Below are 57,671 nucleotides of genomic sequence, written 5' to 3' on the forward strand. Positions count from 1 at the left end.
CGATAAGAAGCGTGGTATACTTGGTAGTGGTCTTGAAATTGGAACGCTTTCTGGTTACATCGCGGCTTCAGTAATCGTTACTGTTTTGACGGTAGTGTTAACAGATGAACAAATGCTTAGCTGGGGATGGCGTATCCCGTTCTTAATTGCAGCACCAATTGGTTTGGTCGGTTTATATTTACGCCGTCATTTAGATGAATCTCCTATATTCCAAGAGATGGAAAAAGCGCAGGGAGATTCTGAAGAAGATGAACAAATTCCGTTTATTGATATTTTGAAATATCATAAAAAAGACTTTCTTTTAAGCACAGTAATTGTTGCCTTCTTTAATATTACAAACTATATGATCCTTTCTTATATTCCTTCTTATCTAACACAAGTATTAAAAATTAAAGAAACGACTGGTTTAATCATTATTTCAATTACGATGGCACTCATGATTCCACTGGCGCTTTATTTCGGGAAACTAAGCGATAAAGTTGGTAATAAACGTGTAGTACAATTCGGATTACTCGGTTTGACAGTATGTTCAATTCCTGCCTTTTTATTAATCAGCAATGGACATATTGCAGCTATTTTTATAGGTATCTTTGTTTTAGGTTTCTTCCTTAGTGTTTATGAAGGAACACTGCCTTCTTTATTACCATCTCTCTTTTTCACAGATGTACGTTATCGTGCACTCTCGATATCATTTAATATCTCCGTATCCATATTTGGTGGAACAACACCGCTCGTATGTTCATATTTAGTTCATGCTACTGGAAATGCACTTGCACCCGCATTTTATTTAACCGGTGTCAGCTTAATTGGCATCATTGTATTTAGCCTACTATTTGTGACAACGTCAGGTCGCGCCTTGAAAGGTTCGTACCCGACTGTAGAAACGAAAAAAGAAGCACACGCAATAGCGAAGCAAGACCCTGAAGAAGCACTTTGGTGGCACGAAGAATCTTTAGAAATTGAAGCAGTGAAAAATTCATAATGTGTATGAAAAGTAACTTGTATTTTTGCAATTTTTAAAACTCTTTGGTTGAATAAGTAACGCATCGCACTTTTCTCTAATTCAAACAAGCACAAAAATGAGTAGGATTATGCATTCAAAAAAATCCCCCTTATTACAAATTGAATTTGTAATAAGGGGGATTTCTCATAGTAAGAAATTGGATTTTCTTTCTTTTCTTATACGGCTTGTTTTTCTTCCTTTGAATTATCTTTTTCCCAACACTCTGTATTCTGTAGGCCAGGAATAGAATCAGCTTGGAAAATTGGTGTTTTTCCAGCTTTCTTTTGTTTTATATAGTCTGCTAAAGCGGCATATGCAAACTTACCAAGAAGGGTAATGGCAATTAAATTTGTAAATACCATAAGACCCATAAAGAAATCAGCCATATTCCAAACAGTTTGAAGTGTCGCAACGGATCCGAAGAAAATCATCGCAACTACTGCAACGCGATAAATCATTAACCATGATTTACTTTCTTTAATGAATGCAATATTGGTTTCACCATAATAGTAGTTTCCTAGTAATGAACTAAACGCAAATAAGAAAATAATAATCGCTAAGAAACTGCTTGCCCATGAGCCGATTTGTGAACTTAATGCAATTTGTGTTAACTCAATTCCTTCTAAATTCGCTTGCTTATATGCCCCGGAGCATAAGACGATAAATGCTGTTGAAGTACATACTAAAAACGTATCAACGAAAACGCCAAGCGCTTGAACAAGTCCTTGCTTTACAGGATGAGTGACATCTGATGTAGCGGCGGCGTTTGGTGAACTACCCATACCCGCTTCCGTTGCGAATAAACCGCGCTGAATACCATACTTCATTGCTGCCCCGATGCCGCCAGCAATTGCTTGATCTAAACCAAATGCACCTCTAAATATTTCTAGAAAAATATCAGGTAAAATATAGAAGTTTTTAATTACAACAAAAACAGCTACGGCGATATAAACAATCGCCATTGGCGGAACAATCGTTTCTGTAATACGTGCGATGCTTTTAATACCACCAAAAATAATAATCGCAACGAGTGTAGCCATTACTATTCCTACGATGTACCGTTCCAAACCAAATGCGTTTTCAAATGCTAATGTTACTGTATTCGCTTGTACAGAGTTGAAAATTAATCCATAAGTAACAGTAATCAGGAGTGAGAACCAAACGCCCATCCAGCGTTTATTTAGCCCCTTCTCCATATAATAAGCGGGACCCCCGCGGAATCCACGTCCGTCTTTTATCTTATAAATTTGTGCAAGTGTACACTCTACAAAACTTGTAGCAGCTCCAATAATCGCAATGAACCACATCCAAAATACTGCACCAGGTCCGCCCATTGAAATAGCTAGCGCTACACCAGCTAGGTTTCCGATTCCAATACGAGCCGCCGCACTCAAACAAAATGCTTGGAACGGGGATATGCTATCCTTTTTCTTTGTTTTTTTGTTAAAGCCATTACTTATTAAGCGTATCATGTCACCCAAGTGGCTAAGTTGTACAAATTTTAATTTGAAAGAAAAATAAAGCCCGAGGCTGATTAACATTGCAATAAGAATATATGACCATAAAATGTTATTCGTTATCTCAAGGAATCTACTAAAAGTATCAATCATATCATGCACTTCCTTTTTTTATTTATAATAAAAGTATATTTAAAAAATATCATAGAAGCAAATATAGTATGAAATAATGGTTTTTAATATCGTTTCAAACAATATTATACTTATTTTTCTAACTATTTTGTTTTTCTTGAATAATTTTAATGCGAGAAAGAAGAATCTTTATTCAAAGTAAGTTGTGAAATTTTAAAAACTGGGGAGAAGCATAGTCTAGTTTTTATGAAAAGGAAACTTGAATGATCCCGAATGATGGTCTCTTTAATAAAGCTCATCATTCGAGGTTTTGATGTATTACATATGTAATCTCATACTTTTTGATTTTCTTATACAAATTAGCGCGCGACATTCTTAATTTTTTCGCCGCAATGCTTTTGTTCCGATATGTGTCTTGCAAGGTTTGAAGAATGCGTGTTTTCTCTAGACTTTCTTTTTAGGTCTGTTTTCAGCTTGACCTCGGGTTCGATTATAGTAGCACCGTTTCTAACACGCTCTGAAGCCGCTAGATTTCCATCCTCTAAGTAGTAAGTATTGCAAATCAGCAGGCTGATATCGGGAGGATAGCAGTGCAATGTAGCTTCGGATAAAATAACGGAGCTATTTTTATACTTCCTAAAGAACGTATGTTTGTGTATAATGAGAACATGAGTTCTGTTGTTTAGGGGGAATGACAGTGTATGATTACTCACTTTTGCCGAATCGAATTGTTTTATGTGTAGACCTTCGTGCCTTCTACGCCAGTGTATCGTGTATCAAGATAGGATTAGATCCACTTCATACTAAATTAGCAGTTGTTGGTGATATTAACCGAAACGGATCCATTGTTTTGGTTGCAACACCACCATTAAAAACATTGGGTGTTAAAAAAATGTCTAGATTGTAAGAAATACCATGTAGGAAAGACATAATTGTCGTGAATCCAATAATGGGAACATACATAAAATGCTCAAATTACATAACGAAATTAGCTCTACAATACGTTCCTATTGAAGATTTCCACCAGTATTCCATCGATGAATTCTTTATGGATATTACCGATAGCATTCATCTGTTTGCTAATGGTCCATATGAGTTTGCATTGAAATTTAAACGTGAAATATATGAGAAGACAAGAATTGAATGCACGATAGGTATCGGTCCTAACCCTTTGATGAGTAAAGTAGCTTTAGATGTAGAAGCGAAGAAAACAAAAGATTGTATTGCGTATTGGAAGTACGAAGATGTACACCTAAAATTATGGCCGATACGACCACTTAGTAAGTTTTGGGGAATTTCGGGTAAAACGGAGGCGAAATTAAATCGAAAGGGAATACATTCGATTGGAGATTTAGCGCAATATCCTCTCAAGTACTTAAAACAAAGCTTAGGGGTTATTGGTGAAGAATTACACTTACATAGCAATGGCATTGATTTTAGCCGTATTTCAGAAAAGTATGTTCCAGCAACAAGTTCCGTTGGTAAAAGCCAAATATTAATGCGTGATTACACAATAGAAGAGTTTCCGATTGTTCTCTTGGAACATATCGAGGAAGTTTGTTACCGATTAAGGAGACATAACAAACTTGCTCAAACTATTCATTTTTCAGTTGGTTACAGTAAAAATTATGCTGGTGGTTTCAGAAAAACTCACACACTAAACAGATCAACGAATTTAACAATGGATATTTATCATATTTGTACATACTTTTTACATGAGTTGTATACTGGAGAACCAATTAGATTCATTAATGTTTCTTTAACTAACTTAATCAATGAAGGTGAAGAACAAATCTCTCTTTTTGATAACATCATACAACGAGAAAAAGAAATGAAATTAACTAAAGTAATGGATGAAATACGCACTAAGTTTGGAAAAAACAGCATATTAAGAGGGATTTCTTATACAAATAGTGCTACAGCAAGATACAGAAACACATTATTAGGGGGGCACAAAGCATGAATAACGCTAATTTGCCAAGGGGAAGAGGAATGGTTTTAACAATAGTATAATATATGAGTAGAGATAACGTATACAATGATAGGTGTTTCTCTTTTTTTTGTCTCTTTGTAGAAGCTATAATAATACTAAAAAGAGATAGTATTTATAGTATAGATAGATTGAACAGTTGGAGGTGGGAAAGTGTTTAAAGTACAGAGTATAATTACATCATTGGGGGAAGAACGTTGGATGGTTTTACATAACAATGGTGAACCTGTTATCCCAGTCATGAAATTTATAAAACATAAGGATTCTTTAGGAAAAGCACCTAATACGCTTAAAACGTACTGTTATCATTTGAAAATATTCTGGTGTTTTTTAAACGAAAAGAATAAAGATTACAAAGAAGTGGATCTAAGTTTATTAACAGAATTCATTCATTGGTTAAGAAAGCCGATAGATGACTTAAATACTATCTATTTAAATGACACACAGGAGTTAGCATACACCAAAAGAACTGAATCTTCCGTTAATTTGATCACTAATTGTGTTATCGAATTTTTGGATTATCACTGGCGTAGTGGTCAAATCTTTTTTAACGCAAAATCCAAAATTACAAAAGAAGTTCATAATACAAGGCGTAAATATCGTAAATTTTTAGATCACATAACACATACCTCAACAACAAAAATTAATATATTAAAACTTAAGGAACCTAAAAGAAAAATAAAAACAATCACTACTAAACAGGCAGAATTAATTCATATAGCATGTAACAACATAAGAGACGAGTTAATGATTCGTATTCTATATGAAGGAGGATTAAGAGCTTCTGAGTTATTAAGTTTATGGATAGAGGACTTCAATATCAATGATAGTAGTATCACTGTTAGGGAATCCAAAACACAAGCTGGAGAAAAAAGAAAAGTATATGTATCAAATGAAACAATGAATTTATTTCAAGATTATATTATCGATTATCATACTAATGATGTAGATTCTAACCATGTGTTTATTAATTTAAAAGGAAAAAATAAAGGGAAACCAATGCAATATTGGGCTTTGCAAGCTGTTATACGAATACTTTCTAAAAAAACGAAGATAGACTTTACCGCTCATACACTTAGACATACATGCGCAACACACCTTTATGATTTAGGCATGGATGCTGGTATTATTCAAAAGTTATTAGGACATGCCCATGTACAAACTACTTTAAACATGTATATTCATCCATCAGAAGAAACTATAAGAAAGCACTGGGATGAAGCCCAGCAGCATAGGAGAATGAGAAAATGATAGTAGCTATTAATTCCAATAAAATACAACGTAAAGCTACAAGTGAACTTAAAGGTTATTGGGCTCTAGATGAATGGACTGTCGAAGCGTTTCCCATACCAGATAGAAGGGGGAAAATTAAAGAAAATATAAAATCTGTTGATTTCAGTAAAATTAGTAATCAATTTATTAAACTGGAGATAAAGTACTACTCTTTTTATTCTTTAACCAATGAAATTTGGCATTTATCCAGCTTTATCCACATGCATTTTAATAAAATGTACTTTCTTTCAAAATTTTTAATCGAAAAATTCCCTCAAGTCACATCGATAATTGATATTCCTTACACTACATTATTAGATGAGTACAAATTATATCTAGCTGAGAATAATAAGCCGTTAAAACAATCCCATCCTCGTGGAGGAGAATTTATTTCACCTTATCTTGGAGTATGTAAAAGTTTATATGATTTTTTCTCTAATTATTATGACGAACGACCTGAACATCAAAAAGATAAATGGAATGTAAAAAGATTAGGGATTCCATATAATATGTCTCGAAGAGACAGATTTCTTAATTTCACCAGTATAAAATTTCCCTTTCGGGAATTGGTTAAAAAATATGTATATCAAACACTACTTGTTCATCAACAAATTACCTTTGCGACGGCCCAAAATCTTTTAAAGAAAATGTATTTGTTTTTTGATTTCATTGTAGAAACTTATCCAAAGTGGATCGATTTACAGAATCTGCAAAGACAGGACATTGAAGATTTTTTATTCTATGTTAGAAATCGTGAGATGGGAGGAAAGAGTTATGCGAAAAATCGTGTTCCTAGTAATCGTCATGTAATGGAGTGCCTTTCAAATATAAGAAGAATAATTGAATATATGCAAGGTTTTGAATGGAAAGAAGCACCTAAAACTCCTGTTAACAGACTAATATTTCCAGAAGATTTTCCACGAAGAGAAAAGAAAAACTATCACCAACATGTTAAACATGTACCAGATTTTATATGGGATCAAGTATTGGAAAATTTACATAATTTAGATTCTGAAATTGCACGATTAATAGTCATTATGGAAGCAACAGGATTTAGAGTTTCAGATGTGTGTCAGTTACAAGTAAATTGTCTAGTATATAAGCAAGATGGTTGGTGGTTGATAGGAGATCAACGAAAGGTAAATGTAAAAGAACATATTGTTCCTATTTCAGAAGAAATTGTGGAAATCGTAAAAATACAACAAGAATATATTAACAATCATAAAAAAAAGCACAATAACCTAAATCAATTTTTGTTCCCTGTTCTTACGGGAAAAAATAGGGGAATGGCTTTTCCACAAAAATCGGTTACCTATGCATTAAATCAACTAGCTGAAAAATATAAAATCCTTGATAAAAATGGAGAAGTATTTCTGTTTAAAAACCATGCTTTTCGACATAGATATGGGGTCAATCTAATTAATAATGGCATGAATATTCTTCATGTACAAAAGTTAATGGCACATACTAGCCCCGAAATGACATTGACTTACGCGAAAATTTCAGATAATACTCTTCGAAAAGAATGGGAAAGAATTCAAAATTCAATACGGATAGATATAAATGGTGTATTAGTAAAAACAAGTTTACCCGAGCAGGCTGAAGAAAATGGCTTAGAACTTGAATGGATACGCCATAATATGGACTCTATTCGTTTGGATCATGGTTTATGTATAAAAAGTCCTAAAGTCAGTTGTGACTTTCTAGATTATTCGTTAGAAAGTCCTTGCATTAAAAATAATTGTAGAAGTTTTCATGTGGATACAACATTCTTAGATTACTACAACACACAAATATTGAAGATGGAAGAAGATATTGCAAAATATCAGGCAAGCGGGCGCCTTCGTTCTATTGAGTTAATTGAGCCAAAGCTTAATAAATATAAAGAAATTAGGGATTCACTAAAAAATGAAATTGGAATTTTTGGTATGCCAAAACATAAACGTGAGTATGTAGGAGAGGAACGAAAAACCGATGGCTAATAAAACACCAAACACAAAAGGACTATTAAATTATGCCTCTGAAAAGAAGAAGAAAACTCAAAAACGAGTAGATGAAATAATAAAAATGATGATTAAAGAGCGTAAAAAAATTAATTTTAATTCAGTTTCAGAAAAAGCTATCGTTTCTAAAGCTTATCTATATAGAGACCCAATTATCAGAAAGAAAATAGAAGAATTACGTCAACAACAGGAAGGAATACATAATTTAAGCAAGGTAAAAAGAAATACATCTGACGCTTCTAAAGATGTAATTATAGAAACGCTAAAAAATAGGATTAATCGATTAAATGAAAAGATATATTTACTAGAGAGTGAAAATCAAAAATTAAAGATGCAAATCAAGAAAGATTTAGGTAAAGTTTATGAAAATTTATAAATCCAATATCTTTTTACTTATACAATTATAAAATATCTAAAAACACGCTATCCTTTTTATAGATTTCTACAGAAAGAATAGCGTATTTTTTCATTTTAGGGAGAACTTTAATTAAGTATCGATTATCCAGTATTAGCTTGGTTTACTTATCTTCATTTTTTGTGCTGATGGTGGACAAGTTAAATTGTACTCGTAAATTTTTTTATTAATCATTTCAACCATTGTAACAATTTCTTCTTCCTCCGTGCAGATATGTAATTTTCCCTTTAATGTATCAATTTCTTTTGAAAGTTCAATCCATCTTGGCAAAATATGATTATCCTTCATTGTCTTATAAAGCTGTTTTTCTGGATTATAAGAGAGACTTTTATCAACTTGCAGTGGTTTTCCTTTTCCTACTAAGTCATCAAATGCGCCTTCTTTTTGAGAACGTTTAATAATCGAACTAATATGATCTTCATATGTATACGACCATACCTTTTCATCTTTTACTAAAATTTCTTGTTTCTTTAAGGCTTTATCTAAATCTTTTTCTCTATCCTTCATATGATTTCTCCTCCTATTAATTATTACATGAGGATTTTTAATTGTTGCAAGGACACTAATCCATGAGCAAACTGTTTGTACCACCACAATACATCGTGACCACCAGCGAATTCAACATAGGTACTTTGATATTCTTTTTCTTTCAGTACTTGTGATAATCCCCTATTTGCTTCTAACAATGGTTTATTTTCTAACTTCCCAGCACTCATATAAATACGTAATGGCAATGTGTTACTTCTTTTAAATTGATTTTCAATCCAAGGGTGTGTTCCTGTGTAATTTTCTTTTTTCCAATGTACAGAACCTGACATGGATAAAACGTTTCCAAAGCGGTCTGGATATTGCAAAGCTGCATAAAAAGCTGCCAAACCGCCAAGACTAAATCCGCCAATTGTTGTATGATTGGGGCTTGGGTTCACATGGTATTTGTGTTGAATCCACGGAAGTAGTTCTTTTGTTAAAAACATATTCATTTCTTCAGAAAATGTGAGTTCTGTAAATCGATCTACATGTTCAATACCAATTAGAATACATGGCCGCATTTCTTTTGAATGTATAAGATAATCTAGTGTTGTAGCTGCTGATAACGACTGCAACATAGATCTACCATCAAACATGATAAGTAAGTCATAAGAAGAGTGTTCAGGTGAGTAATTATGCGGAGTATATATCCAGAGTTTCCGTTCATTCTTTAAAATAGAACTATAAAACTGATGCGTTTCCACTTTTCCTGTTGCAATATGAGTTTGTTGATTTGTTTGGTCAATTTGTGGCGATAGACCTAGCTCTAAAACAGAAATCGGCCCTGATTCATGCTCAAACATCTTAGAATTCAATGGATCATGCGTATAATTTTCACTTCGTTTTACCCAATCTTGTTCAAAGTCATCATTAATTGAAAAGTAATACGTTGAAGCAAACTTTTCTTTTGTTCGGAACGTTTTAAACCATATGTTTGTATGTGAAAGTTTATCCATTTCATTCGCAGCTATATCCCAACCAGGAAAACTTCCAAATACATATGCATTTTCAGTTTTTTCGTCACCTAACCAAATATATGTAACAAGACTGTACTCATCATCAATAGGACAATTCTCCACAATAGGTGTTTGTTGTTCCTTTATTTTCTCCAAAAACAATGTAATAGCAGAAGGATTCCCTTGATTTAATTGTTCCACCAAATCGTGCATAGTTGGACTCATTAATTTTTTCATTTGTTTCTCCCTTTCTTCTCTCTTTTAATTTAATGATTATTTCAATATTCAATTAATTGTTTCCTTGTTATTTACTATGGATATAGTGTATATTTTGTGAACAAAATAGTGTTTTTAAATTTAAAATTTTATTAATTATCTTTATTGATGTAGCGATTAATTCTATTGCATTTCTTCTTTAACAGTCGGTACCTGATAACCATTAGGTAGACACTTTTTTAGTACTTTCAAGGCGAAAACGTGATGTCTATTATGGTAACCAAATTTATTTTTCTCGTTCTAATTGGTTTATTTCACCCACGACTGTCATCAAAAAATGACTATATTGGGGTATCAATGAAGACATATATACAATGATAGAATTGTATATATATATAAATTCTTTTAAAAAATATCTTGATAAAATGGTTAAATGGACTCCATTCGCTGCAATGCCAGAGCAATTTGCTGGTATCAGTGAGATTGTTAAACAAAAGAATAAAGTGAAACGCCCAATGTTAACTCTAGAGGAGCAAGATTTAATTGAAAATATGCTATTATGCTCCTTGCTCTCTGAAGAGGAAATATTAATTACATATTATGAAGACGGTCATGTACTTACTAGCTACATGACTGTTGTAGATATAGATCCGTTAAATAAATCAATAATTTGTACAGATGCCTTTTATAAAAGGATTGTTCTTAAATTTATGGATATTATTGCTACTAAATAGTAGTTATCGCCATGCTATCGTGACAATATGTATTTTTAAATACTCAAACTTTTTATCTTATCCTAATCTTTATTCAAATCAAGAATAAAACCAATAAATACATTGGAAATTTACCTAATGTGAACAAAAACATTCAGAATAGAATATATTTAAATCGGTTCTGGTGCAAATATATGAAGAGGAGTTACATACGTTTTATAGTTTTTGCACCGGAACCGCCCGAGGGATTCATATTTTGAGGGAATTAAGTAGGAGTAGGTTAAGTAGTTCAGATAACGTGGAGAAACCGCATAAATGGCAGGTTAAATCGAGTATAAAATCACAAAGGTTTTATACTCGTTTTTTTGTTGATATGTAAAATTTTATCCTGTTTTCACTGTTGAATTAACAAGTGCAATAGCGTGTCAATTATCAGGATGACCATAATTATTGTCATTTCGTTATTTTTGATGCGATTAAAGTTGCTATTCGAGGTGTTAAAAAAAGGAATAGGGAATTTATGTTAAAATATAAAGGCAAGCAACATGGTTCTTGTTCCGTTAACGAGCAGGATTGTTAAACAATCGGCATTTGTTTTAAGAGTGTCTAGTTTTCTAATATTCGGAGGGGAATTATCAGATGTCAAACTACGAAAACGAAGAAATGCTAACGGGAGGGAATGTCTCAAACGTATATCGTTCGGGAGGTACTGTTCGACGAGAATTAAAGCCAGACAGTACCAAAATTCATAAGCTATTAAATCATTTGGAAAACAAAGGTTTTAGTTATGCACCAAAGTTTTTAGGGATTGATGAAAAAGATAGAGAGATATTATCATTTATTGAAGGAGAAGCTGGTAATTATCCTTTAAAAGAATACATGTGGTCTAATGATGTTTTAAAAGAAATAGCGAAGATGCTCCGTCTTTACCATGATGCTGTGAGTGATTTTCCGTTATCGGATGATTGGAAACCAATGGATAATACTCCAAATAAAATAGAGGTTGTATGCCACAATGATTTTGCAATATATAACATTATTTTTAATCATGAAAAGCCAGTAGGTATTATTGATTTTGATGTTGCTAGTCCTGGTCCAAGACTCTGGGACATAGCCTATACTCTTTACACTTGTGTCCCATTAAGCAGAGTGTATCATACTGAAACAGGTGAGGCGGTTTATTATAATTCATTACAGCATGCCGACCGTATAAAACAAAGAGTTAAATTGTTTTTTGAATCCTACGGTGAGGGCATGGAAGAAGATTATTTAGAGATGGTATTGTTACGATTAGAAGGGTTATGTAAATATATGAAAAGAAAAGCCGAAGAAGGCGATATAAATTTTCAAAAAATGATGGATGAAGGACACCTTGAACATTATCAAAACGATATTAAATTCATTCGTGAACATGGAAAAGAGTGGATGTAATGAAATAAGTCGTATACAAAAGTAAAGCTCAGAGTCATATAGGGACTTTGAGCTTTTTTGCGTGTTATTTACTATGCAAATTAACCTGTGAATGAATATGTTATGTAGCCCGTTATTTTAGATTTCTCCGCAATAATTGAATTACTTAGGAGTAGCTTTATGGTTTTTTATAATATTTTCTTAACGAGAGGATTCTGCTGTTCAGTTTGTTGCCTGATCATTAAGGATTGCATTCGTAGTGTTTTATGAAGTGGGAAGAGATAGCAAGGTAAGCAAAACTCCAACTTGATAGAAGTAAGTTGGAGTTTTTTTAGGGGCATGGTATCAATTTTCTTCTTTACCAAGTACAATCCCATACTTTTTGATTTTCTTATATAAATTAGCTCGAGACATTCCTAATATTTTTGCTGCAATGCTTTTGTTTCCATACGTGTCTTGCAAGGTTTGAAGAATGCGTGTTTTCTCTAGACTTTCTTTTTCGTCAGTAAGTGAAAGCACATCTTGGTTCACGGGGCCTGAAAAAGACCTTGTTTGCGGCAGTAGCTTGAGAATGTCTGATTCGTATATTTGGCTGCCTTCGTGAAGGACAATCAATCTTTCTATCATATTACGTAACTCGCGGATGTTACCTGGCCAAGAATATGCGTGTAATTGCTTCGTTGCCTCTTGATGAACAAAAGGAGTTGACTTGTTATATTTAAAAGAAAATTCTTTTAAGAAATGATGAGCTAAGTAGGAAATATCATCCGTACGCTCGCGAAGCGGCGGGATGCAGACAGCAAATACGTTGAGTCGATAAAATAAATCGGACCGGAAAGTACCGCTTAAAACCATATCTTCTAATATACGATTCGTTGCGGCGATAATTCTGACGTTAATTTTTTTAGGTGTTTGTCCTCCAATTCGATAAATCTCTTTTTCTTGTAAAGCTCTAAGAAGTTTTACTTGCATATCAAGCGGAAGTTCTCCTACTTCATCTAGAAATAACGTACCTCCGTCTGCTAATTCTATTTTTCCAGGTTTTCCTCCTTTAGCGGCTCCGGTGTATGCTCCTGATTCATAACCAAATAACTCGCTCTCGAACAAAGCATTTGGGATAGCGCCACAATTAATTGGAATAAATGCTTTCTTACTTCTTAAACTAGCATCGTGAATCGCTTGAGCAAAAAGCTCCTTCCCAACACCGCTTTCCCCAGTAATCAAAATGGTCGCATCTGTCTTCGCGACCTTTGTCATGTCATGAATAATATGCTGGATTGCTAAGTTATTTCCTTTTATATTACTGAAAGGATCGTCTCTATTATTTTGAATTATTTGTTGTTTTAGTTGCTGGAGTTCTTCAGATGTAGAGGATAACTTTTCATTTAATTTAATCGTAGCGGTAATATCTTGTTCGACGGACATAGAGCCAATTAGTTCATTGCTTTCATTATAAATAGGTGTTGTGCTAATCAATACATGTTTATCTGGCCGCGGGAGGTGATAAATATCCCGAACAGGTTGCTGACTCTCAAGGACTTTTAAATTCATAATATCTTCTTTTAAGAAAAATTCCTGAACATTCCTTCCGATAATATCTTCTTTCTTTATGTTATACATTTTTTCTGCTGCTTCATTCCAATAAAGCATTACGCCCTTCGTATTTACAATAGAAATTGCTTCTTCTACAGAAGAGAGAAGTGTATGCAATGTAGGAATCGCAAAAGAATCAGATTGTTTCATAGAATATCCTCCAATGATTTTATATGTAAACCCGATATAAAACGTATACAAGAGTAGACACTCGTAGACAGATTTGTCGCTAAAAGGATACAACTTTTTCGATACAATGTAAATAAAATTGAATGAATATTAATAATGTTAGGTTAATTTATACTTGGCACGATACTTGCTAATAAAAAGGTAGGATACTTTTAAAATGATAAGTATTTCATAAGATAAGTGAATGACGATAATGGAGGGAAAAGGTATGAATATTAGTAAAATGTACACAACAATTGATGCACACGTAGCGGGAGAACCATTACGTATTATTACAGGCGGAGTGCCAGAGATAAAAGGAAACACGCAATTAGAAAGAAGAGCTTATTGTATGGAACACTTGGACCATCTTCGCGAAGTTTTAATGTATGAACCGAGAGGGCATCATGGGATGTATGGTTGTATCATTACGCCGCCGGCAAGCCCTCATGCTGATTTTGGCGTATTGTTTATGCATAATGAAGGCTGGAGTACAATGTGTGGCCATGGGATTGTTGCGGTCGTCACAGTAGGAAGTGAAACGGGCATGTTCGAAGTGACGGGCGACAAACAGAAGTTTATCATTGATAGCCCTGCAGGAGAGGTAATTGCGTATGCAAAATATAATGGAACTCAAGTAGAATCTGTATCATTTGAAAATGTACCTTCCTTTGTTTACAAAAAAGATGTTCCGATAAAGATTGATGGCTATGAATTTCAAGTAGATATTGCTTTTGGAGGAGCCTTCTATGCAGTTGTAGACAGTAAAGATTTTGATTTGAAAGTAAACTTTAAAGATTTATCGGCTATTCAATCGTGGGGCGGGAAAATTAAACACTATATTGAAAGTCAAATGGATGTAAAACATCCTCTCGAAGAAGGCTTAAAGGGAATATATGGCGTTATCTTTTCTGATGAACCAAATGAAAAAGATGCTACTTTACGAAATGTGACCATTTTTGCTGATGGGCAAGTAGATCGTTCTCCTTGCGGCACTGGTACTTCAGCTAGACTTGCAACTCTTTTTGAAAAGGATGCCTTGCAAAGCGGAGAAAGTTTCATCCATGAGTGTATCACTGACGGACAATTTATCGGTGAAGTATTGTCAGTGACAAAAGTAGAGGAATATGAGGCAGTTATTCCAAAAGTGACTGGGCAAGCGTTTATTACAGGATTTCACCAATTTGTAATGGACCCAAGAGATCCGTTGAAACGAGGGTTTTTACTAGCTTAATGTTTTTTTAGAGTTGTTTTCTTCTTAGAAAACAACTCTTCTTATAAGGGGGGATTCGGGATGAAGTGGTGGAGAAAACAGAATTTACCTATAAAAATTTTGATTGGGGCATTAATAGGAATTTTGCTAGGGATTACTTTGGGATCGAAAGTTGTCGTTTTAAAACCAATTGGGGATATTTTTATCCGTTTATTACAAATGATTATCGTTCCATTGACGTTTTTAAGTATTGTGTCGGGAATTGCACAGCTTGAAAATCCTAAAATGTTAAAATCAATCGGCGGTAGAATTTTCGTTTACTATGCAATAACCGCTGTATTAGCCACAAGCATTGGTGTCGCAATAGCCTTTTTAATTAATCCTGGTAAAGGGGTTGAAGGCCTTCTTGAGAAAGGGAAGAACTTTAAGGCGGAGGAATTTAATTTTGTAGATAACATCACACAGTGGTTTCCTTCTAACGTCATTCAGGCAGCCTCAGAGACGAATATGCTTCAAATTATTATCTTCGCAATTTTTGTCGGTATGGCACTCATTCTTCTTGGAGATCAAACGAAAGGAATTCGTAAATTAGCCCATGAAGGATCGGCATTAATGATTAAAATTGCTGAACTCGTTATTGGATTGGCTCCTTACGGAATTATGGCATTAATCGCTAATGTAGTTGGGACATTTGGAGCTGATATGCTCACTGCAGTCGTTAGCTATGTAGTAGCCGATTACTTGTCATTACTACTTATTTTGTTCATTATGTATCCAATTATATTGAAAACGATTGGGAAAATTAGTCCACTTTATTTTTACAAACAAGTGAGTCCAGCTATGCTTGTAGCTGCTAGTACAACATCAAGTAGTGCTACGCTTCCTGTCACAATGGAGGTAGCTCAAAAAAGACTTCATATACCTGAGAAAGTAGCTGGTTTTACCATTCCGCTTGGCGCCACTGTTAACATGAATGGATTATCAGCAGCTCTAGGTGTTCTAGCCATCTTCGCATTAAACGTATACGGCATCCCGATTACATTTGGTCTTATTGTACAAACCGTATTTCTAGGAATCGTACTTGCAGCGGGATGTGCAGGAGTAAAAGGAGCAGATGTCATTACCGCAACGATCTTACTCTCGACGTTAGGCCTGCCGCTCACAATTATTCCAATTATCGCAGCTGTGTCCCCGCTTGTAGACATGGGACATACAGTTGTAAATATTACAGGTGATTTAGTGGGGGCGCAGGTTGTGAATAAGAATATGGCGTCTGGTGAAACAGTGAAGAAAGATTTAGAAAAGGGTGAGCAAACATGTTAGTCATAAGTGCTGATGAACAAAGAAGTTTAGTAGATATGAGCGAAATAATTGAATATGCGGCCATTGCCTTAAAGGAGTTTTCGGCAGAAAGAACAATCACTCCTATTCGCTCTGCTTTGCCATTTGCGAATGCGCAAAATACCGCATTAATCATGCCTTCAGTAGCCGAAGAACTTGGGGCGCTTGGGTTAAAAGTAGTAACGGTGGCTCCAAATAATAAAAAAATAGGAAAGAAAACAATAAACGGGATTGTTATGCTATCGGATTTTCAAACGGGGGAACCACTCGCGCTTTTGGAAGGGTCATATTTAACGATGATTCGAACAGGTGCCTTATCAGGTGTGGCAACGAAGCACCTAGCTCGTCAAGATTCGAAAAACTTATGTATTATCGGTACAGGAGAACAAGCGAAAGGAATTGCTGAGGCTGTGCTTGCTGTACGAGATATTGAAAAGCTTATCCTCTACAATCGAACAGAACAAAAAGCTGCCGAATTTGCTGTATATATACAAGAGAAATTTAGGAAACCTACCTACATATACTCAGATTCGAATGAAGCAGTACGTGAAGCAGATATTATTGTCACCACAACGAACTCTCACGCGCCAGTCTTTTCAGACACACTCAAACCTGGTGTTCACGTAAATGCTGTCGGTTCTTTCAGGCCGGAAATGCAAGAACTACCTTCTCATGTCATTTCTTCAGCCAATAAAGTAGTAGTAGAATCAAAAGAAGCAGCACTAGAAGAAACCGGTGACTTGCAAATCCCAATACAAGAAGGTATTTTCAAAGAAAGCGATATTCATGCAGAACTTGGACAAATTATTAGCGGCGAACGAACTGGTAGGGAAACGGATCAAGAAATTACCGTATTTAAATCTGTTGGGCTGGCCGTTGTGGATATTGTAGTGGCGAAGTATTTGTATGAGAAAGCGATTGAAAATGGGGTGGGGAATAGGGTTCGGTTGTGAGTGTAGATTTTATTCTGTAATAAAGAGGTTGCCTGCTGAGGGTGGCCTCTTTTTATTTTCATATCTATCCTTCGCTCATGTTATTTTCCAATTTAGAATATCCTAAACTTTACAGGATCTCATAAAGAAAAGACACTCAATGAGTGCCTTCCTTCAGTTCTTTAGTTCACCAATTGTTTTTTCTGTAGTGTTCCAACATGATTAATAAGAAAATATAGAGCAGATTTATAAGATAATAACATTATATTATCAGGTGTTATCATGCAATATTACATATGAGAGAAGTTATCTAATGAGTGTCAATAAAATTAGTATTTTAATTCAAAACCTTCAGATGTGGTAATGGAACCGATGTGATAATCATTGGCGTATTCAACATCTGCCGAGAATTTTTTATTTTTATCATCTTTCACATGTCCTGAAATCCAAACACTTTGAAAGTCCTTCGGAGCAAATTCATGTTTAGTAATCACTACATCTAGATTTTCTTTTTCTTTAAAATACTTAATGGTTGTTTCATTGGTTATCTCAACTATTTGTTGTTCTTCTTTCTTTTTATCCATATTATAACTTCCTAAAATAGTTATTAAGAAAAATATACTCAAGCTGAAAAAGAATTTTTTCAATCTAGTTCCTCCCATTAATGGTATCCCATAAAGAAAAGACACTAACTAGAGTATCTCATGAATAAATTTTTTAATTCTAGATTTTTAGAGTATGACTTAGAGGTTACTCTATACTCGCCATCAATATATTCTACATCTACTGTAAACGGTTTGCTTTAACCTTTATTATTATTTCAGTCATCATAACTTATACTTTCAACTCTATAATTATCTCTATAATTTATATCTGCAGTTACTTTACGGTTCGGATTATTCGTTACATGACCTGATACAAAAATCACTCCAAAATCTGAAGGGCCAAATTCGACTTTTGTCACTGTGATATCTAGATTTTTATCCTCTTTAAAATGTTGTATAGCTACCTCTTTTGCTTTTTCTTTTAGTGTTTCTTCTTCATTATTATTTTGTTTATTCATATACATACACCCTCCTATAAAAACCAGAATGATTACTGTTATTAGTAAAAATGTTTTTTTTTGCAAATTAAACCCTCCCCTTTTTAGAATACACTATATAATTAGAATATACTATTTATTACAGGGGTGAAAGAATGAAAGAAAATACTGTTTTGGATAAAACTTATTATGATTTATCACGGGGAGCGTATAGAAATGATTTAGGTGCTAATTATGAGGTGAAAGATCCTACAAATCCAAAAAAAGTTTTACAAACATGGAAAGTAAATAAGGATATGTCCTATCATGACAAACAAACAGGAATGGATGCTGTAGTGTTTGAAAGAGTAGTAGATGGAAAAACACAAGTGATGGTGGCTTTTCGGGGGACAGAGGGAGGTACAGCATTCAAAACAGTGAACATAGGAGGAATAGATATACCTATAGGTCCTGGTGAAACGTTTAATGATATAAAAACGGATGGGAATCATTTTATTATGCGTGAAGGCGTTCACAATCCAGCGCCAGCTCCAACAGCAGGAACGGAAGGAGCTCATCCAGAAAAATACTGGAATGAAGAAAATAAACAATGGGAATATCATAATCAATTTGAACAAGCTGAAAAAGTCATGGAAAAAGTCAACGAACATTATAAAGATAAAGATGTAGAATTATATGTTACAGGTCATTCTTTAGGTGGCGCTTTAGCTGAGTATGTTGCAGCGTTTGATGAGAATGCGAGATGTTTGACTTGGAATGCACCAAGTGCAAAACATTTACTTCCACCAGATTTGCAAGAACGAGCTAATAACGGAGAATTTAAAAATAGGATTGTTTCAATTGTTCACGGATCAGATACCATTGGGTATGGTCCATTTGGTCCTTATGATGGCCATATTGGTTCTACATATGCTGTATCACCACCGCCGTCCAAGGAGGCTTTGGATGCTATGGAAAAATTACCTATAACAAGTCAGCTTTATTTATTAGCAGAAAGGTTTAAAGATTCTGTTTCAGGACCTGGTTATCATTATCAAAATAATAACTATTTCCCAATGGGAAAGGATGGGAATTTGTCAAGTCCATATCTTTTAAATGTGGATACAGGGGAAAGGGTATATGATTCACCTGGTAACTTGTTAGGTAGCGGAGAAATTCGCGTAGTCGTAGAGCATCTAGAGGAAGCTGTAAGACGTATGAAGCAAAATGCACAAGAATTTCAAAACAGAGTACCCAGATTAACTTCGAATATGATGGAATTATTAGAAACAGCTGAAAGTAAACGTTTAGAAGCAAAGATAACGGATATACGTGCTCATGTAGAACATTTGAGTTTTTGGTACATCCGTACAGCTACAGAAATTGCGGATTTTATTGAAAAGAAAGTGAATGACTATAAGAAGGTAGATGGACAATAATAGGGGGATTATTATGCCAAGAATTTATTTAAATGAAGAAGCTTTGAATCAAGCTTTGCAACAATTTGAACATATGATTGAAGATTTAAATCATAATAAGAGTGTAGTAAGTGATGTTCATAATTTACTTCTATCAAGTTGGTCGCAACTTGGTGTAGGAAAGAAAGCTATTGAGGACTTAGAAGTTTTCGGAAAAGATATTAGGACAAAGATGGAAGAATTAAAGTCTGATAAACAGGAATTAAAGAGTGCAATTGACTTAATTAAGGCATTAGATCAAAGTTATGACTATATGGGTCCTAAATATTAAAAAACACTCGCAACGGAGTGTTTTTTTTGCTGTTTTGTCAGTAGGGAGATGTCTGCACTATTATGAAAATGTTCCTTCAAAAAGTGTTATTTTATACTGAATCCCTACACATTGCGTGGGAATTTTTTCATAAAGAAAGCCAAACTAATGAGTACCCTATTCTTTATGTTATTTCAATTTTATAGCTTTTTCTTGGAAGTTGAACCTATTTTTTATTTATTTCTATTATTCAGTAGCAGTATTTTTCATTTTTATAAAGTTAGGTATATGCATCGTTAATAATTTAATTTTAAATTTTCAGAACGTGAAATGCCACTTATTTTATATTCTCCATTAGCAAATTCCACATCTACTGAGAATTCTTTACTTTTATCATCCTTAACATAACCATCTATAAAAACAGTCTGAAAATCACTTGGTGGGAACTCATGTCCAGTAATTACTACATCTAAATTATGTTTTTCTTTGAAATATTTAATAGTTGTTTCTTTTGCTTTCTCTACAACCTGTTGTTCTTCATTTTTTTGATCCATACTGCAACCTCCTATAAATATTAGGATAAAGACCATGATTAATCCTAAACAACATTTTCTCACTCAACTTCCCTCCATAAATGTTATTCAATATTTAGAATATATTAAAATTCTTGGGAGGGAAAATGTTTTGAGTAAAAATAATATGGTGTTAGATTTGAGTTATTATGAATTAGCAGGGCTGCATATCGTAGCAATAAGGGATTTTAAAAGAATTTGACGTTAAAGATGGTGATGATAATGTTGTTCAAACATGGAAAGTAGAAAAAACATTCCATGACAAACAAACAGGAATGGATGCTGTAGTGTTTGAAAGAATAGTAGATGGAAAACACAAGTAATGGTGGTTTTTCGGGGGACAGAGGGAGGTGCAACATTCAAAACAGTGAACATAGCGGAATAGATATACCTATAGGTCCTGGTAAAACGTTTAATGATATAAAAACGGATTGGAATCATTTTATTATGCGTGAAGGCGTTCACGATCCAGCGCCAGCTCCAACAGCAGGAACGAAAGGTGCTCATCCAGAAAAATACTGGAATGAAGATAATAAACGAAATATCATAATCAATTTGAACAAGCCGAAAAGTAAAAGAACATTATAAGGGAAGAGATGTAGAATTACACGTTACAGGCCATTCTTTAGGAGACGCTTTAGCTGAAGCCGATTTCCATACGATAAGGACATCGGCTTTTGTCTATTTCTTATTGGTGTAGCAATCATGTTCATCAACTTTAAGAAATTGATGGATACCAAGAAAATTTTGTATCACTATCAAGTGGCTTATTCTGAGTTTCTTTTTTAATTAGGTTGAACCATTCATTTAATATTTGAGCTTTTGGTAATTGAGAGGCAGGGTCGTCTTCCCAGATGATGTGTGAAAACCAGGCCTTTGTTTCCCATTCAAATTGCAATTCTGCATACGAGATTGTAGGATGGTCCGCTTCATGAAATTGCTGGTTTACTGCATCTGAAACCTCCGAAGCTTGAGGTAACAACTCGTTCTTAATTCTATTTTTAATCGTCTGATCTTCTAACTGATTCCAAAAATATAATTGCCCGTCAATTTGATAAAAAATATCAAAAGAAGCCTCTCCTTTTTTAAAATCAAGCAATATAAAAGCGCGTTCTACATTATTGTCAGCGGCCTTTACAGTATTGACAATTAAATTTTGTGCCATTGATACCCAATAGCTATTTGCTTCTTCTATTGGAGATTCAACATATAATTCTTCATTTAATTCATTGAGGGTTGCCTCACCATCGTTTACTTGTTCCACTTTCTTAAAAAATCTACTAAAAAACCCCATAATTTCTCCTCCTCTTTGTCGTCTGCTCCTGTAGTTATTCGATAATTAGATAATATTGACAATGAAATCATAGCATTTTCAGATGAGTTATGGAACCGGGCTAATGAATGGAGCTTGGGTATCCTAAAGAATATCATACATTAGGAAAGCAGTAATAGATCATAAAGTGAAAGGTGTTATCAATACGTCCCGTGCTGTTTCTAAGAACGAAAGACATTTATAGTTTTCTAAGTAATTTTTTTTATTCTTTTCGAAACCCTGTGGGGAAAATACTTGCAATTAGTAGTTAAAAGATTCGTGGTATTTGTATTGCTGCGGATCTTTTTCTTTTTAAATCCATGTTATATAGGAAGAAGCTTATTACGTATTTAGAAGGTGTGCTTTCTTCTCACCTTTTTCAAGATTGTGAAACGGAAGAATGGGGAGATATACACCTATTTAACTCTCACCCTCTATACCAAGAAGCGTTCGAAGGTATAGAGGAATTACAAAAGTGTCTTCGGCAGTATGAGACTCTAAAGGCATTTCAGAATGACTTATTACAATCCCCTGATCTTTATGAAAAATGGGCATTTTTTAAAGTGTTGCAGCACTTTGTAATGACTCTCGGATTCGCCCCAAAACAAGAAGCGGCTCTTCAGAAGGTTTTGGAATACTATAAAGAAAACGGCACACTACGAGGATTTTGGATTCGGTTATATGATTCTCCTACTTTTTCAATCGTAATTGGGAGCGAAGTTAATATACAAGGGAATTTCCCTGATATCGGGTTTGCGATTGAACAGGGACAAAAAGAGAAAGTATACATGTTTTTAGATGCTAAATACAAGCCCTATAGCCGAATGCGGCGACAACTAGAAATAGATTTGATTCAATCCGCAAAAAGGTACAGAGAATTAATGCAACCTCGTGGAAAAGCAGCATTTCTAGTTCATGCCGATGAGACACTAGAAAATAACTTTGAAGAAACAAGACCTCATCAGTACGGTTACTTTTTACTCAAACCAGGAAAAGAAGAAGGGCTTTCCTTATTTTCTAAAATGATGCTGCATTTCCATCTTGGATGGGAGCTCATATGTCCTGATTGTGGAAACAAAGAGGTTAGTGAAATACTAACAGATCGCGACTTTAAAAATATTACGAGTGTACAAGTTGCCAATCATTTTGGGTACAAAGCAAATGCTGGAATAGCAATAGACATAGCATGCCGGGTAAAAAGCTATATAAGTACTTACATCGCAATTATCATAAGCCCACTAAGCATGATTGGGACGTACACTGTCCGCGTTGTGGTCTTTCTTTTGCTGATAGGAATAGGTTGAGGAAATGACGAGTTCAGTAAGGTAAATACATATAGAAAATGTAAAAGAAACGTTATTTCTTCAAACCATTCAAGCAGAAAGGCTTCTTATCTAAAAAACCCCTTGATATACAAGGGGTTTTTTAGGTGAATTATCGTTTTAAAATAGCTATTTATGACATTTAAGAGTGTCGTGAACCAGACTTGCGAGTAGCTAGCGTATTTTCATCGTCTAGTTCAGCTTCGATATGAGAGGTTTTTGAAGACTCAGCCATACGCCAATACGTGATAAAGCTTATAGCAATACAAGCAGCTACATAGAAGTAGAAGAGTGACTCGTGTCCAATGCTCTTCAGCCATAATGCGATGAACTCCGCCGTCCCGCCGAACACCGCAACAGTGATTGCGTAAGGGAATCCCACGCCAAGGGCACGGATTTCAGTTGGGAAGAGCTCAGCTTTCACAATCGCATTGATGGAAGTATAACCGGTGACAATAATGAGACCTACCATCATAAGCAAGAAAGCAACGATAGGGTATTTTGTTTGCTCCATGATTAGAAATAGTGGCACTGTCAGTAAAGTTCCGAGGATGCCGAAACCAATCAATAGCGGACGTCGTCCAATCCGGTCGGATAACATACCAGCGAGCGGTTGAAGTACGACGAATACTAATAGGGCGATAAAGTTAATCCAGCTAACGACTTCTTTAGGCAGACCTACAGTATTCACCATGAACTTTTGTAAATACGTCGTATAAGTATAGAAGGCAACAGTTCCACCGAGCGTTAGCCCGACTACTGTTAATACCGCTTTAGGATGTTTCATCAGAGTTTTAATGGTTCCAGCACTCTCGCGGCTTTTAGATCCCATTTTTGAGAATTGCTCCGATTCATCCATCGTACGGCGCAGCCACAATACAGCTACTGCTCCCATTGCTCCAATGATGAAGGGAATACGCCAGCCCCAAGATTTCATATCTGGTTCGCTCAGTATTTGCTGGAGGACGATTTGAACACCTAGTGCTACCAACTGTCCAGCAACAAGCGTCACATACTGAAAACTCGAATAGAAACCACGGCGTCCGCTACTAGCCATCTCGGACAGGTATGTTGCTGAAGTTCCATACTCTCCGCCTAATGACAACCCTTGAAGCAGACGTGCAAGAACGAGAATAATAGGGGCCATTATGCCAATAGTGCTATAGCCTGGGGTACAGGCAATAATGAGAGAACCACCAGCCATGATAGTAATGGAAAGCGTCAATGCAGCACGTCGACCATAACGATCCGCATAACGCCCCATCAACAAACTTCCGAGCGGGCGCATCAAGAAGCCAACGGCAAAAATAGCAGCCGTGTTAAGCAACTGACTCGTCGAATCCCCCTTAGGAAAGAACTCTGCTGAGAAATACACGGCGAAAGCAGAATAGACATACCAGTCGTACCATTCAATCAGATTGCCAACTGAACCTTTAAAGATGTTACCTGTGATGCGCCTTGTATTGGCGCGCTGGTTGGATTGAGCCATGATAAAAACCTCCTTTGAACAAATTTCTTTTTCTGCATTTGAAAACTATAGAAGTAATTTGAAAAACAGCATTATGGACTAAGTATGAAAGCGTAAATAAATTATATCTTTTAATTTGAAAATTCTCAATATAACGAAAATTTATCTCGTCGTCCCAACGCATGCTGGTGTCAGAGTTACGGCTATTCTATTGTAGGGGTAGATCTAGTGGTGGATCGAGTGAGTCTTTCGGTGGATATCTTTTGAGAGGGCTTGTTTGCTTGGAGTGTATTGAAGTTGTAAAATGTGTTGGGTGGTTACTATTTTATATTGAATTGCTGATATATTTGAAGGGTAATATAAAGGATGAAATATAAGACGTAAATAGTGCCACATTGTAAGGTATAATTCAGTTATAACAACTTTTGGTTTTATAATCTTATAAATGGTGGTGCTAGAAATGGATTACAATTTTGAGATTCTATCGCTTTTAGATAATTCCATTGAGTTTGAGAAGTTGCACAGTAAGTTTAATCGTTTTAATCCTTTTAAAATATTAAAGGTAGATAAGTTTGAGATTAGGCATTCTAACATGATTTCTTGGTTAATGGATCCAAAGGGAAATCATCATTTAAGTTCGTTTTTTGTAAATAAGTTGCTGTCTAAAACGTTTGTAAAAATAGAAAATGAAGATTTAATTAGTAAGTATAATTTTATTAAATTACATAAACAGTCACTTCAAGATTTGGAAGTTTTTCGTGAAGTACAAACAAGTAAAAATAAGCGAATTGATATTTTAGCAATATCAGAATCACAAAAAATCGTAATTCTCATTGAAAATAAATATAAGTCATCAGAATCAGATGGACAATTACAAAATTACTTAGATTTTGTTAATAGTAAATATAAAGGTTATACTATCATCCCAATATTTTTAAGTTTAGATGGTAGTGTACCAAGTCATAAAGAATATTTTATTTTAGATTATGGAGATATATTAAATATATTAAAAGGACAACTCGAAATTAACAGTGAATATACGTCTAGTATGATTAAAGATTTTCTTTCCTATTATATTGATATATTAGAAGGTGAGCTTGTTCGTGATGAGGAAGATATTGAACTAGCATTAACTATATATAAAAATCATAAAGATGCTGTTGATTTTCTATGCCTAAGCGGTGATGGGAAAGTGGCTGGGAAGTTTGCAAATAATAATTTGTTAGGTGTGGTGAAAGGCTTAAGTGTGGAAGAGAAAGAGGACCTTCGCAAAATTTATATGAATTATGCTGAAACTCTTACCTTTATACGTGAGGCAGGAAATAGTGTCATGAGAGAGGCATTTTTACAATTTGTAAATCAAAATCAAACTCCAACTGACTGTTATCATGAACATATTCGCATTCCTTCTTTTATTTTCCCAGAATGGAAACAACTTGATGATGTTGTCGGCATCCCAACTCATGAGTGGTGGCTAAATAACGCTCTTATTACATGGTTTGAAAGAAAAGCAGATGGGCGCATGAAACTGATTATCGAAGTTGGACCGCTAGAATACAAACAGAGATTAAAGTTATTATGTAAGTTAGAAGAAAACGGAATCAACATTAAAGGAAGATCTAAAGAATCCGGATCCATGTACACCAGAATTTATGCAGGGTATGAAAAGATAAGTGATTGGGCAGATCAAGATGAGATTCTTCGTGTCATGAATGAAATGTATAACAGTAATGATTTTAACAAAGTAATTGAAACGATATCGGAAACGATAGAAGGTCTTATATATGGAGAAGAGACACCTTCTTCTGAAATTGTTGAAGTAGAACGTAATCAAATACAAGTAGATATTTTAGCAAATGCATTTCAATTATTCGTTCATCAACAAGGCTTTCAAGAAGAATTTTACAATATCCATCACAGACTTCCATCATTCATCATGCCAGAGTTCCGATTACTTGAAGAACAATTTGGTGTACCAAAATGGAATTGGTGGTTAAACAACTGTGTAATCATGTGGTTTGAACGTTTAAAAGACAACCGATTGAAGTTCATAATAGAAGTTGGGCCGTTAGAATTTCATAAAAGAATAGCCTTATTAACAATGCTAGAGAGTAAAGGGATAAAAATAAGTGCAAGGGCTAAAAAGCCAGAAGCAGCTTATACACGGATTTATACGAGTACATGTAACGTTGATGATTGGTCAGATGAGGAAGAAGTAGTGGGTGTAATGAATCAGTTGTTTAGTCATGAGGAATGTCAGGGTGTAATAAGTCTATTAACTGAGATAGCGGCGAGTAAGGTGCTTGGGTAAGGTTGTGAGAAAAAGGGTGGAAGTTGTAAAGTCACCTTCTATAAAATGAGTGAGAGGGAGAATACCATTGAAAATCTTAACGTGGAACATCCAGAAAGGTGGATCTGATAAACGTATACCTCTAATTGCGGAGCAACTTCAGAAACATGGACCTGACGTTTTGGTGGTAACGGAATATTGGGAAGGAAAAAAAGGTGAAAGACTGCAGGAGCTATTGAGAGATGCTGGATATTTGTATATGAAGACAAGCGGTGGACAATTCAAGCAAAACAGCATCCTTATTGCATCTTCGCACGAATTAAAGGAAGTACCTTCTTTTTATAAAAGAGAAATGAACAAAGAACGCTGGTTGGAAATTAAACTGGTCAAACAGGATTTACATATCCTTGCAGTTCACATCCCTACGAAAAAACCTAACCCGCAAGAAAAGCTAGAGTTTTGGAAGGAAGTCAGCGCATTTGCCAGGGAGCGCAGTAATACGAAATCTATTATTATCGGAGACTTTAACACCGGCTTGCCGGAAGATGCGCAAGGTGCTCCGTTTTATGGTGCCAATTATATGAAAGAACTAATTGATCTTGGTTGGACGGATGCATGGCGACATACGCATGGATCGTTTAACGGATATTCATGGTACAGCAATACGGAAAATGGTTTCCGTATCGACCACGCTTTTGTGTCTTCCTCTTTAAAGGATGCAATTTTGGAAGGGTATTTTTCTCATCGGGAGCGGTTGCTTGGATACTCAGACCATTCGGTGTTGGTGGTAGAGTTGCTGCTTGAGAATAACAAATAAAAAATTTCAGAAAGATGATAAAATAGGAGCAACAGTTTTACATATAATAGGCTTATTTTATAATCATTTGAAGTGAAAAAACAATATTCTATTGATACACAACAATACGTAGAAAATAAAGTGACAAAGTTGATTGAAAATGATACGAGTGTCTAAACAGTATAGATTACAAGTTGGATTGCTAAAGTCATTTCAATATTATGAAATCAATTAGAAGAATCCATGAGCAGAGAAGTGTTACATAATATAGGGATTTATTTCTTGTTTGATTTCTCTGATGAAAAGATAAAGAAACAGGCACGTTAGTTGATTTAAAGCATAAAAATTTAAAAATTAGAAAAAGAGAACAATTTTGTTCTCTTTTTCTAATTTTTATAATGGTTTCTATGGCACGTTAGAAATAAGTACCTATGAAATGAAAAATTGAAATAGGATGTTAATTGTTTTGTGGTATAACAGACGAATTAATATGACATTCTTTAATTTTGAACCCTAAAGAATTTTATCTTGAGATTTGAATTTGATGGTTAAGGTTATACTATGCTTTTTATAAAACATATTAATTAGTTGAAAAACAAAAGAGACGTTTTCGGTAAGAAAACGTCTCAAGGTGAACAAGAAGAACGCAAATAAATTATATCAAACAAAATAACATATAATTTTAAATTTACATCTTTTTAACATATCCTTACTGAATTTTTACAAAAATTAGGCTTGTATAAAGGAAATGTATATTTAAATACACGATTATTAAACTTATTGGTTACTATGTAGACATCTCTATCTTAAAATTGATTATGAAATAATTCTGATATTCGATATATGCTAAATAAACATAAAAATAGTCCTGAAAAGTATTTATTTAATTCATACTGGGGAATCATTAGTTTAATGATTTAATAAAATACAAAGCGTTAATTCTGGTAATTACAAATTTCTTAATTGAAGATAAAAAATTAAAGAGGTATAGCGTGTGTTGCGTCATGTGCGATTCTAATAACTTTACCAACCTTTTTATTTTCTTCTTTCACATGTTGAATATAAAATGTTTCAGGTGCTTGTAAACCTATTAGGGCGATAGGGACACTGAGTTGATTGTTAAGTGGTGCAAAGTAATCTAAAAACTTTTCGTAACTACCAACAGCACCGTCAAACCCGCCAGCTGTTTTCATTACATCCGTTGCGCAAATAATAACTCCAACTTTGGTTTGAATTGCTTTTTGTACATGATTTAACTCACTTGCGAGAACTGGCTTAAGTAGGTTCCATGCAATTACACTTCCATGATTAAAAGCTACTTCTATAGAAATATTCTCTTTGGCAAAATCTAATCGCCATGTATCTCCTTGATAATCTGTATCTTGGAAAATTGGACTTTCTTCACGCCATCCAAATGTAATGAATTCTTCTTTTAATAATTCATTGATGGTACGAGAAATACTCTTTTGTTTCGAATGTTTTTGCTCAAAGCGTTCTATAATCATTTCATCAGAAATTTTATGTATTACGTGTTTGATTTCATTCCATGTTTCAGCGAATTCTGGCTCTGTTTCAAGAATGGAAAGAGCGTAACGATGTGAGTAGATTATGTATTCCATAAATTTCTCCTCCTAATAATACGAAAAGATCTTGATCTTTCTATTCATTTCAATTATAATAGTTTATACTGGAGAAATATATCGAAAGGATGTTCGTGAAATATGATTAATGTTATAGAACTATTTGCAGGAGTGGGTGGATTTAGGATTGGATTAGAAAAAACGAAACACTTCCAAGTAGTATGGGGGAACCAATGGGAACCCTCTAAAAAAGTACAGGATGCTTTTAATTGTTATGCACAACGATTTCAGGATAAAGGTATACATTGTAATCAGGATATTGCTACAGTAACAGAAGAAGAAATTCAAAAAATAGATGCAGAAATGATTGTCGGAGGTTTTCCTTGTCAAGATTATTCAGTGGCACGTAGTTTATCTGGAGAAAAGGGCATACAAGGGAAAAAAGGCGTATTATTTTGGGAGATTAAGCGATTAGTGAATATTAAGCGTCCCAAGTACGTGTTACTTGAGAATGTAGACCGACTGTTAAAGTCACCCTCTAAACAAAGAGGTAGAGACTTTTCTGTTATGTTGGCTACATTTAGAGATTTAGATTATTCTGTAGAATGGCGTGTGATTAATGCAGCTGAGTATGGACAAGCACAAAGAAGACGTCGTATTTTTATTTTTGCGTATCGAAATGACATACCTTATGCAATTAAACATGAGGACGAAACAAATGATAACTTATTACACCATAAAGGTTTTTTTGCTGCCCCATTTCCTGTACAAGCTGAGCCTTCAACGAAACACCCAGCTAAAGAATATAAATTACCTCTTGATATTGTTGATGTATCAGATGATTTTTCAGCAGGGTACTGGAATGCTGGAATAATGAGAGAAGGAAGAATTTATACAGCGCAGCTCTTACCGATAGAAGAAAGTCCTATTCCATTAGGATCAATATTAGAGACAAATGTAGACGATAATTATTATTTAAGTGAAACGGCTATTGAAAAATTTGAGTATTTAAAAGGTCCTAAAAAAATTGAAAGAACGTCAGCAAGTGGTCATAAATATATCTTTTCTGAGGGAGGAATGGCGTTCCCAGAATTATTAAATAAACCAGGGCGAACAATGTTAACAAGTGAAGCGAGTATAAATCGAAGTACGCATGTAGTAAAAGATGAAAAAGGATTTCGATTTTTAACACCGATTGAGTGTGAGCGATTAAACGGTTTTCCGGATGATTGGACGAACACAGGTATGTCGAATCGAATGAGATATTTCTGTATGGGAAATGCACTTGTTGTAGGTTTAATTGAGCGTATGGCGAAAAGAATATATGAGATAGACAATATAGCCGGAAAACAACTAGAGATTAAATTTGAGGAGATGGTGTAAGCCATCTTCTTTATTATTAATTACAATCTTATTATTTTAGTTCTTTATATTCCGTTATAAGGAAAAATAGTAGGCGGAAAGTTTTGGATGAAATGTAATTAATTATTTAATTATTTATTTATCTTTTTGATATATTTGGATTTTGTTTTTCTGAAAATTTAGAATTATGATATAATAAATTTTATAATTGTTGAAAATTGAGGGAGAGAAGCTATGACTACAAATTTTCAGTTTTATCCTAAAAACATGCGAATTCCAGAATTTTTAAATGACGTTGTTGGAGTTTTTAATGACGTCTCTCTTAGAATTAGTTCTTCAACTACCAAGTTTAAGAGTGATGATATTTTGAGAGAGTGTACCGAGGGTTTGATAGGTTTGAATTATAAAGTAGAAGGTAATCATAATGAGAATAGTAAGTATATTGAAGTACCGGTTTTATTTGGTAAGAACAATGTATTAGAAAAATCTTTTCGTGCAGATGCTTATAATAAGGACTTGAAATCTGTTATAGAGGTAGAAGCGGGCAGAGGGGTATTAAATAATCAGTTTCTAAAAGATTTATTCCAGGCTTGTATGATGCAAGATGTAGAATATTTAACCATTGCAGTATTGAACGAATATAGAACCAAAAAAAGAGGTACTGATAGTTTTAAAGTCAATAACGATTTTGATGAGGTGTGTAAGTTCTTCGATGCATTATATTCAAGTGACAGATTATCACTTCCTTTAAAAGGGATATTGATAATTGGTTATGATACTCCAATTGTTCAAATGAATGATGAAGATTTAATTGGGGAGTAATCGCTAACTAAAATTTATTAAAGATTAGAGAGTAAATGGTATACTTCTTCCTTAATTTTTAAGTCAACTGATATAGTTTCGGTTGGCTTTTTAAATTGCAGTGACATTTAGTCAAATATAAGAATGTTGATGTAAATCAAAACTTAAAACTTAACACATTTGTATAAACTTCCTTCTAATCAATACTACCAATCATAAGAGCATGACGATACTTAAGTCCACATAATGGAATAGTTAAGACGGACAAGAATATAGAAGGACTATGATAAAGAACGATAAAAGGTATCAACAGAACAAAAATATATTAGGTAAAGAGAAAAAAACGAAAAGAAAAAATGATTGGATTAAGTAATCTATATTGATAGTTGGATAGTAAAGATTAGGGACAATCAAGAAGGATATAGCCTTTCATCATAGGGGATGAGAGGTAGGGGGATTAGAGCATATAGACTTAGGTTTAATGACCATGTTATAGAGTTATTACAAATTAATTGGAATCTTTATAATATGGAAATGAAATAAAGTAAAAGATGAAGAATTCCGATATCCTATTATTTGTTTCTTGGTATTTTACAATTAATTGTCTAAAATAAAGATATATATAATGGTTCCTACATATCACATTTATTAAGCTAAAGGGGAGACGGTATTGAATTCACATCTAGCAACATATTCATACACATTATACGCCGACTATGCACAAGTTCAGCGTGACATGCCTTTTCTTTGTAGACTATTAAAAAACGGTATAAAAGTTCTTATATTTACTAATAAAGAGATTGATTCTTTATTGGTAGACATAGATGTAGCAGTTATAAATGAAGCGAAATTACTACAGTATATGGTCGTAGACCATTCAATTGAAACATCGATGAAAGTCATTGATGGTTTAGATATTCCTCTCATGAAAAAAATAGCAAATCAATATCCTCGTTTTAATATTGAACAATTCATAATTGAACATGCTCCTTATAAAGAAAATATTATGGTCAAAGCAGGCGCGGGTACAGGGAAAACGACTGTTATGATTGACCGTATTTTATATTTGTTAATAAAAGAAAAAGTGAAGCCTTCTGAAATCGTAATGATAACATTCACAAGAGATGCTGCTCAAAACATGCAAACAAAACTAAGAAGTCTCTTATTCAATCGTTTTAAAGCAACAAGCTCAGTCGAGTTTCTTTTACTTATTGAAAAGCTAAACGATATTCGAATTCAAACTATTGATTCTTTTGCGAAAGACTTGTTAAAGGAACTTGGCTCACTAAGAGGATTTGGATTAAATGTCCAGTTGAGAAGTTTTACAATGGAAAAGAAAAAGTGGATAGAAGAAGAATTGGATAATTATTTTGAAGAAGAACTTAAAAAGCAAGATGTTGTCATACAAAATTACTTTTCTCCATTAAAAATTTATGAACTCGTTGATATCATCAATCGTTTTTGGGAGAAGTTCGAGCAAAAAGGATTTTCAACAGCTAAAATTATTGAATGTACTGATTCATTTGGCTCTGCTTCAGAGGGAAATAAAAGAATGAATGATTTACTCCAAACTATAATTCCTGCAGCTGAAAAGCGTTTCTCGCAAGAAAAGCGTCTATTAAATGCTGTTACCATTAGTGACTTTACGAGACAAATTGATCAAGTACGAAAAGAGCATGGTACACGTGTATTTCAAAATATTTCAAAACCTATTCGTTTCTTATTTATCGATGAGTTTCAAGATAGTGATGACATACAAATCCGATTAATTGCTACCATTCAAGAAGCTTTTGAATCGACGTTATTTGTGGTAGGTGATATTAAGCAATCGATATATCGGTTTAGAGGGGCAAATCATACCGCGTTTTCAATCTTAAAAAAGCAGCTTCAAGAGCGAAATATTGACATGAACGATCTAGACTATTACTTAGTTAAAAACTATCGAACCACTCGTAATCTTCTCGATAACATGGATGAATATTTTTCTTCTTGGGGAGAAAAACAATTTCTTCAATACGCAATCGATATGAGTGATAAAAACACGGACCGCCTACAAGGAATGAAGTCGGTTGATGATGAAAGGCCTTTTGTAATTGATGCGAAAAGAGAAGAAAACAAAGAAGATATGAAGACACATATTATGCCATATATCCAAGAAAGATATAGACAAATAAAAGAAATTAACAAAGAGAAAACCCAAATAGAAAATGTAGGAGAAGAAAAAGAAAAGTTGGCTGTGTTAACACGAACTATTGAGGAAGCCCGTTTAATTGATAGATGGTGTAAAGAAATGAATCTCCCTACAAAACTTAAAGTCGGTGGGGACTTTTTTACATCAAAAGCTGTGCGTGACTTTTATTCTCTGACGTTATTGTTATTGTATCCAAAAAACAAGAAGTATCTGGCTAATGTGCTAAATGGGCCTTATGGTCAAAACGATACCTATTTATTACATGAACTTTTAGTTTCGAATGGAAAAAATGTTGGAATGAATATGTTAATAAAAGAATCATCAAATATAGACTTTCAAGACTATATAAATCAATTAAAATATCAGCCTGTTTTGGCAGTTTTACGCTCGATTATTCAAGAGGTCAATCCGTATAACTGGATTTATTCAAGAAAACTGGATGAACTAAAGGAAAATCAAACGTCAGAATTTGATGAGGAGCAAATAAAGCAAGAGGCAGCTATCTATACAAAACAATATGAGTTAAATGCGGGGAAATTATTTGAAATGATGCATCAGCGCTTTTCTGAAGAATTTGTTTCGCTTCATCAGATTACGAATTGGTTATATATTCAGATTGCTACAAACCGAGAAGAAGACGAAATTCAAGTACAAGACATAGAGAAGGGCTTAGATCATGTACATATATTAACGGTACATCGTGCAAAAGGATTAGAGTATCATACCGTTATTATTCCATTTACAGAAAGACTGTTTACTACTTCATTCAGTAAGATTATTTTTGATGAACAAAAAGAAAAAATTGGATGGTTTATTCGGAAGCCGGGGTTTATCTCAAAACAAAATGATTATTACAATGCTTTAACTCAAGAAGAGGATGATGAAGCGATTAAAGAAGAAACAAGATTGCTTTATGTTGCAATGACGCGTGCGAAGAATCAACTCGTAATCATACGTAATCGAAAAAATGAAATGTATGATTGGTGGACATGGTCTAGGTTGTTATCCTAAGTAAGGTAGGTTGATGAGAAATGAGTGGAAGTGTTCGAGTAATAACATATGAAAACCCATATACATTCCGTAATTTGGAAGAATTTCGGCCGTATGCACAAACGCTACATATTTGTGCAACAGCTTCTTTGGCGAATGGAATTAAACGAGCTATTCTTAAAAATAAAGATAATGTAGTTTCAGCAGGAGAGATAATGAATATGTTTTATCCTAACTGGAACCATGCAGAAAAGCGTTTTATTCAATATGCGCAGCTTTCAGATATTTTGCGAGAGTGGAGAGGAGACGGAAATGAGGAAGTTCTCACAGCTTTTAAGCGAAATAAACTAAATTTACTTATTACGATGAGGAATCTAACGGAGATAGGCTTATCCCCTCAACAAGTAAAAAGACTAGACAAAGAGAAAACCATTGAGGAAGCGCTTTTTTGTGATATATGGGAATGTATGTTACCAAACTTTCATTCTTATATGCATGAAGCGATGGGGAATTTACAAAGTCTTCAATCCATAATAGATGTTTTTAAAGATTCATATACAATAAAAGGTGTTTTTAAAGAGTCACCTACAATTGAAAATAATACTATTGTTTTGCATGGATTTTATTATATATCCCCTGTACAGCATTATGTTTTTACAAAATGGAGAGAAAAAGGTATAAATCTTGTATTTTTGAATCTTTACAACGAAAAATATCCAGCTGTATTTTCTTTCTTGCGTGACAATTTTTCAAAGCAATATGGATGGATTGATTACGAACAATGGAAGATAACAAGAGAAGCAGAAAGTTTGTATGCTGATAACTTTGCTGCTGCTTTTGAAGGAAACTCTACAAATCAGCAGGCAGCAAATATAGCAGAAAAATCATATGAATATATGATTGAATTTGTAAATGAGATTCAAAATAATTCTCATTATGTATCTCCAAATCATGAAGAATTGAATGAAAGAGTACGCGAATTTAGACCAGAGGCATATCAAGAAGAGAGACACTTTTTGTCATATCCCATGGGACAATACCTGTTTCATCTTCACTCCCTATGGAATGAAGAAAAGCAAGGATATTATATGAATGGAACTTTGCTTATGGAATGTTTTGCGTCTGGGTGGTTGCAGGAAGGTGAAGAGAATGCTCGTAATTATACCGAACAACTAAAAAAGATATTACCATATTTTGAGGACTGTGAAACCGTGAAAGACTGGGTTGATCGTCTGGGGAAATTGAGGATTGCAAAGGCTTCTTCTGGAAAGGTGTTAAAGAAATATAACCTGGAAAAAAGTGATAGCTTAAAAGCAGTTCGCATCAGTCCAACATTGAGATTTTCTTATTTCTCTGTTCCGGCCAGAGAATTAAAGGTAATAGAGCAATTCTTGCATATGCTTTTAAAAAATGCAAAGTGGTTATTTCACATCCAAGGGGAAAGAGTTTCGATTCACACACATTTTAATCGTATAAAAAAATTATTAGAGGAATCTAATGTTAAAAATACTTTATTGAGTGAGCAAGAACAGCAGCTGGTTGTAAAGTTAGAAAATATGCTTACATTATCAAAGAAAGAGGAAGCTGATTATCATATCGGTGATCTTGCAGAAGCAATATTAGTTTATTTAAAGAATGGAATTAGTAATTCGGACACAGTAGAAAATGATACTTCTCAAGAAGATAATATAAAAAGAACCAAACTATCCATTAGAAAAATGGAAGATCTTGATGGAGCAATTTTAGATGTAGATGAGAAAACATTACATTTATGTGGAATGGACGAAAAGCATTTTCCATCAGCACATGTACCAATGCCGTGGCCGTTATCTAAAGAGTTATTACAAAAGTTAAATTATAACTCTACAAACATGTATTTATTCCGAAGTGAGAACAGAATTTTTTTTGCTAAGTATTTATTTTATACAGCACTATGTTATAAAGGGAAAATTGAGTTGTCATGGATAAAAAATTGGAATGAATATAAAGGACTTCAAAAATCTATATATGTACAATTGCTAGGTAATACATTAAATAATCCAGGAGAATCAGATTCATATCAGTACCTGGAAAAAACGATTGAGCCAAGCGAGCAAGAAGTTTTACAGGCTCAAAATTATTTAAGTTCATTACCAAATGAAGAATTTATTGAAATGGATTTATGCCAGCGACGCTTTTTATATAGCTCAGTTTTAGATGAATTTTCAACGTATCGGTCACCTTTCCATCAGCAATTTTTAATAGGAAATATCATTAAGATTTACGGAGCAATTGGAAAAGAAAAAAGTGAAATTATAAAAATTCTTCTAGATCTTTTTCCGTTTTTAAGCCATATTCGTTTAGATTCACTTGTAAATGAAAATTTAAATAAAAATTATGTACAAGGAATGAGAGAGTATGGATTAGGTAGAAGAAGAGAATATGAAGATATTAAATACTCTGATAGTGTGACGTATTTTCAATTCCTTACTCATAGAGGTGCATTTCAAAATGAGAAGTGGAAGGCAGCGTTTGAATTTCTTAATGAAAAGAAGGGAAGAAAAAAAGAGTTGATTAGAAAGTTTACTTTGCATCCATCTATACTGTCTGAAGCGAATCCATCTGAATTTTGCAAGTTGTGTCCTCACAATGAATACTGTGAAGAAGCCTATTACGATGTAGATATAACCAAGAAAGGATTTGATGATAATGAAGCAACTGGTATATGACGAATTAGATAACCACTCTAAGACAGACTATGCCTTTGACCTGTTGAATCAAGCACTTTCAATGGTACCTGAAAGAGATAATCATATTTATAATAAAACGGAACAATTTCTAAAGAATATCTCATTAAGTGATGATCAACAGAAGATAGCAACAATGAATTCTACACATTTACTGGTAAAGGGGTGTGCAGGTAGCGGGAAAAGTATTACTCTTTTAACAAGAATGATGCAAAAAATGTCTGAAGAACTAGGAAAAAGATTTTTGTTTGTATCTTTTAGTAAAGAATTAGTAAAAGATGCTCAAAATCGGTTTAAAACGTCTAAATATTTTCAGCAACTTCAAGGACAAAATCATCAGGTAGACTTTCTTACATTCCATGAATTGGCTTATGAATTGTTAAAATCTATTCAGATAGAAGTGCCGCTATTTTTTACGAGCCATCAAAATTTAAACAAAAAAGATGATGTTGTCCGAGGTAGAATGCTTCGTTTAATGGGTTTGTTAGAAACAGAGGAATTTAAAAAACTTCCCTCAATTTATACAATAAAAAAAACAGAGAATACCAATTTTCTACTTGAAGAATTTTCTTGGATGAAAGGGAATGGATTTATTACAAAAGAAGACTACCTTACTTGTAAAAGGGTGGGGAGAGGAAGATTACCTAGTATATCTGAGAAACAGCGAACTACAATCTTTCGTCTTTTTGAATATTATGTAGAGGAACAAAATAAAGACTTTGTAAATCGTATAGATAAGGAAGATTATGCTTTACTTGTAATGAAGCACTTACATCAATTGCTGGATGAAAATAAATATGATCATATTTTTATCGATGAAGTGCAAGATTTACAGCCAATGCAATTACGTGTATTAGTTGCGATTAATAAAGGAACTTTATCTTTAAGTGGTGATGAAAGACAGCGTATATATAAAAGCAGTCCTTTTTCATATAAAGCATTAGGAATCAAAGTTCAGAGTGGGAATAATGTGGTTTTACGGAAAAACTGGAGATCCACTTATCAAATTATGAAGTTAGCGAACTCCTTACAATTTAAACGTTCTGCAGAGGATTCGAAATATGATGATGAGAAGTACTTTCCTCGTCAGGGGGATAAGCCAATTATTGAAGCTTTTTCTTCATATACGAAGATGTTATCAAAAGTAGGAGATACAATTCAGAGTTTATACAAAAAGGATCCAGAAACAACTTTTGCTATCATACATCGTTATTCAAATAGAAGAGATGAGAATGCTGTCAAACGGAACTTAGGACAGTATTTTATCCCAAAAACATATCTAGAAAAGGTTGACGGAACCAATCCAGAAAAGAAGCGTGGACCGCAGGTATATTTTTTAGAAGCGAAAGTAACAAAAGGTTTAGAGTTTGATTATGTATTTATTTTAGATTTTGATAAGAATTGCTATCCACATCTAGACGAAATTACGAATTTAAAAAAGGTAAAACAAGCTCATTCCACTGAATACTTAGATGATAAAAGAGACATTGAAGAAAAAGAAAAAAGAATCTTATATGTAGCATTAACTAGAACTAAAAAAGCAGCTTTTATGTATTTTTCTTTCAAGGGAAATCCGGAAGTAACTATTTCTCCTTTTTCCAAAGATTTTCCTACCAAAGATTTTGTTGCGAAGAATTTTAGGAAGACGTTAATATAAAATGGATACAAGATGGTAACAGAAACATAAAAGAATTCTAATCTTTAGTGGATTTATGTTTTACATAGAACCAATGAGGAGGATATACAGAAATACATATCAGAGTCCACTTGTTATTTTATGGTAAGTGGACCTTATGTATTGTTTCTACCTTATATAATTTTAGCGTTTTTTAGATTCTCAAACAATTCTGGATAGGGATATGGGATTTGATCCGAGGATAGGAGTGATGGTACGCTGCTTTTGTGATTATTCGTTCGGGATATCACTTGTTCTAATGTGATGATTTCTGGATGATTAGCAGAAAGAATAGCTTCGAAATATCTGAAAAAAGGTAATGATATTCCTTGATATCGTGGCTGGGGATAATTGATTTCTTCCTGTAATGTTACCCAAAATATAATATGTTGTAATTGTTCAAGTGTCACTGTAGTGCTATTGAGAGTAAGATTATTAAGGTTCAGTTTTACATCATGATTTGTGCGCAGGCCATAACGATAGATTCTTAATAAAAACAATAGAATCATTTGCTGAGGGTTTTGTTTTGATAATTCATACAGGTATTTTACAATATCAGTATGTGATGGACTATCATCATTATGTATGAGTCTATAGTCTCCATGCTTTTTGTAACCTGGATATTCAACATGTAATAGTTGATAGTTTGGTAGAGGTGAAAATTGATTAGAGTATTTATCTGTATACATCATATTATTAGTAAGATCTTTCATATAGGTAATCCCTTTTTTGTAATCCATATCGTATCGTCCTTTCACAATAACTATTTTACTTAAAAATATGCTACTATTTATTATAATTCATATGGATGAAAATGGAAAAGTATAAGTCTTCTTTCTTTAGAATCCATATAAGAAACAAATGTGGACGATAACTATTACTTAAGTGAAACTGATATTAAAAAGCTTGGGTAAGTAAAAGGTCCCGAAAAATTGAAAGAACAGTAGAAAATGGTCATAAATATATCTTTTCTGAAGGCCAAATGGCGTTCTCAGAATTGTTAGATAAACCAGACCGAAAGGTACCAAAGAATCAGGAACACATAATCGAAAGAAAACTAGAAGAGCTTATTCAAGACTATTTCGATAGACGAATTAACATTGTAGACTGTGATAATTTTTTATTCGAATTAATTTGTTCAATAGATGGGGCCGTTATTTTAGATTATAAATTTAATATATCATCGGCTGGGAAGATGTTTAGCAACAAAAGTACTAAGATTAGGAAAAAATATCGAGGGACTAGAACAATTGCAGCTATTTCGTTGTCAAGATTCGGTTTGTCAATAAAAATATATGAAGATGGTGAGATTTTAATAGTTGAAAATGAAGAGGAGCTAGTAAGAATATAATTATTAAAGAAGATATAAAGACAGTGCAATTAATATCTAATTTGCACGTGATATAATTCAGTAAAGGACAAGCGTTGGATTAAAGGTTACAAGTAAAAGAGGATACTTAGGTGGTTGTCTTGCAAATGAGAATAAAGCAAAACATCATATTGTAGTACTCTTTAATGCTGGAAAAAATGCTAGTGAAATAACAAAGGAACTCGGAATAGTAAGAAGTATAGTCTATCAAATTATTAATAGTACCAATGTTTAGGGAAATAGAGGTATGAAAATGAACCGAGAGCAATTAAATCAAATGCTTGAAAAGAATTGGCAAGAATATTATGGAAAGCCTATAGAAGAAATGGCGGAAGATTTAGGTATGAATTTTGATTTATTAAAGGGGAAATATTATCAACTGTAACATTGGTAAATCAACTTTTAAAACAAAGTGATATCCATCAAAGAGATGAAGTTGATGGACTTAGTTTAGCAATTAAGACTGTAAAGCTTAAAGCAAATGGAGTACGAAAAGAAGCTATGTCTTTTGAACAAATAGATTTTATGGGGGTACATTCACACATCCATCAACTTAAGGTATATTTTTATACAAAATGCGGTCTTTTCATATAGTTTATTATTATCTTTTGTAGATTTTATAAAAGTGGGCATATCAAATAAACCCTGACGGGTTTCAATTTTTTTACTATGCTACCTGATGAGTAGAAGTGGTATACTCATAAACAACACCCAAAATATCAAAGACTGTCTTTTTCTCATAACGATGAGATTTTCGTCCGTTACGCTGTAGGAGGTTAAACAGACGAAGGAGAACCTTTGATAATTCTTGGGTGTTTTTGTGTAATGCCTGGTAAAAAAGTGAAAAATAATCCTTAATTATGTACATCGCTTTATATTCACTTAGCTCTTTCTGTTTCTTACGTAACAGGAGTTCTCGCATTTTAAACATAGTAGAAGAACATAATAGAATACTAATGAGTTGCCCATAAAGGTGACATTCTAATCGTTCCTGTTTAATAGATTTACAACGATGAATTTGAAACCAAGATTTCCATATCTTAAATAACAGCTCAATTTGCCAACGTAGTGAATATAAATCATAAATTTTCTCTTTTGGTATCCATTCCGTAGGAATGTTTGTCATATATACCGTAATACCTTGTAAAAGTTTCGTACGCTCTGTATATGTAATTCCTTTTTTCTTTTCGCGAATAGCTCGGTCACGTAGGCGTTTCTGTTTTTGCTCCTCGGTACACCTATAAACTACAATACGAGTAGGCAGTTTGTCTTTACTCCCTACATATACATCATGTAATTCATACACTTGGCCAGGCTGCAATTGTTTCATGATGTCTTCCAAATGAATTTGTATATATACCGGTTTCAATTGAGCGGGTTTTGTTTTAAATACCACTGTTTCAAATTCTTTTCTATATATTTTAGTTGGTAACTTAAGACGAGATAAATAATATCCCTGCTTATCTTGAATAGACTTAAAATCTTGTAGACGAAAATATCCTAAATCACGAATATACAGTTCATTCTTTTTTGCCATGCCTGTTCGGGTCTCACTATATGCTTGATCACTTCGTTTTCCTGGTTCAATTTCCACATCAGAAAATTCTCCACTTAACAAGTCATACTCTAGTTGAATTTTCACACCAGCTTTATGACTACATCCCCCGGCACCAGGATAAGTAGTTGCGAATCGATCTGGAACTTGGAAGGTTGTAGAATCAAGGACGAGAATCCGCTCAAAATATGAAGAAAGAGAATGAGAAATCTTAGATACTCCTCCAATTTTAGCTTGTAGAAGTGTAGTAAATACAGTTCGAAAGAAGGCTACAGAAGCCGAATTAAATCGTCGATTAAGTCCCTCCGGACTTAATAAAATTCCTGTTGAAGTTTCTAATTGACTACAAAGTTGAGTAAGAGAGGTAGTAGCGATTTGTTGATTTAACCATACACACAAAGATAAGAAATGGTGCCCGTGGCACTTGCGTTTTCGTTTCATTCCGCCTGCTTCTATAGCTAATTGATTAAGTGTAGCGGGAGACATATATCGATATAGCTCTTCGGCAAATAAAGATAACTCTTGTTTTTGATGCATATTCATAAAAAGCACGTCACCCTTTCTCATTAACATAAGAGAATAGTAACGTGCTTTTAACTTCAAAAATAGTCTAAATCCTTAAGTTGATGGATGTGGGGTACATTCACATGCCCATCAACCTAAGAAAACAAATCAACCCCAAAACAAAAAAAACTTCACATAATATATGAGAGAAAAGGATAGATAAAGGCATTTTAGCCTTATCTATCCTTTTCTGTATTACAAATGATTACATTTACTACTCAAAAACTTCTATTACTATTTTTATACACCATAACAAATTTAATTAGGTTGTGGTGTACTTTAAAGGCGGTAAACTATCATATCTTAATAGTTCAGAATGTCTTCTAATAAAAGGAATAATCCACATTAATCCAATTGCTATTAGCACAACAGACATTAAAAGAATGATAGTTAATTCAGGTTGTGCTGAAGGTGTGCTTGTAGTTGTAGACTTTAAAGCAGAAAAGATATCTCTTGAAGCTACAATTATATTATTAACCATGTGAGCTATTATAGAAGGGAATAAACTTTTAGTTTTCAAGTACATTAAACAAGAAATAATCCCAAATATTGTGGTTCCAAATACATTGTTTAGATGTAAAACACCAAAGCAGATGGAAGAGAATATAACTGCTTTTTTTATTCCGAATTTATATGTAAAACGACTAAGAATAAAGCCTCTGAACAAAATTTCTTCACAGATAGGAGCAATGAAAGAAAGAGTTATAGCTTTCATTAAAACAAACCACATGCTTTGTGTTTTAACTATTTCGTTTGTATCCTCTAGCGAAGTGCTCTTTGGTATTAATGAGAATACCATTACGATTAGCAATAATATACCTAACCCGAAAATCATAGTCATAATTGCTGATGCAAAAATTTTTCTGAAAGAAAAGGAAGATGGTTTTGACAAGTAAGTTTTAAACGAGATGTTATATCTTTTAAATTTAAAACCAATCCAAAACATAGGAATAGCATAAATTGAAATAATAAGAGCAATATTCAACTTTACATCTTTAGGAATTTCTGTGAATAATAAAGGCAAAATAAACATCATTATTACAAAAGAGATAATAGCCCACATTAAAATGAACCTGGTTTTCATATGTTCAAAAATTTTATCCATTAATAGCCTCCTGTAGTTTTATGTATAGTATTCTATATTTTATTATATCATTTTAAAGGTATATTTTGGTATTTCATGTGATGTAGGTTGTCCGCTATTTTGGGTCACGTTACATCGATATCAAGCTAAGATTTTACACTACCCATACAGCAAAAATGAAGTTATTTCTGTAGAATTATAGGAAAGGATGGCGTTTCTTTATGAATCTTTCGATTCTTGATGAACTTCAGCTGATTGCTGAAGAATTACAACGACATATGTCTCCTCATGTTCTCGAACACCTAGCCAAAGAAAAAGGATTCGTTCAGCGAAAGAGTAAATATCAAGCAAAGGAATTAGTTGCTTTATGTGTATGGCTTAGTCAACAGGTCGCAAGTACATCACTCACACAATTATGTAGCTGTCTTGAAGTATCTACAGGTGTTCTTATCAGTCCTGAAGGACTTAATCAACGATTTAATGTTTCCGCAGTACAGTTTCTTGAACAAGTTCTAGCTAACCTTCTAATTCAAAGAATCTATTCAACACAAGAAATAATTCATCAATATACCACGATATTTAAGTGCATCCGGGTTCTAGATTCTACAACATTTCAGCTTCCAGATAAGTTTTCTTCACATTATCAAGGTTCAGGTGGAAGCAGCCATACTGCAGGAGTTAAAATTCAATTGGAGTATAACCTATTGAGTGGAAAGTTTCTGCACGTTTATGTAGGAGAAGGAAGAGAAAATGATAAAACTTTTGGTTCAACAAGCCTACAATCCATGCAACCAAAAGACTTGTGCATAAGAGATTTGGGTTATTTTTACTTACATGATTTACAGAAGATCCATGATAAAGGAGCTTACTATATCTCACGTTTGAAATTAAATTCTCGAATCTATTGTAAGAATGATAATCCAGATTATTTTCGAAATGGGACCGTGAAAAAAGGAACACTATATATTCAGTTAGATATGGAAGAACTCATGAATCAATTGACCCCTGGTCAAACAATGGAGATTTCAGAAGCATACATTGGGCAGTATCAAAAACTACCAGCTCGTGTTATTATTCATCGATTAACAAAAGAACAAACAGAGAAAAGATTGAAGGAACAAGCCAAAAAAGAAAAGAAGAAAGGTATTACCTACAAAGAACGAAGTAAAAGGTTGAGTGGAATCAACGTGTATATAACGAATCTTTCTGCAGAAAATGTTCCAACGGAACATATCCATGACTTGTATTCATTACGCTGGCAAATTGAAATCTTGTTCAAAACATGGAAATCTTTCTTTCAAATTGACAAGTGCAAAGAAATCAAGAAAGAGCGCTTAGAATGTCATTTATATGGACAACTCATTAGTATTTTACTTTGTTCATCAACGATGTTCAAAATGCGTCAAGTAGAGTAGCGATGTGAAAATATGGAACGTTTATAAAAGGAGGATTGAATATTTCTCTAATCATCCTCTATGGTGTAATGTTTTTATTGCTAATAATGTATTATTTAAATAAAGATAGCTGACTATTTTATAGCAGCTATCTTCATTTTATTTTTTTGCTTATCGTTGGAATTGCTAGGTATTTCATCTCCTAATTTAAAGAGTAAATTAATAAAAGTGAATATTAACAGTGATTGTTGATGTATAATTAAAAAGGATTGTTCATTAATAACTTAGGGAGAATACTATTATGAGTCAAAACAATGAGCTGATTATTTCTGCTCAAAAAGAGCTAGATGAAAAACTATCTAGCTATAAAGGAAAGAAGGTTTCTGAACTTAAAGAGGAACTGGGACTATTTGAAAAGGATAGTAAAGCCTCTTTTGTAAATTTAGCTAGGAAGATGTTGAAAATAAGCAACAATCAATTTGATTTATGCGATAACAAAGTACAGGCAGTTTTAAAAACGGTGCGTTTAACTGGAATGGAAACACCAGCTGAAGCTATGTCTTTCATGCCAATTAATTTTGATGAATGGATTGCAGCAGGTTCCTGGAAGAGTAGTTCTTTGTATGAATATTTTAAAAATAAGACATTAATTCTCTTCATTTTCCAACAATACCCTACTGGTAAGCGTGTGGACGATAGTGAAATGACTTTCTTGGATGCAAAGGTTTGGAAGATGTCAGAATACGATATGAATCATGGTCTGAAAGAAGTGTGGGATCAAGTCCGTTACTTAATTAATGAAAGAAAACTTGAAATCACAACTGTAAAACAAAAGAGTGGAAAGATTATCAATAAAAACAATCTACCATCTAGCAAATTTAATTCACTTGGTCACTTAAGACCAGGTGGAAAAAATGGCGATGACAAAGTGAAGTTAACGACAGGGCAGAGTATAGTAAAACAGCGCTTTTGGTTCAACATAGAATATGTAAAAGAAATTATAGATTTATAGGGGGATAGAAAGTTATGGGAAATATTAATCTGTTTGATTTGTATAAGGAAGGATTTGTTAAGGATGGGGGACATGATATTAATGTTCCTATCAAAAAGGCGAGTGGAGAAAAGTATAGTGGCAAAACCTATGCCATCCCTTTAAAGTATCTCTATTATAACGAGCAAAATGGTCGAATCGGTGTTGCACTGTCGAATTATGAAAGCGTTAGCGGGAAATTGCACCCAGGGCATAACGAAGAATACAATATGATTGTTCAAAACATGTTAACAAACGATGACGATAAGACCAAAAAAGACATGGAAGTCTTGAAGAGAGATATTGCAATGAAAGGCCAAGATGAACCTGGCTATGTTTTAAGCGATGGGCGTGTCATTGATGGAAATCGCCGCTTTACAGCAAGACGATTACTTGATCAAGATCCTGCAATAATAGAACAGCAATATTTCGAAGCGGTTATTTTAGATGATCTATCTGTAGAAAACATTGATGACCGAAAGCGGATTAAGTCGCTGGAATTACAGATTCAATTTGGAAAATTGGATAAAGTAGATTACGATCCGATTGATAGAGCAATTGATGCCTACAAAACCGTTTCAGTGAATACTATTATGACTGCGACGGAATATTCTAAATTTGCTGGACTAACATCTAATGCGGTGAGCAATTTACTGCTTGAAGCAGAGCTAATCGTGAAATTTTTAGAATTCTCGAATACCAACCCAGATAATTATGCATTGGCCAAACAATTAGATTTAGACGGACCACTTCGAGACATGATTCCTCAGTATAAAAAATTCAAGAACACAGCAAACGCAGACCAGTTATTGAACAGCTTGTTTGCAAAAATTATTCAGGTGCGTTGTGCCAAAGAGGATTACAAACAAGAATTCAGACAAATAGTCAAAACGGTTGTTGGTACAAAAAATGAAGAAAAATTCATTGAAGAAATGGAAGAGTCAACTGATACAATTGTAGAGGCTTTAGATAATAAAGAGCCAATCAAGAACAATGTCGAACTGTTTTCTCTTTTGAATCATGATCAAGAGGTAGTTCAAGCAATCGCAAAAGTTCAAAAGATTACAAACAAGCATTCTGAAAAGTCCAAAAATCATCAAGAACAAAACATGCCAGCAAGACTTGCGGATAAGGCAATCACTACAATTGAATCAATTGATAAAAGAATTGTCCAAGAATTGCCTAAAGCTGAAAGGAAGAAGTTAAATGAAAGTTTAGAGGAGCTAAGGAAACAAATTGATGTGCTTCTTTCAATGGAGGGTTAAATTTGCTAAAGAATCTGCAAGGTCAGCTTAAATCTAGTTATAACTCGATGATTCATAGTGTGTCAGATGAATTCTATAACCCAATATTGGGCGAATCTATCAGCTATAAACGAGTGAGCGGCTATTTTTCTTGTAAAGCACTTTCTATTTATGCTGAAGGACTAGACAAAATTGCTGAAAATGATGGATATGTTCAATTCATCATATCTCAAAACATTTCAGAAAAGGATTTTGAAGAAATCAAGACAGGTTATCATGAACGCTCTAAAGGGGAGACCTTAACCCAGATTGATAAGCAGCGTCTAGGAAATTTAGCCTACTTGATATCACAGGGCAAAGCAGATGTGAAGTTTGGCATAGTGAAAAACGGTTTGTTCCACACAAAATGGGGATTATTTGAAGATAAGCAGGGGGATATCATTTATTTCAATGGTTCACTCAATGAAACAGCAAATGCCATAGAGAATAATTTCGATTCCTTTGATGTGGATTTTTCTTGGGACGTAAGTATCAATGTTCGTTCTCGTATAAATCAGAAAGTAGAAGAGTTTTCTCTTTTGTGGAACGATAATTATCCAGGTGTTCAAGTGATTGATGCTACTGAAATTATCTATCCTCTTCTACAAGAGTTCGACATAGGAAAGATTCAAAGGATACCAAACCCTGTTAATAATTCCGTTATTTTTGATATGGACGATGTGCATTTCTTTTTCGTTGATAAAAGTGAAGATGAAGTAAGCACAAAAAAAACCTTTAAGAATAAATTCAGCTTTTATGTAGATGAAGACAAGGGGTATCCCTTTTTCAGAGGGGATTTAACCTATCGAGAGATTGAAAGGATAATTGAACTTGCCAATAAGCAAGCAGGTAAACATCAGTTCAACTTTATCGTTTCTTCATGTGTAGATAGCTATATTAATGGTCAGAAGTATTCCATAGAAGAATATCGAAAATCAGGCTTGACCTTGAAAAATCAAGATAGCAGGTGGGATGAAGAGTTTGAGGAGTTTAAGGAAGTCGTGGAAGCAGAAGTTGCCAGACCTCTAAAAGTACTACAGCTTCGTTCGGCTATGTATATGCTCACACAAAAAAGAGCAGCCAATTTCTCTGTTCCAGGAGCAGGGAAAACTGCTATGTTACTAGGTGTTTTCGCATATCTAAATAGCAAGCAAAAAGGAGAACCAATTAAGCGACTACTAGTTGTTAGTCCAATTAATGCCTTTATGTCTTGGAAGGAAGAGTTTCAAGCAGTCTTTCAAAGTAAAAAAGATTTAAGAGTTCTCAGTGTTCATGATGAATCTATTGGTAGGAATAGATATGCGCTAGAAGCTCAGTGGCCTTCCGCAAACTTGATTTTGATTAACTATGAATCACTACCAAAGTTTAAAGATTCAATCATAAAATGCCTAGCCAATGATTCAGATACTATGCTCGTTTATGATGAGGTTCATCGTGTAAAAGGGGTGCAGGCTAAACGGGCACTTGCTGCTTTAGAAATAGCAGACAAGGTTGATTATCGCTATGTCTTAACAGGAACACCTATTCCTAATGGCTATTTAGATATATATAACTTCTTGAATATCTTATTTAAAAAGGAATATAGCGCATATTTTGGATTTGAGCAAAATATGCTGAAAAATCCCGATAGTTGGGAAATTGATGAAATCAATGAAAGATTGGTTCCTTATTTTTGGAGAACTAGCAAGGAAGATTTAGGCGTTCCACCAGCCGATAAAGACAATATTATAAAAGTACCTCCATCTAAAGAACAGCTTCGCCTAGCGGAAATACTCTATACAACAACGCAAAATCCACTAGCAATCTGGATAAGAATGATTCAATTATCAACCAACCCTGAAATCGTCAATCAAGCAATAAATTACAGTGATTTAGGCTTTAGTGAAGATGACAGTATAGATAATGATTCCTATGATCAGGTCAGTGCGAAGGTAAGAAAAGAGCTAGAAAAAAGCATCCATCAAGCAGTCATTGGTGAAGTAAGCGAATGGGATTTAGCGAATGTGGATTCCCCTAAATTCAAAGCAGGTATTGAACTTGTGATGGATATAGTGAAAAAATATGGAAAGGTCGTAGTATGGGGACTATTCGTAAATACATTGAAGAAAATCACTCGTGTATTAAATGAAAGAGGCATCAATACAAAAGTGATTTATGGCGGTACACCTCGTAATGAACGCGACGATATCATCCACATATTTAAAGAAAACACAGATGAAATACAAGTGCTAGTATCTAATCCGAACACGCTTGGAGAATCTGTGTCTCTACACAATATCGTCCATGATGCAATCTACTTTGAATATAACTATAACTTGACCTTTATGCTACAATCACGTGATCGAATTCATCGACTTGGATTGCCTGAAGATCAAAGCACACGATATTACTATTTGATGACGGTGAGCGATAGAGAAATCTATAATTTTATTGACCAAAAGATTTATGAAAAGCTGGCTGAAAAAGAAGAGCGAATGAGTGAAGCAATTGATGGAGATTATCTTGTTCCTGAGTTTGTTGATGATGAGATTGAGGAAATGAAGCGGATTATTGAGTCGGAGCGCCGGTTTTAAATCATCATAATGGAAGACTATTGTATTGTTTAACTACTGGTACCTATTAAAAATTAACATTAGATAATGTTGGAGTAATGAGTGTAAATTAATGGGGGATTGGTTGTATTTTCGGTCAAAGTTTTCATTGAGAATTAGAATAAATAATAAGAATCATTAAGGGCCAAGAGAACTATTTCTTTGGTCTTCTTTTTTGGGGAACAATACTCTGAAAAAACTCATTTCATATACATTTACGATTTAGTAGTATTTTTTTCGTATTCAATTTTAAAATTTTTCTCATCAAATATTATCTCTGATTATCCTCTATTAGTCTCTATTATTCCCCACTATCCTTCAGTAGAAAAGTAAACGTAAAGCAACTCCAAAATATACAATAAAAGTTGATTTTGGGGTTGCTTTTTGTTTACTTCACTTTTTTCGGCACTCTGCATCTAGGAGGTAAATCCGTTGACCACGGCAAGACTTTATCAATTTCTTCTTTATTGTTTAAATCGATATTGGGAAGTGTTTCAAACAGATAAAGAAGATAATGATAGGGACGGTAGAGAAGTTGTTTGAACAGTTGAAAAGGAAACAACAAAAGGACAGAGTGCCTGTTGCATTGGAAGTGTAAAGTAGTTGTAAGAAGTGGGGGGAGGAAAGTTTGTAAGTATGGAATCGAAAATTTGCTTTTAAATTCTTCACTTAGTAGACGTAATTCCTCTTGTGCAACATTAGTAAACTTAGACATAAAATGGGTGAACCTTCTTTGATTGATAATCCTAAGGAATATGAAAAGGTTTTAAATCGATATGCAGAAAAATTGGATTGGTTTACAGAGCATGGTGGCTATGAAATCGAGACAAAAATCCGTGGTATTTTACATGGAATGGGGTTTAGAGATGTTCTACCGGAAACAATCATTCAGAATTTGAGTGGTGGACAGAAAACAAGGCTTGCATTAGCTAAAATTCTGCTAGAAGAACCAGATTTACTTATGCTGGATGAGCCAACAAATCATTTAGATTTTGCTACCTTATCTTGGTTAGAGAACTATTTAAAGGCATATGCGGGTGCTATTTTAGTTGTCTCTCACGATCGTTACTTTTTGGATTCACTCGTAACAGGAATTTATGAAATTGAACGAACAGTAGCTCAAGAATATACGGGTAACTACTCAAAATATGTTGAGAGTAAAGAAAAAGATCGTGAACTGCATTCTAAAAAATATGCAATGCAACAAAATCAAATTGAAAAAATGGAAGACTATGTTCGACGTAATATCGCCATGGCAACATCCGCAAAAAGCGCCAAAAATAAACGTAAGCAACTTGAAAGAATTCAACGGATAGATAAACCACAAAATGAGTTAAAGAGAGCACAAATGTCATTTTCAATAGAAAAACCTTCTCACAAGGAAGTATTACAAGTTGAAGATTTAAGTATTTATATCGATGAAGAAAATAATCGAAGACCACTATTGAAAAATATTGATTTTCATCTATATCGAGGGGAAAAAGTGGAACAGTAAATTGGGGGAATGGCGTTACTATTGGTTATTACGATCAAGAGCAAGCTGATTTACATCCTGACAACACTATATTAGATGAAGTGTGGAATACTTTTCCGCATATTGAAGAATCTAAAATTCGTGCTGTACTTGGAAATTTCTTGTTTACAGGTGAAGATGTGTTCAAAAAAATCTCCTCGCTTAGCGGTGGGGAAAAAGCGCGTGTTGCATTATCTAAGTTGATGTTACAAAAAGTCAACGTTCTAGTTATAGATGAGCCCACAAATCATTTAGATGTATTTAGTAAAGGGGTATTGGAAAGAACACTTATGGATTACGAGGGTACATTGTTATTTATTTCTCATGACCGTTATTTTCTTAATAAGCTAGCTGAAAAAATGTTAGAGATTACTCCAATAGAAGCTAATCTCTATAACGGTAACTATGATGACTATATTGAGGCTAAATCACAAAAAGATAGGGAAGTAGTAAGTAGTTTGTAGGGGAATAAAGTAATGATAGAATGGACTTATGACTCTAATTCTCAAACTATCACATTACATATCGAAAAGAACTTAATAAAAGGTGAAGAACAAAAGAAGCTTTCTCCAAAAGGTCATTATTCAATGACCTTTTGGGAAAGCTTCTTCTATTTCATCTCACGAAGCATCCGCACCTTCAAACTGACTATTATAAAGCGAAGCATAGAACCCTTTAGCCTTCAATAACTCTTCATGATTACCTTGTTCTACAATATCCCCGTCTTTCATAACAAGGATTAAATCCGCATCACGGATTGTTGATAATCTGTGAGCGATGATGAAGCTTGTTCGGCCTTCCATGAGGTTTTCCATCGCTTTTTGAATCAGTACTTCTGTACGAGTGTCGATAGAGCTTGTTGCTTCGTCGAGTATGAGTATTTTCGGATCCGCTAGAAGGGCACGGGCAATTGTTAATAACTGCTTTTGTCCTTGGGATACGTTGCTTGCTTCTTCGTTTAGTTCCATGTTGTATCTATTTGGTAAGGTTTTTACGAAGCTGTGAACGTGGGCTGCTTTCGCTGCTTCAATTACTTCTTCGTCAGTCGCACCCAGTCTACCGTAACGTATGTTTTCCATGATGGAGCCGTTAAATAGCCATGTGTCTTGCAGTACCATACCAAACATACTGCGCAGGTCTTCGCGCGTGAAGTCTTTTATGTCGTGACCGTCTATACAGATCGCACCGCTGTTTACGTCATAGAAACGCATTAATAGTTTGACGATTGTTGTTTTACCAGCCCCGGTTGGTCCGACGATTGCTACTTTTTGTCCAGGCTTAATGTTAGCTGAGAAGTTATTGATGATGATCTTATCTGGATTGTATCCAAATTGAACATCTTTGAAGGTAACTTCTCCGTTTACTTTTTGCAGCTTCACTGGATTTTCTGATTCTGGCATTTCCTCTTCTTCTTCTAAAAATTCGAAGACTCGTTCTGCAGCAGCAGCAGTGGATTGGAGTACGTTCGCGATTTGCGCTACTTGAGCGATTGGCTGCGTAAAGTTTCTTACATATTGTACAAAGGCTAGAATATCTCCAACTGCGATGGTTCTCTTTGCCGCAAGCCAGCCGCCTAAAATCGAGACAGCGACGTAACCGATATTCCCGATAAACATCATAATCGGCATCATCATTCCAGATAAAAATTGAGATTTCCATGCAGAGTGGTAAAGAGTATCATTCACCTTTTCGAATTTTTTCACTTCTTCTTCTTCAGTGTTAAAAGCTTTTACAATATTGTGACCACTATAAATTTCTTCCACCTGACCGTTAACGTGTCCTAAATATTCTTGTTGGGATTTGAAGTATTTTTGTGATCGTTTTACGACTGCCATGATAAGTATCATGGATACTGGCAAGATTAAGAGCGCGACTAATGTCATTTGCCAACTGATTGATAACATCATGATGAATACACCGATGATGGTAATAACGGATGTGATGATTTGCGACATACTTTGATTTAAAGTTTGGCTCACAGTATCTACGTCATTCGTAATTCTAGATAATACTTCTCCGTGCGTTGTTTTATCAAAGTAATTCAGCGGCATCCGGTTGATCTTTTCATCAATTTCTTTTCTAAAGTTATAAGATACCTTTTGTGCGACTCCTGAAATGATATATCCTTGGATAATACCAAACGCAGTGCTCGCTATATATAATCCAAGGAGTAAAATAACGATGTTTCCGATATAGGTAAAGTCAATGGCGGCACCGTGCACGCCTGTTACTTTGTCTACGAGTCCTTCGAAAAGTTTTGTTGTCGCCTTACCTAAAATCTTTGGACCGACGATTGCGAAGGCGGCACTACCGATTGCGAAAAGGATAACGATTAAGATTGATAATTTATAGGGCTTCAAGTATTGAAGGAGCTTATTCATCGTTCCCTTGAAATTTTTTGCCTTCTCAATCTTTCGCATGCCGCCGCCCATATGACCGCCGCCATGGCCACCACCAGGACCACCTTGTTTATTATGTTCTACTTTTTTCTCACTCATGATGACAACTCCTCTCTTGAAAGTTGCGATAAAGCAATTTGCTTATAAACTTCACAGTTTTCCATAAGCTCTTCATGAGTACCTGTTCCGACTATTTCTCCTTCATCAAGTACAATGATCTTATCTGCATTCATAATCGTACTGATTCTTTGGGCAACAAGTAAAAGAGTACTTCCTGCAATCTCATTGTTTAAAGCTCTGCGCAGCGCAGCATCTGTCTTAAAGTCAAGAGCTGAGAAACTATCATCAAATATGAAGATTTCCGATTTTTTCGTAAGAGCACGCGCAATAGAAAGTCTTTGTTTTTGACCGCCTGAAACATTCGTACCACCTTGTGATATTTCTGTGCGGAAGCTTTCAGGTTTCGCGTTAATAAACTCCATCGCTTGAGCGATTTCTGCCGCTTTTGTTAGTTCTTCTTCAGTTGCTTCTTTCTTACCGTATTTCAAATTACTTTCGATTGTACCGGAGAATAAAACTCCTTTTTGCGGTACATAACCGATTTTTTCTCTTAATTCTTTCTGAGATACTTCTCTAATATCAGTTCCATCTATTAAGATTTGGCCACTTGTGACATCGTAAAAGCGTGGAATTAAGTTGATTAATGTTGATTTACCACTACCTGTACTTCCGATGAAAGCTGTCGTTTCTCCAGGCTTTGCGGTAAAGGTGATATTAGAAAGCACATCTTCTTCTGCACCTGGATATTTAAAGCTAACATTTTTAAATTCAACGTAACCTTTCTTGTCTGAAGAGAAAGGTTTTGGTTCCTCTGCATCATGAATGGTAACGTCAGTGTCTAAAACTTCTGCGATACGTTGTGCAGATACAGAAGCACGCGGAACCATAATAGATACCATTGAAATCATTAAGAAGGCCATGATGATTTGCATTGTATATTGCATAAATGCCATCATATCACCAACTTGCATATGTCCCATATCCACTTGGTGTGATCCAACCCAAATAATCAGTACAGTAACGGCATTCATGATAAACATCATCATTGGCATCATAAATGACATTAAACGGCTTACAAATAAATTCGTTCTTGTTAAGTCTTGATTGCCTTTTTCAAATTTCTTTTCTTCATGCTTTTGATTATTAAAAGCACGAATCACGAGCATACCTGTTAAAGATTCACGCGTGATTAAGTTAATTTTATCTACTAACTTTTGGATACTCTTAAATTTAGGGATCGCGATGCTAAATAAACCAATGACTAAGCTTAAAATGGCGATAACTGCAACTGCGATAATCCATCCCATTGAAAGGTCTGTAGTAAGTACTTTAATAATGCCGCCTATGCCTAAAATTGGTGCATAGAATACAATGCGAAGCAACATTACCATAAGGGTTTGCACTTGCTGGATATCATTTGTACTTCTTGTGATTAAAGAGGCAGTGGAAAACTTATCAAACTCCGCATTTGAGAAGTTTGTAACCTTCCGAAATACTTTCTTTCTAAGATCTCTGCCGAGTCCTGCAGCTACTTTTGCAGCAAGTAAACTCACGACAACGGTTGCTGCCATACTTACTAAGGATAGAAGCAGCATTTTCCCGCCAGAAGTAAGAATGAAATTGGATTGAAGCTTATCTGTATTGATGCCAATCTTTTTATACTCATCCTCAATGAATGAAACGGCTGACTGTGTTACCATGCTGCCTGGCATATTCTTAAACTTTTCATCTGCCTTTTCTTTCATTGCATTGATTTGATCTTGAGGCATTTTCGCAATGACTGCAAAAGGATCTGTATTTGGCGGAAGTTTCGCCGGTGTATTGTTATCACCTGGCGCAGCGGGAGTAAAAGCAGATGGGCCGCCTTTTTCAATTCCTTGTGTAATTAACATTGGTTTCCCAAAGATATCGTTCAGTTCGTTAATTGTATTTTTATCCTCTGTATGTAGCTTATAAAGGGGTTCTTTATCCAGCTGCGGATAATCTTTCAAATCATTTTTTAGCTCACTTTGAGAAAGATTGTTCTTATCTAAAAGCGCATAGTTGGTATCTACTTTTTTCTTCTCATTTTCATTCATAAAGAGCTTAAGTTTATCCATCTCACTCTTACGAATAACCTCAGGTACTGCGTTTTCTACACCTTTTTGCTGAATACCTACATTCACAATTTTAGACATGTAATCTGGCAGCGATAGGTCACATACGGCTTGTATGGATAATAGACATATAACTGCAATGATTGAGGCAGTAAAAGGTTTTAAATGTTTAATTATCTTTAACATTTAATTCATCTCTCCAATTTCCTTGTCTAATTTTTTTAGTTTTTACTTCGTCTCTGTACTTTATTCTTTGTATTCTCCGTAATGTATACTAGCACCTTTTTACATACTTTCGACCACAGATTAAGTATCATTCTATAACTATATGTTTTTTGAATCCTGGTTTACATGTAAATGAAAAAACATACCTGTTGACCAAAAGTTATAAAATGGTGTTGCTGTTTTCATACGGATGTATAGCCCCTCAACAGCCCATTATAAACCTCTACTAAGCCCCTTACAAATAATAAAGCATTACAAAAACAAAATAAAAAAACTACTACAAGCATTCCTTCGAAGAAATGTAGTTGTAGTCATTTTTTGAAAAATATAAAATAACCCCGCCAAAATTCTTCCCTCATCCCTATATACATGATGGAACTCAAAATTACATATGTTTCATTAAAGGATAGGAGGAATACACATGGCAGTATACCGTAATGTACAGGTGAATTTTTGGCAGGATGATTTTGTGCTCGATTTAACGCCGGAGGAGAGGTATTTTTACATATATTTGCTGACATGTTCAAAGACGACGCAGTGCGGGATGTATTCGCTGCCGAAGCGCTTGGCGGAGATGGAAACAGGTTATAACAGGGAGACTGTTGAGAAGTTACTGCAGCGCTTTGTTGATTATGGAAAGATATTGTACGATGCGGAAACGAAGGAGTTATATATTCTGAATTGGTTACGCTATAATCCGATTACGAATACAAACGTGGAGAAGTGCGTGTTACGTGAGTTAAAGACTGTGAAAAGCAAAGAGTTTGTCCGTATGTTTCTCCAAAGATGCTTGGAGGAAGAGTTACATATTCCGTTATTGTTAGAGCATTTCGGTATGCCGAGTGAATTGTCTGAGATTATCCCTAAAGAAACCTTTGCAAGCTGTGAAGCGGATGTGGAAGTAGAAGAAGTGGAACCAGGCAGCAGTGTATTTACGTTTTATGAACAAAACTTCGGTAGTTTGTCGTCTTATGCAGCGGAGGAATTAAGTGAATGGATGGCAGATTTGTCGGAGGAGCTTGTATTAAAAGCACTTCAGATTTCTTATGAAAATAATAAGCGGACGATTGCTTATGTGAAGGGGATTTTGCGAGATTGGCACGGAAAGGGATATACGAAGGTTAGTGAAGTAGAAGAGGCGGCAATGAAGTTTCGGAAGAAGGAGCCGACTGCCGTGTATGAAACTGAGAAGTTCCTGGAGGAGTGCGAGGAGTGGGAGAAAAATGTGCCGTCTGAAGAAGAGTTGCAGAAGTTTCTCAAGGAAGAGGGATGGCGTCCATGAGCATTCAAAATGTTGAGGCAGAACAGACGGTATTAGGGTCTTTACTTCTT

The 57,671-nt window shown here is 34.4% G+C and carries 41 protein-coding genes and 5 pseudogenes (2 of these 46 running past the window's edge); 30 read left to right on the top strand and 16 right to left on the bottom strand.

Annotated elements, in window-relative coordinates:
• On the top strand, positions 1–982 hold the 3' portion of the coding sequence (locus QRY57_RS06380) for an MFS transporter (protein ID WP_026590694.1). The gene continues 470 nt to the left of window position 1, outside the view; only the last 982 of its 1,452 coding nucleotides appear in the window; its start codon lies beyond the left edge, outside the window; the stop codon is at positions 980–982.
• Positions 983–1,179: 197 nt separating this feature from the next.
• Here QRY57_RS06380 and QRY57_RS06385 read toward each other — a convergent pair whose 3' ends face one another.
• Positions 1,180–2,613 carry an alanine/glycine:cation symporter family protein gene (locus QRY57_RS06385; protein WP_286016947.1) on the bottom strand — a complete coding sequence of 478 codons (1,434 nt, stop codon included), beginning with the start codon at positions 2,611–2,613 and terminating at the stop codon, positions 1,180–1,182.
• A 277-nt stretch (positions 2,614–2,890) separates the two neighbouring features.
• Positions 2,891–3,049, bottom strand: a pseudogene (locus tag QRY57_RS06390) (helix-turn-helix domain-containing protein); the annotation flags it as partial.
• Positions 3,050–3,289: 240 nt separating this feature from the next.
• Between QRY57_RS06390 and QRY57_RS06395 the strand changes: the two are divergent.
• The 4 genes and pseudogenes from QRY57_RS06395 (at position 3,290) to QRY57_RS06410 (ending at position 8,233) form a co-directional block, all read left to right on the top strand.
• Positions 3,290–4,555 (top strand): annotated as a pseudogene (locus QRY57_RS06395) (Y-family DNA polymerase).
• Between the two features lie 180 nt (positions 4,556–4,735).
• A complete protein-coding gene (locus QRY57_RS06400; protein WP_286016948.1) occupies positions 4,736–5,833 on the top strand; it encodes a phage lytic cycle repressor MrpR family protein in 1,098 nt (365 codons plus the stop codon).
• Entirely contained in the window at positions 5,830–7,836 is a 2,007-nt protein-coding gene (locus QRY57_RS06405) for a tyrosine-type recombinase/integrase (protein ID WP_286016949.1), read from the top strand. The genes QRY57_RS06400 and QRY57_RS06405 overlap by 4 nt, the downstream gene beginning before the upstream one ends.
• Positions 7,829–8,233 carry a DUF6262 family protein gene (locus QRY57_RS06410; protein ID WP_286016950.1) on the top strand — a complete coding sequence of 135 codons (405 nt, stop codon included), beginning with the start codon at positions 7,829–7,831 and terminating at the stop codon, positions 8,231–8,233. Before QRY57_RS06405 ends, QRY57_RS06410 begins: the two co-directional genes overlap by 8 nt.
• A gap of 132 nt (positions 8,234–8,365) precedes the next feature.
• On the opposite strand, the gene QRY57_RS06415 is transcribed toward QRY57_RS06410, so the two are convergent.
• Both QRY57_RS06415 and QRY57_RS06420 read right to left on the bottom strand, forming a co-directional pair.
• A complete protein-coding gene (locus QRY57_RS06415) occupies positions 8,366–8,779 on the bottom strand; it encodes a DnaJ family domain-containing protein (protein ID WP_286016951.1) in 414 nt (137 codons plus the stop codon).
• Positions 8,780–8,802: 23 nt separating this feature from the next.
• Entirely contained in the window at positions 8,803–9,993 is a 1,191-nt protein-coding gene (locus QRY57_RS06420; protein WP_286016952.1) for an alpha/beta hydrolase, read from the bottom strand.
• Between the two features lie 353 nt (positions 9,994–10,346).
• Here QRY57_RS06420 and QRY57_RS06425 point away from each other — a divergent pair, with 353 nt between their 5' ends.
• Positions 10,347–10,706 (top strand): YolD-like family protein, encoded by a 360-nt coding sequence (locus tag QRY57_RS06425; RefSeq protein ID WP_286016953.1) that lies wholly within the window; start codon positions 10,347–10,349, stop codon positions 10,704–10,706.
• A 618-nt stretch (positions 10,707–11,324) separates the two neighbouring features.
• A complete protein-coding gene (locus tag QRY57_RS06430) occupies positions 11,325–12,116 on the top strand; it encodes a phosphotransferase (RefSeq protein WP_286016954.1) in 792 nt (263 codons plus the stop codon).
• Positions 12,117–12,440: 324 nt separating this feature from the next.
• On the opposite strand, the gene QRY57_RS06435 is transcribed toward QRY57_RS06430, so the two are convergent.
• The gene (locus tag QRY57_RS06435) at positions 12,441–13,838 is read right to left on the bottom strand and encodes a sigma-54 interaction domain-containing protein (RefSeq protein ID WP_286016955.1); all 1,398 of its coding nucleotides are present in this window, start codon (positions 13,836–13,838) and stop codon (positions 12,441–12,443) included.
• A 247-nt stretch (positions 13,839–14,085) separates the two neighbouring features.
• On the opposite strand from QRY57_RS06435, the gene QRY57_RS06440 reads away from it, so the two are divergent.
• From QRY57_RS06440 to QRY57_RS06450, 3 genes are read left to right on the top strand one after another with little or no spacing between them, the layout of a single operon-like run.
• On the top strand, positions 14,086–15,090 hold the full coding sequence (locus tag QRY57_RS06440; protein ID WP_286016956.1) for a proline racemase family protein: 1,005 nt from the start codon (positions 14,086–14,088) through the stop codon (positions 15,088–15,090).
• A 60-nt stretch (positions 15,091–15,150) separates the two neighbouring features.
• Positions 15,151–16,392 carry a dicarboxylate/amino acid:cation symporter gene (locus tag QRY57_RS06445; protein WP_286016957.1) on the top strand — a complete coding sequence of 414 codons (1,242 nt, stop codon included), beginning with the start codon at positions 15,151–15,153 and terminating at the stop codon, positions 16,390–16,392.
• Positions 16,386–17,363 (top strand): ornithine cyclodeaminase family protein, encoded by a 978-nt coding sequence (locus tag QRY57_RS06450; RefSeq protein ID WP_286016958.1) that lies wholly within the window; start codon positions 16,386–16,388, stop codon positions 17,361–17,363. The genes QRY57_RS06445 and QRY57_RS06450 overlap by 7 nt, the downstream gene beginning before the upstream one ends.
• Positions 17,364–17,671: 308 nt before the next feature.
• On the opposite strand, the gene QRY57_RS06455 is transcribed toward QRY57_RS06450, so the two are convergent.
• Together QRY57_RS06455 and QRY57_RS06460 are read right to left on the bottom strand one after the other, a co-directional pair.
• Positions 17,672–17,926 (bottom strand): DUF1433 domain-containing protein, encoded by a 255-nt coding sequence (locus tag QRY57_RS06455; RefSeq protein ID WP_432804064.1) that lies wholly within the window; start codon positions 17,924–17,926, stop codon positions 17,672–17,674.
• A 236-nt stretch (positions 17,927–18,162) separates the two neighbouring features.
• On the bottom strand, positions 18,163–18,405 hold the full coding sequence (locus QRY57_RS06460; protein WP_286016960.1) for a hypothetical protein: 243 nt from the start codon (positions 18,403–18,405) through the stop codon (positions 18,163–18,165).
• Between the two features lie 134 nt (positions 18,406–18,539).
• On the opposite strand from QRY57_RS06460, the gene QRY57_RS06465 reads away from it, so the two are divergent.
• Positions 18,540–19,802: a lipase family protein gene (locus QRY57_RS06465; RefSeq protein WP_286016961.1), complete on the top strand. Its 1,263-nt coding sequence runs from the start codon at positions 18,540–18,542 to the stop codon at positions 19,800–19,802.
• A 13-nt stretch (positions 19,803–19,815) separates the two neighbouring features.
• The gene (locus QRY57_RS06470; RefSeq protein ID WP_026590676.1) at positions 19,816–20,112 is read left to right on the top strand and encodes a hypothetical protein; all 297 of its coding nucleotides are present in this window, start codon (positions 19,816–19,818) and stop codon (positions 20,110–20,112) included.
• A 275-nt stretch (positions 20,113–20,387) separates the two neighbouring features.
• Here the strand turns inward: QRY57_RS06470 and QRY57_RS06475 are convergent, their stop codons facing one another.
• Positions 20,388–20,681: a hypothetical protein gene (locus QRY57_RS06475; RefSeq protein WP_432804078.1), complete on the bottom strand. Its 294-nt coding sequence runs from the start codon at positions 20,679–20,681 to the stop codon at positions 20,388–20,390.
• Between the two features lie 94 nt (positions 20,682–20,775).
• Here QRY57_RS06475 and QRY57_RS27080 point away from each other — a divergent pair.
• A pseudogene (locus QRY57_RS27080) lies at positions 20,776–21,309 on the top strand (lipase family protein); the annotation flags it as partial.
• Between the two features lie 72 nt (positions 21,310–21,381).
• Here QRY57_RS27080 and QRY57_RS06485 read toward each other — a convergent pair.
• Positions 21,382–21,957, bottom strand: a complete 576-nt coding sequence (locus QRY57_RS06485; RefSeq protein WP_090691407.1) for a hypothetical protein — start codon at positions 21,955–21,957, stop codon at positions 21,382–21,384.
• Positions 21,958–22,334: 377 nt separating this feature from the next.
• Between QRY57_RS06485 and QRY57_RS06490 the strand changes: the two genes are divergently transcribed.
• On the top strand, positions 22,335–23,279 hold the full coding sequence (locus QRY57_RS06490) for a hypothetical protein (RefSeq protein WP_286016964.1): 945 nt from the start codon (positions 22,335–22,337) through the stop codon (positions 23,277–23,279).
• Positions 23,280–23,439: 160 nt separating this feature from the next.
• Here QRY57_RS06490 and QRY57_RS06495 read toward each other — a convergent pair whose 3' ends face one another.
• Positions 23,440–24,786 carry an MFS transporter gene (locus QRY57_RS06495; protein ID WP_286016965.1) on the bottom strand — a complete coding sequence of 449 codons (1,347 nt, stop codon included), beginning with the start codon at positions 24,784–24,786 and terminating at the stop codon, positions 23,440–23,442.
• Positions 24,787–25,225: 439 nt separating this feature from the next.
• On the opposite strand from QRY57_RS06495, the gene QRY57_RS06500 reads away from it, so the two are divergent.
• Positions 25,226–27,076, top strand: a complete 1,851-nt coding sequence (locus QRY57_RS06500; protein WP_286016966.1) for a PDDEXK-like family protein — start codon at positions 25,226–25,228, stop codon at positions 27,074–27,076.
• Between the two features lie 67 nt (positions 27,077–27,143).
• The gene (locus QRY57_RS06505; protein ID WP_286016967.1) at positions 27,144–27,872 is read left to right on the top strand and encodes an endonuclease/exonuclease/phosphatase family protein; all 729 of its coding nucleotides are present in this window, start codon (positions 27,144–27,146) and stop codon (positions 27,870–27,872) included.
• Positions 27,873–28,828: 956 nt separating this feature from the next.
• Here QRY57_RS06505 and QRY57_RS06510 read toward each other — a convergent pair.
• Positions 28,829–29,470: a BglII/BstYI family type II restriction endonuclease gene (locus tag QRY57_RS06510; protein ID WP_286016968.1), complete on the bottom strand. Its 642-nt coding sequence runs from the start codon at positions 29,468–29,470 to the stop codon at positions 28,829–28,831.
• Between the two features lie 102 nt (positions 29,471–29,572).
• Here QRY57_RS06510 and dcm point away from each other — a divergent pair, with 102 nt between their 5' ends.
• From dcm to QRY57_RS06535, 5 genes are all read left to right on the top strand, one after another.
• The gene (gene dcm / locus QRY57_RS06515; RefSeq protein WP_286016969.1) at positions 29,573–30,814 is read left to right on the top strand and encodes a DNA (cytosine-5-)-methyltransferase; all 1,242 of its coding nucleotides are present in this window, start codon (positions 29,573–29,575) and stop codon (positions 30,812–30,814) included.
• A gap of 213 nt (positions 30,815–31,027) precedes the next feature.
• On the top strand, positions 31,028–31,615 hold the full coding sequence (locus QRY57_RS06520; RefSeq protein WP_286016970.1) for a hypothetical protein: 588 nt from the start codon (positions 31,028–31,030) through the stop codon (positions 31,613–31,615).
• A gap of 649 nt (positions 31,616–32,264) precedes the next feature.
• On the top strand, positions 32,265–34,796 hold the full coding sequence (locus QRY57_RS06525; protein WP_286016971.1) for a UvrD-helicase domain-containing protein: 2,532 nt from the start codon (positions 32,265–32,267) through the stop codon (positions 34,794–34,796).
• 20 nt (positions 34,797–34,816) lie between these two features.
• On the top strand, positions 34,817–37,483 hold the full coding sequence (locus QRY57_RS06530; RefSeq protein WP_286016972.1) for a PD-(D/E)XK nuclease family protein: 2,667 nt from the start codon (positions 34,817–34,819) through the stop codon (positions 37,481–37,483).
• Positions 37,464–39,158: a UvrD-helicase domain-containing protein gene (locus tag QRY57_RS06535; RefSeq protein WP_286016973.1), complete on the top strand. Its 1,695-nt coding sequence runs from the start codon at positions 37,464–37,466 to the stop codon at positions 39,156–39,158. The genes QRY57_RS06530 and QRY57_RS06535 overlap by 20 nt, the downstream gene beginning before the upstream one ends.
• Before the next feature lie 152 nt (positions 39,159–39,310).
• Here the strand turns inward: QRY57_RS06535 and QRY57_RS06540 are convergent, their stop codons facing one another.
• Entirely contained in the window at positions 39,311–39,916 is a 606-nt protein-coding gene (locus QRY57_RS06540) for a hypothetical protein (protein WP_286016974.1), read from the bottom strand.
• Between the two features lie 257 nt (positions 39,917–40,173).
• On the opposite strand from QRY57_RS06540, the gene QRY57_RS06545 reads away from it, so the two are divergent.
• Both QRY57_RS06545 and QRY57_RS06550 read left to right on the top strand, forming a co-directional pair.
• Positions 40,174–40,527: a diadenylate cyclase gene (locus QRY57_RS06545; RefSeq protein ID WP_286016975.1), complete on the top strand. Its 354-nt coding sequence runs from the start codon at positions 40,174–40,176 to the stop codon at positions 40,525–40,527.
• A gap of 265 nt (positions 40,528–40,792) precedes the next feature.
• Complete coding sequence (locus tag QRY57_RS06550; protein ID WP_286016976.1) at positions 40,793–40,930, top strand: hypothetical protein; 138 nt, start codon at positions 40,793–40,795, stop codon at positions 40,928–40,930.
• Positions 40,931–41,212: 282 nt separating this feature from the next.
• On the opposite strand, the gene QRY57_RS06555 is transcribed toward QRY57_RS06550, so the two are convergent.
• Positions 41,213–42,643, bottom strand: a complete 1,431-nt coding sequence (locus tag QRY57_RS06555) for an IS4 family transposase (protein WP_286016977.1) — start codon at positions 42,641–42,643, stop codon at positions 41,213–41,215.
• Between the two features lie 283 nt (positions 42,644–42,926).
• On the bottom strand, positions 42,927–43,769 hold the full coding sequence (locus tag QRY57_RS06560) for a type II CAAX endopeptidase family protein (protein WP_286016978.1): 843 nt from the start codon (positions 43,767–43,769) through the stop codon (positions 42,927–42,929).
• Between the two features lie 200 nt (positions 43,770–43,969).
• Here QRY57_RS06560 and QRY57_RS06565 point away from each other — a divergent pair.
• From QRY57_RS06565 to QRY57_RS27085, 5 genes and pseudogenes are all read left to right on the top strand, one after another.
• Positions 43,970–45,157, top strand: a pseudogene (locus tag QRY57_RS06565) (IS4 family transposase); the annotation flags it as partial.
• Between the two features lie 286 nt (positions 45,158–45,443).
• Positions 45,444–46,154 (top strand): PDDEXK family nuclease, encoded by a 711-nt coding sequence (locus QRY57_RS06570; RefSeq protein ID WP_286016979.1) that lies wholly within the window; start codon positions 45,444–45,446, stop codon positions 46,152–46,154.
• A gap of 14 nt (positions 46,155–46,168) precedes the next feature.
• Complete coding sequence (locus tag QRY57_RS06575) at positions 46,169–47,437, top strand: ParB N-terminal domain-containing protein (RefSeq protein ID WP_286016980.1); 1,269 nt, start codon at positions 46,169–46,171, stop codon at positions 47,435–47,437.
• Positions 47,438–47,439: 2 nt separating this feature from the next.
• Entirely contained in the window at positions 47,440–50,028 is a 2,589-nt protein-coding gene (locus QRY57_RS06580; RefSeq protein WP_286016981.1) for an SNF2-related protein, read from the top strand.
• A 715-nt stretch (positions 50,029–50,743) separates the two neighbouring features.
• Positions 50,744–52,023: pseudogene (locus tag QRY57_RS27085) on the top strand (ABC-F family ATP-binding cassette domain-containing protein); the annotation flags it as partial.
• 156 nt (positions 52,024–52,179) lie between these two features.
• Here QRY57_RS27085 and QRY57_RS06590 read toward each other — a convergent pair.
• Together QRY57_RS06590 and QRY57_RS06595 are read right to left on the bottom strand one after the other, a co-directional pair.
• Positions 52,180–54,057 carry an ABC transporter ATP-binding protein gene (locus tag QRY57_RS06590; protein ID WP_286016982.1) on the bottom strand — a complete coding sequence of 626 codons (1,878 nt, stop codon included), beginning with the start codon at positions 54,055–54,057 and terminating at the stop codon, positions 52,180–52,182.
• On the bottom strand, positions 54,054–56,300 hold the full coding sequence (locus tag QRY57_RS06595) for an ABC transporter ATP-binding protein (protein ID WP_286016983.1): 2,247 nt from the start codon (positions 56,298–56,300) through the stop codon (positions 54,054–54,056). The genes QRY57_RS06590 and QRY57_RS06595 overlap by 4 nt, the downstream gene beginning before the upstream one ends.
• A gap of 460 nt (positions 56,301–56,760) precedes the next feature.
• Here QRY57_RS06595 and QRY57_RS06600 point away from each other — a divergent pair, with 460 nt between their 5' ends.
• Positions 56,761–57,621, top strand: a complete 861-nt coding sequence (locus QRY57_RS06600; protein ID WP_286016984.1) for a DnaD domain-containing protein — start codon at positions 56,761–56,763, stop codon at positions 57,619–57,621.
• Positions 57,618–57,671, top strand: partial view of a replicative DNA helicase gene (gene dnaB / locus QRY57_RS06605; protein WP_286016985.1) — the 5' end (the start) only. 1,230 nt of this gene lie beyond the right edge of the window; only the first 54 of its 1,284 coding nucleotides appear in the window; it begins with the start codon at positions 57,618–57,620; its stop codon lies off the right edge, out of view. Before QRY57_RS06600 ends, dnaB begins: the two co-directional genes overlap by 4 nt.

The organism is Bacillus arachidis, from assembly GCF_030285945.1.
GTDB classification, from domain to species: Bacteria; Bacillota; Bacilli; order Bacillales; family Bacillaceae_G; genus Bacillus_A; species Bacillus_A arachidis.

Excerpts from the sequence above, each read along its gene's own strand:
- QRY57_RS06385 (WP_286016947.1), bottom strand. The coding sequence starts at position 2,613 with ATGATTGATACTTTTAGTAGATTCCTTGAGATAACGAATAACATTTTA.
- QRY57_RS06405 (WP_286016949.1), top strand. The coding sequence starts at position 5,830 with ATGATAGTAGCTATTAATTCCAATAAAATACAACGTAAAGCTACAAGT.
- QRY57_RS06410 (WP_286016950.1), top strand. The coding sequence starts at position 7,829 with ATGGCTAATAAAACACCAAACACAAAAGGACTATTAAATTATGCCTCT.
- QRY57_RS06415 (WP_286016951.1), bottom strand. The coding sequence starts at position 8,779 with ATGAAGGATAGAGAAAAAGATTTAGATAAAGCCTTAAAGAAACAAGAA.
- QRY57_RS06420 (WP_286016952.1), bottom strand. The coding sequence starts at position 9,993 with ATGAAAAAATTAATGAGTCCAACTATGCACGATTTGGTGGAACAATTA.
- QRY57_RS06425 (WP_286016953.1), top strand. The coding sequence starts at position 10,347 with ATGATAGAATTGTATATATATATAAATTCTTTTAAAAAATATCTTGAT.
- QRY57_RS06430 (WP_286016954.1), top strand. The coding sequence starts at position 11,325 with ATGTCAAACTACGAAAACGAAGAAATGCTAACGGGAGGGAATGTCTCA.
- QRY57_RS06435 (WP_286016955.1), bottom strand. The coding sequence starts at position 13,838 with ATGAAACAATCTGATTCTTTTGCGATTCCTACATTGCATACACTTCTC.
- QRY57_RS06440 (WP_286016956.1), top strand. The coding sequence starts at position 14,086 with ATGAATATTAGTAAAATGTACACAACAATTGATGCACACGTAGCGGGA.
- QRY57_RS06445 (WP_286016957.1), top strand. The coding sequence starts at position 15,151 with ATGAAGTGGTGGAGAAAACAGAATTTACCTATAAAAATTTTGATTGGG.
- QRY57_RS06450 (WP_286016958.1), top strand. The coding sequence starts at position 16,386 with ATGTTAGTCATAAGTGCTGATGAACAAAGAAGTTTAGTAGATATGAGC.
- QRY57_RS06455 (WP_432804064.1), bottom strand. The coding sequence starts at position 17,926 with ATGGATAAAAAGAAAGAAGAACAACAAATAGTTGAGATAACCAATGAA.
- QRY57_RS06460 (WP_286016960.1), bottom strand. The coding sequence starts at position 18,405 with ATGAATAAACAAAATAATAATGAAGAAGAAACACTAAAAGAAAAAGCA.
- QRY57_RS06465 (WP_286016961.1), top strand. The coding sequence starts at position 18,540 with ATGAAAGAAAATACTGTTTTGGATAAAACTTATTATGATTTATCACGG.
- QRY57_RS06470 (WP_026590676.1), top strand. The coding sequence starts at position 19,816 with ATGCCAAGAATTTATTTAAATGAAGAAGCTTTGAATCAAGCTTTGCAA.
- QRY57_RS06475 (WP_432804078.1), bottom strand. The coding sequence starts at position 20,681 with ATGGTCTTTATCCTAATATTTATAGGAGGTTGCAGTATGGATCAAAAA.
- QRY57_RS06485 (WP_090691407.1), bottom strand. The coding sequence starts at position 21,957 with ATGGGGTTTTTTAGTAGATTTTTTAAGAAAGTGGAACAAGTAAACGAT.
- QRY57_RS06495 (WP_286016965.1), bottom strand. The coding sequence starts at position 24,786 with ATGGCTCAATCCAACCAGCGCGCCAATACAAGGCGCATCACAGGTAAC.
- QRY57_RS06500 (WP_286016966.1), top strand. The coding sequence starts at position 25,226 with ATGGATTACAATTTTGAGATTCTATCGCTTTTAGATAATTCCATTGAG.
- QRY57_RS06510 (WP_286016968.1), bottom strand. The coding sequence starts at position 29,470 with ATGGAATACATAATCTACTCACATCGTTACGCTCTTTCCATTCTTGAA.
- dcm (WP_286016969.1), top strand. The coding sequence starts at position 29,573 with ATGATTAATGTTATAGAACTATTTGCAGGAGTGGGTGGATTTAGGATT.
- QRY57_RS06520 (WP_286016970.1), top strand. The coding sequence starts at position 31,028 with ATGACTACAAATTTTCAGTTTTATCCTAAAAACATGCGAATTCCAGAA.
- QRY57_RS06530 (WP_286016972.1), top strand. The coding sequence starts at position 34,817 with ATGAGTGGAAGTGTTCGAGTAATAACATATGAAAACCCATATACATTC.
- QRY57_RS06535 (WP_286016973.1), top strand. The coding sequence starts at position 37,464 with ATGAAGCAACTGGTATATGACGAATTAGATAACCACTCTAAGACAGAC.
- QRY57_RS06540 (WP_286016974.1), bottom strand. The coding sequence starts at position 39,916 with ATGGATTACAAAAAAGGGATTACCTATATGAAAGATCTTACTAATAAT.
- QRY57_RS06550 (WP_286016976.1), top strand. The coding sequence starts at position 40,793 with ATGAAAATGAACCGAGAGCAATTAAATCAAATGCTTGAAAAGAATTGG.
- QRY57_RS06555 (WP_286016977.1), bottom strand. The coding sequence starts at position 42,643 with ATGAATATGCATCAAAAACAAGAGTTATCTTTATTTGCCGAAGAGCTA.
- QRY57_RS06560 (WP_286016978.1), bottom strand. The coding sequence starts at position 43,769 with ATGGATAAAATTTTTGAACATATGAAAACCAGGTTCATTTTAATGTGG.
- QRY57_RS06570 (WP_286016979.1), top strand. The coding sequence starts at position 45,444 with ATGAGTCAAAACAATGAGCTGATTATTTCTGCTCAAAAAGAGCTAGAT.
- QRY57_RS06575 (WP_286016980.1), top strand. The coding sequence starts at position 46,169 with ATGGGAAATATTAATCTGTTTGATTTGTATAAGGAAGGATTTGTTAAG.
- QRY57_RS06590 (WP_286016982.1), bottom strand. The coding sequence starts at position 54,057 with ATGAGTGAGAAAAAAGTAGAACATAATAAACAAGGTGGTCCTGGTGGT.
- QRY57_RS06595 (WP_286016983.1), bottom strand. The coding sequence starts at position 56,300 with ATGTTAAAGATAATTAAACATTTAAAACCTTTTACTGCCTCAATCATT.
- QRY57_RS06600 (WP_286016984.1), top strand. The coding sequence starts at position 56,761 with ATGGCAGTATACCGTAATGTACAGGTGAATTTTTGGCAGGATGATTTT.